The 57,671-nt window shown below is 73.3% G+C and carries 54 protein-coding genes, 1 tRNA gene and 1 pseudogene (1 of these 56 running past the window's edge); 41 read left to right on the top strand and 15 right to left on the bottom strand.

Annotated elements, in window-relative coordinates; translation table 11 throughout:
* From OIU81_RS24570 to OIU81_RS24555, 4 genes are all read right to left on the bottom strand, one after another.
* Positions 1-525 carry the 5' portion of an acyl-ACP desaturase gene (locus OIU81_RS24570; protein WP_329151316.1) on the bottom strand. The gene continues 453 nt to the left of window position 1, outside the view, so 525 of the gene's 978 nt are visible here — the first part of the coding sequence; the start codon lies at positions 523-525; its stop codon lies beyond the left edge, outside the window.
* Between the two features lie 241 nt (positions 526-766).
* Positions 767-1,015, bottom strand: coding sequence for a hypothetical protein (locus OIU81_RS24565; protein WP_329151315.1), 249 nt, complete (start codon positions 1,013-1,015; stop codon positions 767-769).
* Positions 1,016-1,091: 76 nt separating this feature from the next.
* Positions 1,092-3,311, bottom strand: coding sequence for a 4-alpha-glucanotransferase (gene malQ / locus OIU81_RS24560; protein WP_329151314.1), 2,220 nt, complete (start codon positions 3,309-3,311; stop codon positions 1,092-1,094).
* A 6-nt stretch (positions 3,312-3,317) separates the two neighbouring features.
* Positions 3,318-3,587 (bottom strand): hypothetical protein, encoded by a 270-nt coding sequence (locus OIU81_RS24555; protein ID WP_329151313.1) that lies wholly within the window; start codon positions 3,585-3,587, stop codon positions 3,318-3,320.
* 467 nt (positions 3,588-4,054) lie between these two features.
* Between OIU81_RS24555 and OIU81_RS24550 the strand changes: the two genes are divergently transcribed.
* Entirely contained in the window at positions 4,055-7,039 is a 2,985-nt protein-coding gene (locus OIU81_RS24550; protein WP_329151312.1) for a beta-N-acetylglucosaminidase domain-containing protein, read from the top strand.
* 144 nt (positions 7,040-7,183) lie between these two features.
* On the opposite strand, the gene OIU81_RS24545 is transcribed toward OIU81_RS24550, so the two are convergent.
* A complete protein-coding gene (locus OIU81_RS24545; RefSeq protein WP_006605595.1) occupies positions 7,184-7,720 on the bottom strand; it encodes an HNH endonuclease in 537 nt (178 codons plus the stop codon).
* Between the two features lie 288 nt (positions 7,721-8,008).
* Here OIU81_RS24545 and OIU81_RS24540 point away from each other — a divergent pair, with 288 nt between their 5' ends.
* From OIU81_RS24540 to OIU81_RS24525, 4 genes are all read left to right on the top strand, one after another.
* Positions 8,009-9,097, top strand: a complete 1,089-nt coding sequence (locus OIU81_RS24540; RefSeq protein WP_329151311.1) for a mechanosensitive ion channel family protein — start codon at positions 8,009-8,011, stop codon at positions 9,095-9,097.
* A gap of 397 nt (positions 9,098-9,494) precedes the next feature.
* Positions 9,495-10,688, top strand: a complete 1,194-nt coding sequence (locus tag OIU81_RS24535; RefSeq protein WP_443074037.1) for an ROK family transcriptional regulator — start codon at positions 9,495-9,497, stop codon at positions 10,686-10,688.
* A gap of 162 nt (positions 10,689-10,850) precedes the next feature.
* Entirely contained in the window at positions 10,851-12,170 is a 1,320-nt protein-coding gene (locus OIU81_RS24530; RefSeq protein ID WP_329151310.1) for a 6-phospho-beta-glucosidase, read from the top strand.
* Positions 12,161-13,141, top strand: coding sequence for an N-acetylglucosamine kinase (locus OIU81_RS24525; RefSeq protein ID WP_329151309.1), 981 nt, complete (start codon positions 12,161-12,163; stop codon positions 13,139-13,141). Before OIU81_RS24530 ends, OIU81_RS24525 begins: the two co-directional genes overlap by 10 nt.
* Positions 13,142-13,225: 84 nt before the next feature.
* On the opposite strand, the gene OIU81_RS24520 is transcribed toward OIU81_RS24525, so the two are convergent.
* Positions 13,226-13,579: a hypothetical protein gene (locus OIU81_RS24520; protein ID WP_329151308.1), complete on the bottom strand. Its 354-nt coding sequence runs from the start codon at positions 13,577-13,579 to the stop codon at positions 13,226-13,228.
* A gap of 390 nt (positions 13,580-13,969) precedes the next feature.
* Between OIU81_RS24520 and OIU81_RS24515 the strand changes: the two genes are divergently transcribed.
* From OIU81_RS24515 to OIU81_RS24465, 11 genes and pseudogenes are all read left to right on the top strand, one after another.
* Positions 13,970-15,343: a hypothetical protein gene (locus OIU81_RS24515; protein ID WP_329151307.1), complete on the top strand. Its 1,374-nt coding sequence runs from the start codon at positions 13,970-13,972 to the stop codon at positions 15,341-15,343.
* Positions 15,344-15,369: 26 nt separating this feature from the next.
* Positions 15,370-16,386 (top strand): glutamate ABC transporter substrate-binding protein, encoded by a 1,017-nt coding sequence (locus OIU81_RS24510; RefSeq protein WP_329151306.1) that lies wholly within the window; start codon positions 15,370-15,372, stop codon positions 16,384-16,386.
* Between the two features lie 148 nt (positions 16,387-16,534).
* Positions 16,535-17,860 (top strand): hypothetical protein, encoded by a 1,326-nt coding sequence (locus OIU81_RS24505; protein ID WP_329151305.1) that lies wholly within the window; start codon positions 16,535-16,537, stop codon positions 17,858-17,860.
* Positions 17,857-20,442 carry a serine/threonine-protein kinase gene (locus OIU81_RS24500; RefSeq protein WP_329151304.1) on the top strand — a complete coding sequence of 862 codons (2,586 nt, stop codon included), beginning with the start codon at positions 17,857-17,859 and terminating at the stop codon, positions 20,440-20,442. The genes OIU81_RS24505 and OIU81_RS24500 overlap by 4 nt, the downstream gene beginning before the upstream one ends.
* Before the next feature lie 175 nt (positions 20,443-20,617).
* The gene (locus OIU81_RS24495) at positions 20,618-21,883 is read left to right on the top strand and encodes a PP2C family protein-serine/threonine phosphatase (RefSeq protein ID WP_443074036.1); all 1,266 of its coding nucleotides are present in this window, start codon (positions 20,618-20,620) and stop codon (positions 21,881-21,883) included.
* Positions 21,884-22,024: 141 nt separating this feature from the next.
* A complete protein-coding gene (locus tag OIU81_RS24490; protein ID WP_329151302.1) occupies positions 22,025-23,374 on the top strand; it encodes a vWA domain-containing protein in 1,350 nt (449 codons plus the stop codon).
* A gap of 60 nt (positions 23,375-23,434) precedes the next feature.
* The gene (locus OIU81_RS24485) at positions 23,435-24,958 is read left to right on the top strand and encodes an FHA domain-containing protein (protein ID WP_329151301.1); all 1,524 of its coding nucleotides are present in this window, start codon (positions 23,435-23,437) and stop codon (positions 24,956-24,958) included.
* Positions 24,959-25,088: 130 nt separating this feature from the next.
* The gene (locus tag OIU81_RS24480; protein WP_329151300.1) at positions 25,089-25,493 is read left to right on the top strand and encodes a globin; all 405 of its coding nucleotides are present in this window, start codon (positions 25,089-25,091) and stop codon (positions 25,491-25,493) included.
* Between the two features lie 137 nt (positions 25,494-25,630).
* Positions 25,631-29,049: pseudogene (locus tag OIU81_RS24475) on the top strand (FtsX-like permease family protein).
* 51 nt (positions 29,050-29,100) lie between these two features.
* A complete protein-coding gene (locus OIU81_RS24470) occupies positions 29,101-31,824 on the top strand; it encodes an FtsX-like permease family protein (RefSeq protein WP_329151299.1) in 2,724 nt (907 codons plus the stop codon).
* A complete protein-coding gene (locus tag OIU81_RS24465) occupies positions 31,821-32,924 on the top strand; it encodes an ABC transporter ATP-binding protein (protein WP_329151298.1) in 1,104 nt (367 codons plus the stop codon). Before OIU81_RS24470 ends, OIU81_RS24465 begins: the two co-directional genes overlap by 4 nt.
* 65 nt (positions 32,925-32,989) lie before the next feature.
* On the opposite strand, the gene OIU81_RS24460 is transcribed toward OIU81_RS24465, so the two are convergent.
* From OIU81_RS24460 to OIU81_RS24430, 7 genes are all read right to left on the bottom strand, one after another.
* A complete protein-coding gene (locus OIU81_RS24460; protein ID WP_329151297.1) occupies positions 32,990-33,715 on the bottom strand; it encodes a hypothetical protein in 726 nt (241 codons plus the stop codon).
* Positions 33,712-34,146 (bottom strand): acyl-CoA thioesterase, encoded by a 435-nt coding sequence (locus OIU81_RS24455; RefSeq protein WP_329151296.1) that lies wholly within the window; start codon positions 34,144-34,146, stop codon positions 33,712-33,714. The genes OIU81_RS24460 and OIU81_RS24455 overlap by 4 nt, the downstream gene beginning before the upstream one ends.
* A gap of 5 nt (positions 34,147-34,151) precedes the next feature.
* Positions 34,152-35,816, bottom strand: coding sequence for an energy-dependent translational throttle protein EttA (ettA, locus tag OIU81_RS24450; RefSeq protein WP_329151295.1), 1,665 nt, complete (start codon positions 35,814-35,816; stop codon positions 34,152-34,154).
* Between the two features lie 515 nt (positions 35,817-36,331).
* Entirely contained in the window at positions 36,332-37,729 is a 1,398-nt protein-coding gene (locus OIU81_RS24445) for an LAETG motif-containing sortase-dependent surface protein (RefSeq protein WP_329151294.1), read from the bottom strand.
* A gap of 225 nt (positions 37,730-37,954) precedes the next feature.
* Positions 37,955-38,587 (bottom strand): single-stranded DNA-binding protein, encoded by a 633-nt coding sequence (locus OIU81_RS24440; protein ID WP_329151293.1) that lies wholly within the window; start codon positions 38,585-38,587, stop codon positions 37,955-37,957.
* A 159-nt stretch (positions 38,588-38,746) separates the two neighbouring features.
* Positions 38,747-40,675 carry a YfjP family GTPase gene (locus OIU81_RS24435; RefSeq protein ID WP_329151292.1) on the bottom strand — a complete coding sequence of 643 codons (1,929 nt, stop codon included), beginning with the start codon at positions 40,673-40,675 and terminating at the stop codon, positions 38,747-38,749.
* A gap of 485 nt (positions 40,676-41,160) precedes the next feature.
* Positions 41,161-43,128 carry a GTPase domain-containing protein gene (locus tag OIU81_RS24430; RefSeq protein WP_329151291.1) on the bottom strand — a complete coding sequence of 656 codons (1,968 nt, stop codon included), beginning with the start codon at positions 43,126-43,128 and terminating at the stop codon, positions 41,161-41,163.
* A 302-nt stretch (positions 43,129-43,430) separates the two neighbouring features.
* On the opposite strand from OIU81_RS24430, the gene OIU81_RS24425 reads away from it, so the two are divergent.
* Positions 43,431-43,503, top strand: a tRNA-Arg gene (locus OIU81_RS24425).
* Positions 43,504-43,616: 113 nt separating this feature from the next.
* Positions 43,617-44,588, top strand: coding sequence for a tyrosine-type recombinase/integrase (locus OIU81_RS24420; RefSeq protein ID WP_329331162.1), 972 nt, complete (start codon positions 43,617-43,619; stop codon positions 44,586-44,588).
* A gap of 41 nt (positions 44,589-44,629) precedes the next feature.
* Here the strand turns inward: OIU81_RS24420 and OIU81_RS24415 are convergent, their stop codons facing one another.
* Together OIU81_RS24415 and OIU81_RS24410 are read right to left on the bottom strand one after the other, a co-directional pair.
* Positions 44,630-44,818: a hypothetical protein gene (locus OIU81_RS24415; protein WP_329151289.1), complete on the bottom strand. Its 189-nt coding sequence runs from the start codon at positions 44,816-44,818 to the stop codon at positions 44,630-44,632.
* Positions 44,819-44,986: 168 nt separating this feature from the next.
* Positions 44,987-45,379 carry a hypothetical protein gene (locus tag OIU81_RS24410; protein ID WP_329151288.1) on the bottom strand — a complete coding sequence of 131 codons (393 nt, stop codon included), beginning with the start codon at positions 45,377-45,379 and terminating at the stop codon, positions 44,987-44,989.
* Positions 45,380-45,437: 58 nt separating this feature from the next.
* Between OIU81_RS24410 and OIU81_RS42390 the strand changes: the two genes are divergently transcribed.
* The 23 genes from OIU81_RS42390 to OIU81_RS24300 all read left to right on the top strand — a co-directional run bounded on the left by OIU81_RS42390 (position 45,438) and on the right by OIU81_RS24300 (position 57,639).
* Complete coding sequence (locus tag OIU81_RS42390; RefSeq protein ID WP_443074035.1) at positions 45,438-46,001, top strand: helix-turn-helix domain-containing protein; 564 nt, start codon at positions 45,438-45,440, stop codon at positions 45,999-46,001.
* On the top strand, positions 45,904-46,239 hold the full coding sequence (locus OIU81_RS24405) for a hypothetical protein (protein ID WP_329151287.1): 336 nt from the start codon (positions 45,904-45,906) through the stop codon (positions 46,237-46,239). The genes OIU81_RS42390 and OIU81_RS24405 overlap by 98 nt, the downstream gene beginning before the upstream one ends.
* Positions 46,240-46,338: 99 nt before the next feature.
* The gene (locus OIU81_RS24400) at positions 46,339-46,695 is read left to right on the top strand and encodes a hypothetical protein (RefSeq protein WP_329151286.1); all 357 of its coding nucleotides are present in this window, start codon (positions 46,339-46,341) and stop codon (positions 46,693-46,695) included.
* 64 nt (positions 46,696-46,759) lie between these two features.
* On the top strand, positions 46,760-46,903 hold the full coding sequence (locus OIU81_RS24395) for a hypothetical protein (RefSeq protein WP_329151285.1): 144 nt from the start codon (positions 46,760-46,762) through the stop codon (positions 46,901-46,903).
* Entirely contained in the window at positions 46,894-47,343 is a 450-nt protein-coding gene (locus OIU81_RS24390; RefSeq protein ID WP_329151284.1) for a hypothetical protein, read from the top strand. The genes OIU81_RS24395 and OIU81_RS24390 overlap by 10 nt, the downstream gene beginning before the upstream one ends.
* Positions 47,340-47,762, top strand: a complete 423-nt coding sequence (locus OIU81_RS24385) for a hypothetical protein (RefSeq protein WP_329151283.1) — start codon at positions 47,340-47,342, stop codon at positions 47,760-47,762. The genes OIU81_RS24390 and OIU81_RS24385 overlap by 4 nt, the downstream gene beginning before the upstream one ends.
* Complete coding sequence (locus OIU81_RS24380) at positions 47,759-48,589, top strand: hypothetical protein (RefSeq protein ID WP_329151282.1); 831 nt, start codon at positions 47,759-47,761, stop codon at positions 48,587-48,589. The genes OIU81_RS24385 and OIU81_RS24380 overlap by 4 nt, the downstream gene beginning before the upstream one ends.
* A gap of 1 nt (position 48,590) precedes the next feature.
* Complete coding sequence (locus OIU81_RS24375; protein ID WP_329151281.1) at positions 48,591-49,652, top strand: recombination directionality factor; 1,062 nt, start codon at positions 48,591-48,593, stop codon at positions 49,650-49,652.
* A gap of 20 nt (positions 49,653-49,672) precedes the next feature.
* On the top strand, positions 49,673-50,452 hold the full coding sequence (locus tag OIU81_RS24370; RefSeq protein ID WP_329151280.1) for an exonuclease domain-containing protein: 780 nt from the start codon (positions 49,673-49,675) through the stop codon (positions 50,450-50,452).
* Positions 50,449-50,907 carry a phiSA1p31-related protein gene (locus OIU81_RS24365; RefSeq protein ID WP_329151279.1) on the top strand — a complete coding sequence of 153 codons (459 nt, stop codon included), beginning with the start codon at positions 50,449-50,451 and terminating at the stop codon, positions 50,905-50,907. The genes OIU81_RS24370 and OIU81_RS24365 overlap by 4 nt, the downstream gene beginning before the upstream one ends.
* Positions 50,904-51,146: a hypothetical protein gene (locus tag OIU81_RS24360; RefSeq protein WP_329151277.1), complete on the top strand. Its 243-nt coding sequence runs from the start codon at positions 50,904-50,906 to the stop codon at positions 51,144-51,146. The genes OIU81_RS24365 and OIU81_RS24360 overlap by 4 nt, the downstream gene beginning before the upstream one ends.
* Complete coding sequence (locus OIU81_RS24355; RefSeq protein WP_329151275.1) at positions 51,146-51,772, top strand: hypothetical protein; 627 nt, start codon at positions 51,146-51,148, stop codon at positions 51,770-51,772. The genes OIU81_RS24360 and OIU81_RS24355 overlap by 1 nt, the downstream gene beginning before the upstream one ends.
* Positions 51,769-53,085, top strand: coding sequence for a DNA cytosine methyltransferase (locus OIU81_RS24350; protein WP_329151273.1), 1,317 nt, complete (start codon positions 51,769-51,771; stop codon positions 53,083-53,085). The genes OIU81_RS24355 and OIU81_RS24350 overlap by 4 nt, the downstream gene beginning before the upstream one ends.
* Positions 53,082-53,348, top strand: coding sequence for a hypothetical protein (locus tag OIU81_RS24345; RefSeq protein ID WP_329151271.1), 267 nt, complete (start codon positions 53,082-53,084; stop codon positions 53,346-53,348). The genes OIU81_RS24350 and OIU81_RS24345 overlap by 4 nt, the downstream gene beginning before the upstream one ends.
* A gap of 5 nt (positions 53,349-53,353) precedes the next feature.
* Complete coding sequence (locus OIU81_RS24340) at positions 53,354-53,791, top strand: hypothetical protein (protein WP_329155320.1); 438 nt, start codon at positions 53,354-53,356, stop codon at positions 53,789-53,791.
* Positions 53,788-54,147 (top strand): hypothetical protein, encoded by a 360-nt coding sequence (locus tag OIU81_RS24335; protein ID WP_329151268.1) that lies wholly within the window; start codon positions 53,788-53,790, stop codon positions 54,145-54,147. The genes OIU81_RS24340 and OIU81_RS24335 overlap by 4 nt, the downstream gene beginning before the upstream one ends.
* A gap of 12 nt (positions 54,148-54,159) precedes the next feature.
* Positions 54,160-55,125, top strand: a complete 966-nt coding sequence (locus OIU81_RS24330; protein WP_329151267.1) for a hypothetical protein — start codon at positions 54,160-54,162, stop codon at positions 55,123-55,125.
* Positions 55,126-55,127: 2 nt separating this feature from the next.
* Positions 55,128-55,745, top strand: coding sequence for a zinc finger domain-containing protein (locus tag OIU81_RS24325; RefSeq protein WP_329151265.1), 618 nt, complete (start codon positions 55,128-55,130; stop codon positions 55,743-55,745).
* Positions 55,742-56,014: a hypothetical protein gene (locus tag OIU81_RS24320; RefSeq protein WP_329151264.1), complete on the top strand. Its 273-nt coding sequence runs from the start codon at positions 55,742-55,744 to the stop codon at positions 56,012-56,014. Before OIU81_RS24325 ends, OIU81_RS24320 begins: the two co-directional genes overlap by 4 nt.
* Positions 56,011-56,517, top strand: coding sequence for a hypothetical protein (locus OIU81_RS24315; protein WP_329151261.1), 507 nt, complete (start codon positions 56,011-56,013; stop codon positions 56,515-56,517). Before OIU81_RS24320 ends, OIU81_RS24315 begins: the two co-directional genes overlap by 4 nt.
* On the top strand, positions 56,514-56,768 hold the full coding sequence (locus tag OIU81_RS24310; protein WP_329151258.1) for a hypothetical protein: 255 nt from the start codon (positions 56,514-56,516) through the stop codon (positions 56,766-56,768). Before OIU81_RS24315 ends, OIU81_RS24310 begins: the two co-directional genes overlap by 4 nt.
* Positions 56,765-57,202, top strand: coding sequence for a hypothetical protein (locus tag OIU81_RS24305; RefSeq protein ID WP_329151257.1), 438 nt, complete (start codon positions 56,765-56,767; stop codon positions 57,200-57,202). The genes OIU81_RS24310 and OIU81_RS24305 overlap by 4 nt, the downstream gene beginning before the upstream one ends.
* Entirely contained in the window at positions 57,199-57,639 is a 441-nt protein-coding gene (locus OIU81_RS24300) for a hypothetical protein (protein ID WP_329151255.1), read from the top strand. Before OIU81_RS24305 ends, OIU81_RS24300 begins: the two co-directional genes overlap by 4 nt.
* The last annotated feature ends 32 nt before the right edge of the window (positions 57,640-57,671 follow it).

Below are 57,671 nucleotides of genomic sequence, written 5' to 3'. Positions count from 1 at the left end.
GGCCAGCTCCTGGAAGGCGACGTACGCCACCGAGTGCAGCATGCTGTGCGAGTTGTCGGACTCGAAGCCCTCCGACATGTGGGCCATGCGGAACCGCTCCAGCTCGTCCGGGTCGACGGCCCGGCTGGTGAGCAGGTAGTCGCGCATTACGATGCCGTGCCGGCCCTCCTCCGCGGTCCAGCGGTGCACCCAGGTGCCCCAGGCGCCGTCCCGGCCGAAGAGGCTGGCGATCTCGTGGTGGTAGCTGGGGAGATTGTCCTCGGTGAGGAGGTTGACCACGAGCGCGATCCGGCCGATGTCACTGACCTTGGACTGGTCGACGGACCAGGCCTCGCCCTCCATGACACCGGGGAAGTTCCGCCCGTCGCTCCACGGGACGTACTCGTGCGGCATCCACTCCTTGGCGACCTTCAGATGCCGGTTGAGTTCCTTTTCGACGACCTCTTCGAGTGCGTAGAGCAGCTGGGCGTCGCTCCAGGCGGCCTGGCCGCGCTCTCCGTTATGGCGGGCGGGGGCGATGGTCACGGGGGAACTCCTGGGGGGACGATGACCTACGGGACCGTAGGTTTGACCTACGGCCCCGTAGGTTACGTCATCGTAGGTTAGGGCCGGTTAAACATCCGCCCCCCGCAAACCGGGCGAAAATCGCGCGATAGCCGCCTCGCAACCCCTTTTTCACCTGCGCAAATATCCGGGAATGACAAAGGGCGCCACTCGGTCTTGTAACCGAGAGGCGCCCTGGGAAGCGTCGCTGTGGTGCCCGGCGTCAGCCCTTGGACTTGGCCTGCTTGCGGGGCCTGTCGCTGATCATGACCAGTCCGGCGATGATCAGGAAGAGCACGATGGGCATCGCGACATAGAGGCCGAGCGTCTGGATCACGCTCAGGCCCGGACCCGGGTCGTCACCGTCGTCGCGGGTGAGCGCAAACGCGGGGGACGACATCAGCAGCATCAGCGCGGTGCCGGCGGTGATGGTTCCGGCGCGCAGGGCATTCTTCTTGACCTTGTTGCTCACGAAGTCAACGTATCGGACGCCGTGCCGCCCCGCGCGCCCGGGGTGCACAAGCGGGCCCGGACGGGCCGGAGACGGCCTACAGCCGGCCGTCCGACAGCTCCCGCATCAGCGCGTGAAGCCGTGGCGAGGCCGCCAGTTCCTCCAGGGTGTGCGGGCGTCCGTCGGGGCCCGCGATCGGGAGGCGCCAGTTCGGGTACTCGTCCCACGTCCCGGGCAGATTCTGCGGGCGCCGGTCCCCCACCGCGTCGGGCAGCCAGACGCCGATCATCCGCGCCGGGGTGCGCAGCAGAAAGCGGTGGACGGCCCGGACCGCCGCCTCCTCGTCCGCCGCCCCCTCCGGCAGCAGCCCGCGCCTCGTCAACTCCCGCAGCCACTCGGCGAGTTCGTACCGGGCGCGGGAGCGCTCCCGCTCCGGCGGCCCGGCGAGCAGCCCGAGCCGCTCGCGCAGCGCGACGTCCTCGCCGGCCAGCCGGGCCGCGGTGGGCGGCAGATCGTGGGTGGTGACGGTGGCGAGACAGGCGCTGCGCCACTCGTCGGGCGCCAGGATGCGGGCGGGGGCGGCGGGTTGCGGGGCGGATGCCGGAGCGGCTTTCCGGGCCGGCTCCGGCGTGGCCGCCGCACCGGGACCGCCCGCCTCGGCCGCGCGCACCTCGGCCCGCTCGGCCCGCTCGGCCTTCTCCGTCCCGCCGGGACCGTCCGCCCCTTCCCCCGCGCCGTTCCCGTAGTCCCGCTCGAACCACAGCACGGAGGTGCCCAGGACGCCCCGTGCGGCGAGCGTGCCGCGGACGCCCGGCTCGACGGTGCCCAGGTCCTCGCCGATCACCGCGGCGCCCGCGCGGTGCGCCTCCAGGGCCAGCACCGACAGCATCGCCTCGCCGTCGTAGCGGACGTAGGTGCCCTCCGTCGGCGGCCGGCCCTCCGGGACCCACCACAGCCGGAACAGCCCCATCACATGGTCGATCCGCAGCGCACCGGCATGCCGCAGCAGGTGGCGCAGCAGCTCGCGGTAGGGGGCGTAGCCCGTGGCGGCCAGGGCGTCCGGGCGCCAGGGCGGCAGCCCCCAGTCCTGGCCGCGGGCGTTGAAGGCGTCCGGCGGCGCCCCGATGGACATCCCGGCGGCGAAGGCGTCCTGCTGGGCCCAGGTGTCGGCGCCGGAGGGGTGGACGCCGACGGCGAGGTCGTGCACCAGCCCGATGCCCATCCCCGCCTCCCGCGCGGCCCGCTGCGCATCGGCCAGCTGCTGGTCGGTGAACCAGGCGAGGCGGCAGTGGAAGTCGATCCGGTCCAGCAGCTGCGGCCGCAGCCGGGCGACCCCCTCGGCCCGCGGTGCCCGCAGTTCGGCGGGCCAGCCGCGCCAGTCGGGACCGTGCCGCTCGGCGATCGCGCACCAGGTGGCGTGGTCCTCCAGGGCCTGCCCCTGCTCGGCGAGGAAGTCGCAGTACGCGGCCCGCCGGCCCGGGCTGAGCGGCACCTTCCGCAGCAGCTCCAGGGCCTCGCGCTTGAGCGCCCAGACCGCGTCCCGGTCGATCGGCGCGCCACCTTCGAGTACCCCGGCCCGCAGCGCGGCCGCCCGCGCGCCGAGCCCGTCGGCCGCCGCCCGCGCGGCGCCGGTGAGCTGGGCGTACTCCGGGATGTGCGGGATCCGCAGATGGACCGGATCGGGGAAGCGGCGCGAGGAGGGCCGGTAGGGGGACGGGTCGGTGGGCGGGCCGGGGACGGCCGCGTGCAGCGGGTTCAGCTGGACGAAGCCGGTGCCCAGGGCGCGCCCGGACCAGGCGGCGAGGTCGGCGAGGTCGCCGAGGTCGCCCATGCCCCAGGACTGCCGGGACAGCAGGGAGTAGAGCTGGACCAGGAAGCCGTGGCTGCGGCCGGGGGGTGCGGGCACCCGGTCGGGCGCGACGATCAGTGGGGCGCGGGCGCTCCGGCCGTCCGGGCTGCGCGCGAACAGCTCGTGGATGCCCAGCGGCAGCCGGGCGAGGGTCGCCGGGTCGGGCGCCCCCAGGTCCTGTGTGGCGCCGGCCTCGGTCTCCACCCGCAGGACACTGCCTGCGGGGAGCCCCGTGAGGTCGGGCGGCCGGCCCGGCCGGGCGACGACGGTGCGCGGCAGCAGGTCCGCGTCCCTGCCGTCCTCACAGGCGGCCAGGGCGGTACGGACGGCGTGCGGGGTCGAGGCGTCGACTCCCAGTGCGGCGAGCACGGCGACGACGGTGTCGCCGGCGATCTGGACGCTTCTGCCCGGTGCGGGTTCGTAGGAGGTCGCGATGCCGTGCAGCCGGGCGAGCCGCGCGCGGCCCATGGGTCCTCAGACCTCCATGGACTCCGTGCCCATACCGGCGGCTGTCGGCTCGCTGGTCAGCGGCAGCTCGGCGGCGATCGGGACCTCGCTGGTCAGCGGCGCGGCGTCGGCGAGCGGGGGCTCGCTGGTCAGGGGCGGCTCGACGAAGCTGAAGGATCCGGATCCGTCGAGCCCGGAATCGGGGTCGGACACCCCGTCGTACAGATCTGTCTCCATCGCCGCACCTCCCGGTTTCGAGGACAGAGCGTCGAGGAGCAGTTGAGCGGATGCGGCCACTGAGGGCCTCCCGTTCATCGGTAGTGGGACACGTGGGCCCTACCCACTCGACACGATCGCAGACGCATCTGCTCACGAAACGTGACCCACGTCACATTATGCCTTACGCAGGCGATTTGATGGCGGGGGACGACGGCGGGCGCAGAGAACACGGAGGAAACGGGCATCGCGCCGGAAGTTCTGCGGACCTGCGGCCCCTCGCACGGCCGCCCGCCGCACCGGCCGAAAACCGCCCATGCCCGGCCCTCCGGCACCCCGCCATGGCCTGGTTGACACTCTCACCGCCACAATGGTGGGCTCACCGCGAGAGTTGCCCGAAGAGGCACCGGCGGGGGACGACGGGGCACCGGCGGCAAGCCGGCAGGTGAGGGACGGGACGAGGAGCAGCCGTGCGAGGCCGGGGCGGATGGAGCGTCGGAAGAATCGGTAGGGGCGGCGGGGAGAGCGGCGCGGGCACCCGGGCACGGGTGGCGGGGACCACCGCGCTGGCCGCGGCGGTCATCGGGGGTCTGCTCGGCGGGGTGCCCAGCGCCCAGGCGGCGCCCGCGGACCCCGCCCTCGGCGCCCCCGACCGGCCGGACCAGCCGACCGGGGCGGGAGCGGCGCCGGCCGTCTGGCCGCGCCCGCAGTCCCTGCACAAGCTCGGCGAGGCCGTACCCCTGGGCGACCGGGCGGTGCTGGTGGCCGGGCCGGACACCGATCCGTATGCGCTGGACGTGCTGCGCGGGCTGCTGCGCGACGCCGGGGTCCACACGGTCGACACGCGCGCGCCCGGCGACCGGCTGCCCGCGTCCGGGCCGGTGTTCCGGGTCGGCGGCGCGCAGGCCGCGGACGCGCTGCGGGCACTGCGGGCACCGGCCCGCGGGGACCTGCCCGCCGGCGGCTACCGGCTCGCCGTGGGCCGGGTCGCGGGCCGGGACACCGTCGCCATGGAGGGCGTCGGCCCGGACGGGCTCTTCCACGCCGCGCAGACGCTGCGCCAGCTCGTCACCGACGGCGCACAGGAGGGCGCACCGCGCGGGGGCTCCGGCCGGCAGCTGGCCTCGGTCCTCGTCCGCGACTGGCCCGGCACGGCGGTGCGCGGCACCACCGAGGGGTTCTTCGGGCAGCCCTGGAGCCGGCCGCAGCGGCTGGCCCAGCTGGACTTCATGGGGCGCACCAAGCAGAACCGCTATCTGTACGCGCCCGGTGACGATCCGTACCGCCAGGCCCAGTGGCGCGAGCCCTACCCGGCCGCACAGCGCGCCGACTTCCGGGCGCTGGCCGAGCGGGCCCGCGCCAACCACGTCACGCTGGGCTGGGCCCTCGCCCCCGGCCAGGCGATGTGCTTCTCCTCCGAGGACGACCTGCGGGCGCTGCGGCGCAAGGTGGACGCGATGTGGGCGCTGGGGGTGCGCGCCTTCCAGCTGCAGTTCCAGGACGTCAGCTACAGCGAATGGCACTGCGACGCGGACCGGGACGCCTTCGGCACCGGCCCGCAGGCCGCGGCGAAGGCGCAGGCCCGGGTCGCCCACGCGCTCGCCGACCACCTGGCGCGGCGCCACCCCGGATCCGCGCCGCTGTCGCTGATGCCGACCGAGTACTACCAGGACGGCTCGACGCATTACCGCAGCGCGCTGTCCGACGCGCTCGACGACCGGGTGGAGGTGGCCTGGACCGGCGTGGGAGTGGTCCCGCGGACCATCACCGGCGGGGAACTGTCCGCCGCCCGCCAGGCGTTCGGCCACCCGCTGGTCACCATGGACAACTACCCGGTCAACGACTATGCCCAGGACCGGATCTTCCTCGGCCCCTACCGCGGCCGGGAGCCGGCCGTCGCCACCGGCTCCACGGCGCTGCTCGCCAACGCCATGCAGCAGCCGCTCGCCTCGCGCATCCCGCTGTTCACGGCCGCCGACTACGCCTGGAACCCGCGGGACTACCGCCCGGCGGAGTCCTGGGCCGCGGCCGTCGACGATCTGGCGGACGGCGATCAGCGGGCCCGGTCGGCGCTGCACGCGCTGGCCGGCAACGATGCGTCCTCGCTGCTGGACGGGGTCGAGTCGGGCTACCTCCAGCAGCTGATCGACCGCTTCTGGAAGGCCCGTGAGGCGGCGACCAACCACGGCCGGCCGGGCCGGGACGCGGAGTTCGCCGACGCCGCCAAGGCGCTGCGGGCCGCGTTCCACACCATGAGCACCGTGCCCCGCAACCTGCACTCCGATCTGGCCGCCGAGATCCGGCCGTGGGCCGAGCAGCTGGCCCGCTACGGCAGCGCCGGCGAACTGGCCGTGGACACGCTCATGGCGCAGGCCCGGGACGACGGCGACGCCGCCTGGTCGGCGCAGCGCCCGGTCCAGCGGCTGCGCACGGTGATCGGGCGCAGCCCTGCGACGGTCGGCAAGGGGGTGCTGGCCCCGTTCCTCCAGCGGGCGATGATCGAGGCCGACGCCTGGACCGGCGCCCGCCACGGCGCCCCCCGCCCGAACGAGGGTGCCGACCCGACGTCCCTGACGGTGCCCTTCGAGCGGGCCCGCCGGCTGGGCGCGGTCACCGCGCTGACCGAACCGGGCCCGGGCGCCGGCGCCGTCTCCCTGGAGGCGCACGTCCCGGGCGAGGGCTGGCGCCGTCTCGGCGCGCTCTCCCCGACGGGCTGGACCGAGTCGCGCACCCCCCGGCTGCGTGCCGACGCAGTCCGGCTGACCTGGGACAAGGGCACGGACGCCCCCTCCGTGCACGCGCTCACCCCGTGGTTCGACGACACCCCGCCGGCCGGGCTCGAACTCTCCCGCAAGGAGACGGACGCGCCGCCCGGCGGCACCGCGACGGTGGACGCGAGGATCTTCTCCCGCCGCCCCGGCGACGTCCGCGAGAAGCTGACCGTGAAGGCGCCCAAGGGCTTCACCGTGCGGGCGCCGCAGGAGGTCACCGCACCGCGTGGCGGCACGGCCACGGTCCGTATCGCGGTCGGTGTCCCCGAGGGCGCCCGCACCGGGACGTACCAGATCCCGGTGCACTTCCAGGGCGAGGAGCAGACGCTGACCGTGCGGGTGTACCCGCGCACCGGCGGCAAGGATCTGGCCCGCGGCGCCGTCGCCACCTCCTCCGGGGACGAGACCCCCGACTTCCCGGCCTCGGCGGCCACCGACGGCAACCCGAGGACGCGCTGGTCCTCCCCCGCCGAGGACGGTGCCTGGCTGCAGTTCGCGCTGGCCCATCCGACCCGGCTGGGCCGGCTCGTGCTGACCTGGCAGGACGCCTACGCCGCTCAATACCGCGTCCAGGTCTCGCCGGACGGCCGCAGCTGGCGCACGGCGGCCACGGTCCGTGACGGCAAGGGCGGCCGGGAGTCCGTGCGGATGGACGCCAAGGACGCGCGGTTCGTCCGCATCCAGGGCGACAAGCGGGCCACCCGCTTCGGCTACTCGCTGTGGTCGGTGGAGGCGTACGCGGTCGAGGAGCGGACGGGCTGAGCGGTCCGCCGCGGAAGCCCTCGCCGGTCATGCCGCCGGGCCCCGGCCGCCGTGGTGTCGTGCCACGGCGGCCGGGGCCCGGCGGCATGAGCCCCGGCCCGAGCGGGAGGTCCGGCACCACCGCCCGGACGGAAAAACCCGGACCTACGCCGATACGGCGTCGATCCGGGCCAGGGCGTCATCCGCGCCGTACGGCTGCAAATACGGCAGCCAGCGCGGGTCGCGATGGCCCGTGCCGATGATCCGCCACGCCAGTCCTGACGGCGGGGCGGGCTGGTGCCGCAGCCGCCAGCCGATCTCGGCGACATGGCGGTCGGCCTTGACGTGATTGCAGCGCCGGCAGGCGGCGACGACGTTCTCCCAGGTGTGCTGACCTCCGCGGCTGCGCGGGATGACGTGGTCGACGCTGGTTGCGACGCCACCGCAGTACATACAGCGCCCGCCGTCACGGGCGAACAGCGCCCGGCGGGTCAGGGGGACGGGGCCTCGAAAGGGCACCCGCACAAACCGCTTCAAGCGGACCACACTCGGAGCGGGGATGACATGGGTCGCGCTGTGCATCAGGGCGCCGGACTCCTCGAGGCTCACAGCCTTCTCATTGAGTACGAGGATGAGCGCGCGGCGGAGCGGTACGACGCCGAGCGGCTCGTACGACGCGTTGAGGACCAGGACATGCGGCACGGGTGCCTCCTTGTACGCCGGCGGCGCGTGGCTCGCGCCGGGACGATCTCCCCACAGTGTCCCCCGGTGCCTGGTCGGAGCGCCACCATGACCGAGTAACGGGCCGGAGGTGTTTTCCACCACACCCCCGCACGGCCCCGCTGGCCCTGGCTCCGTGCGGCCCCGGCGTTTTGTGGCGTGCCGAACAAGGGCGCGGACTGCCCTCGTTGCCCCGTTAGTGTGGTTGGTCTGCCCGGTCCCCGGGGACCCCCGGGTCCGGGTCTGCTGCCCCACACGGAAGGTTCGACTGTGTTCTGGTCCGCTTCGCCGGTCACCGGCGCGTCACCGCGCGCCGCCACGCCGGGCTCAAACGGCCCGACCTCGCTCGACGAGGCCACGCAGAAGGCCACCAGCGCCGCCGGCTGGGTCGGGGAGAACTGGGGGACGTGGCTCACGTCCGGCCTGAAGATCGTGCTGATCATCGTGATCGCGGTGGTGCTGCGGCATGTGATCCGGCGCACGCTCACCAAGCTCATCGAGCGGATGAACCGCACCGCGGCCGCCGCCCAGGGCACCGCGCTGGGCGGACTGCTGGTCAACGCCGAGCGCCGCCGGCAGCGCTCCGAGGCCATCGGCTCGGTACTGCGCAGCGTCGCCTCCTTTGTGATCATGGGCACAGCGGCGCTGACGGTGCTGTCCGTCCTGGAGATCAATCTGGCGCCGCTGCTGGCGAGCGCCGGTGTGGCCGGTGTCGCCATCGGTTTCGGTGCCCGCAACCTCGTCACGGACTTCCTCTCCGGGGTCTTCATGATCCTGGAGGACCAGTACGGCGTCGGTGACGAGATCGACGCGGGCGTGGCCACCGGTACGGTCATAGAGGTCGGCCTGCGCGTCACCAAGCTGCGCGGCCCCAACGGCGCGATCTGGTACATACGCAATGGTGAGGTCAAGCGGATCGGCAACCTCAGCCAGGGCTGGTCCACGGCCGCCGTCGATGTGGTGATCGCCTCCGACCAGGACCTGGAGCGCGCCCGCGACATCATCACCACCGCCGGCGAGGAGATGTCCAAGGCCGAGCCCTGGAACGAGCAGCTGTGGGAGCCGGTGGAGGTCCTCGGCCTGAGCGAGGTGCACCTGGACACGGTCACCATCAGCGTCGCGGCCAGGACCATGCCGGGCAAGGCCGCGGGGGTGGAGCGCGAACTGCGCTGGCGCATCAAGCGCGCCCTGGACGCCGCGGGCGTCCATCTCGCCCCGCGCCCGCTGCCCGAGGAGGAAGAGCAGGAGACCGCGGACCCCACCGCCGGCATCGCCGCCCCCTCGGTGCTCAACAACCCGGCCTCCCCGCAGTCCGCGGCGGCGGAACCGCTCGCGGCACCGCCGAAGACGGGGAAGTAGCCCGCCCGGGCCCGCGACCGCGGACCGCACAGGGGCGTACCGGCGACCGCCGGTGCGCCCCTTTCCGCTGTCCCGCGCGGGGCGGCACCCGGGAGCGGCCACACGCAGCGCCCGCACCGTTGACGCCTTCCCGGCGCCCGCCTACCGTCCTGTGAAGGAATGGGAAGGTTTCTTAACAGTCTGGTTCTCACCAGTCTGGTTTCTTAGCAGTCTGGTTTCTCAACAGTTGTCTCGGCAGCCTTTTCCAGCGAGGGCTCGGCAGTCCTCTCCACAGATTTCTCGGCAGCTGGCCGGGCAGATGTTTCGGCCGTTTTCTCGGCGGATGCGGCCGTGACGGCAGGCAGGGCGGATACGCGGTGGCCGGGGGTCCCGGACACCGGGGAGCGGGGTGACGGTCATGGCCGGTGGGCAGCGGGCACGGGGCACTCCGGGGACGCCGCGGGTGCTGCGGGCCATGAACGACCGGGCCGCGCTCGATCTGCTGGTGTCGCACGGGCCGTTGACCCGTACCCGGATCGGGGAGCTGACCGGGCTGTCCAAGCCCACCGCCTCGCAGTTGCTGGCTCGGCTGGCGGACGCGGGGCTGGTGCGGACGACCGGGAGCGTGACCGGACGGCCCGGGCCCAGTGCGCAGTTGTACGAGCTCAATCCGGCGGCGGCGCAGGTCGCCGCGCTGGCCGTCGACCGGCGGGGCATCACCGCCGCGGTCGCCGACCTCAGCGGGCGGCTGCTCGGCGAGGAACGCGTCGGCACCGAGACCGCGGGCGAGGAGGCGCCACGCATTACGGCGCAGCTGGTCGCACGGGCGCTCGACGGGGCGCTGGTCAGGGCGGGTCTGACCCGCGACCGGCTGCACGGTGCGGTGATCGGCACACCCGGTGCACCGGATCCGCGGACCGGACGGCTGCGCCACGCACCGCATCTGCCGGGCTGGCAGTCGCATGCGCTCCAGGAAGAGCTGACCGGGGTGCTGGAGGTGCCGCTCACCGTCGAGAACGACGTGAATCTGGCGGCGGTCGCCGAGCAGTACGACGGCGCCGCGAGGGGCGTCGACGACTTCGTGCTGGTGTGGGTCGACGAGGGGGTCGGCGCCGCGCTCGTGCTCGGCGGCCGGCTGCTGCGCGGAGCCACCGGCGGCGCGGGCGAGATCGGTCATCTGCCGCTGCCCGGCGCCCCGTTGTCCCGCGGCGGCGACCGCAGCGCCGCACGGCCCGACGCCGGCGGCGGCTTCCAGAGCCTGGTCGGCTCGGCGAGCGTGCGTGCGCTGGGCCGGGAGCACGGCGGACCCGGGGTGCGTACGGTTGCCGGGGCGCTGGCGCACGAGGCGGTGCGCGCCGAGGTCGCGCGGCGGCTGGCGACCGGGCTCGCGGCCGTGGTCGCGGTCGTCGATCCGGGGCTGGTGGTGCTCTCCGGTGAGGTGCCGCAGGCCGGCGGGGAGGCGCTGCGCGCCCTGGTCGAGGCGGAGTTCACCGGTCTCGCGCTGCCCCGCCCCGCGCTGCGCCTCAGCCGGCTCGACGGCGATCCCCTGCTGCTCGGCGCGCTGCGGACGGCGCTGGCCCAGGCACGGGAGGCGGTGTTCCGAACCGGCTGAACACACCACGGACCGGCGCCCCGGCCCGCACCACCCTCTGCCGACGGCACCGCCGCCGCCACCACCACTCCCCGAGCCCCCTTTTCTTCCCGCTCCCTCTTCTTCCCACAGAAGACCTTCGTCGAAGGCGTCACGCACCACGGAGTGAAGGGCTGACCTTGTATGCCGTCTCCCGAGGAACGCACCCCGCACCCCCGCGTCAAGCTCGCCGTGATCGGCGGCGGCTCCACCTACACCCCCGAACTCATCGACGGCTTCGCGCGGTTGCGTGACGTCCTGCCGCTGGAGGAACTCGTCCTCGTCGACCCGGACGCCGGCCGGCTGGAGGTGGTGGGCGGCCTGGCCCGGCGGATCTTCGCCCGGCAGGGGCACCCGGGCCGGATCTCCTGGACCGGTGACCTGGACGCCGGCATCGACGGTGCGGACGCCGTACTGCTGCAACTGCGGGTCGGCGGTCAGGCCGCCCGCCTCCAGGACGAGACCTGGCCACTGGAGTGCGGATGCGTCGGGCAGGAGACCACCGGCGCCGGTGGTCTCGCCAAGGCGCTGCGCACCGTGCCCGTCGTCCTGGACATCGCCGAGCGGGTGCGCCGCCGCAACCCCGGTGCCTGGATCGTCGACTTCACCAACCCCGTCGGCATCGTCACCAGGGCGCTGCTCACCCATGGCCACCGGGCCGTCGGGCTGTGCAATGTCGCCATCGGCCTGCAGCGCACCTTCGCCGCGCTGCTGGGCGTGCCCCCCGAGCGGGTCGAGCTGGAACACCTCGGACTCAACCACCTCACCTGGGAGCGCGCGGTGCGCGTCGCGGGGGAGGACGTGCTCCCCCGGCTGCTGGCGGAGCACGGCGACTCCCTCGCCGGGACACTGCGACTGCCCCGCCCCCTTCTCGACCATCTCGGCGTCATCCCCTCCTACTACCTGCGCTACTACTACCGGCATGACGCCGTCGTACGGGAGTTGCGCACCGAGCCGCCCCGCGCGGCACAGGTCGCCGCCCTCGAACAGCAACTGCTCGGCATGTACGGCGACCCGTCTCTCGACGAGAAACCGGAACTCCTCTCCCGGCGCGGCGGCGCCTACTACTCCGAGGCCGCGGTCGCCCTGACCTCCTCGCTGCTGGGCGGCGCCGGGGGCACCCAGGTCGTCAACACCCGCAACGACGGCACCCTGCCCTTCCTCCCCGACGACGCGGTGATCGAGGCCCCCGCGACCGTGGACCCGGCGGGCGCCGCTCCGCTGCCCGCTCGCCCCCTGGAACCGCTGTATGCCGGGCTGGTCTCCCATGTCACCGCCTACGAACATCTCGCCCTGGAAGCGGCCCTGTTGGGCCGGACCGGCCGGAACACCGGCCGGGCCGACGGGCGCAGGGCGGTGTTCGCAGCCCTTCTCGCTCACCCCCTCATCGGCCAGAGCGACCACGCGGACCGGCTCGCCGACGAGCTGATCGCGCACAACCGGGACCACCTCCCATGGGCCTGACCGGCACGGCGCTCGCCGTGGACGCGGGCAACACCAAGACCGATGTGGCACTGGTGGCCACGGACGGCACCCTGCTCGCCGCGGCGCGCGGTGGCGGCTTCCGGCCACCGGTGGTGGGCGCCGCGCGGGCGGTGGACGTACTGGCCCACCTGGTGGACTCGGTAAGGGAACAGGCGGGGCTCCCGGGCCCTGTCGGACATCTCTCCGCCTTTCTCGCCAACGCCGATCTCCCCGTCGAGGAAGCGGGCCTGACCGCCGAGATCTCCGGCCGCGGCTGGGCGCACACGGTCGCTGTCCGCAACGACACCTTCGCCCTGCTGCGGGCCGGGCTGCCGGACGACGGGGAGCCGCTGGGCGTCGCCGTGGTCTGCGGGGCCGGCATCAACTGCGCCGGCCTCGGACGCGGAGGGACCACCGCCCGCTTCCCCGCCGTCGGCCGCCTCTCCGGTGACTGGGGCGGCGGCTCCCACCTCGCGGACGAGGCGCTGTGGTCCGCCGCCCGCGCCGAGGACGGCCGCGGCGCGCCGACCGCGCTGGCCCGCGCCCTGCCCGCGCACTTCGGGCTGGCGACCATGCCGGACCTGATCGAGGCACTCCACCTCCGCACCGTCCCCGGCCACCGCCGCCATGAGCTGGTCCCGGTGCTCTTCGCCGTCGCGGCATCCGGGGACGCCGTGGCCCGCACGCTCGTGGCCCGTCAGGCCGAGGAGGTCGCCCTGATGGCCACCGTCGCCCTCCGGCGCCTCGGTCTGCTCCACGAACCCGCACCCGTGATCCTCGGCGGCGGCGTCCTCGCCGCCAGGCACCCCCTCCTCGACGAACGGGTCGGCCAACTCCTTTCCGAGCACGCCCCGAAGGCCGTCCCACGGCTGGTCACCGCCCCACCGGTCCTGGGCGCCGCCCTCGACACCCTGGACCGGGCGGGCGCGACGGCGGTGGCCTATGAGCGGTTGAGAGGAGCCTGGGCGTAGGCGTCGAGGACAGCCGGAGGCTCCATGGGCCACCGGAGAGCACCAATCGCCGCCGAAAGGGCAGTTGCCTGCGCCCGGCGCCCCTCACCCGACGCGCACGCTGTCCCCCTGTCGTGTCTCCGTACGCTCTCCCGGGGCGAGGACGAGGCCCGCGGCGGGGGCGGGAGTGGGGGACGGGGCGGCCGGATCGCCCGGCGGGGCGGGTGAATGGTGACTATTGCGTTCTGTGACGATGGTGAGGTGGCGGTCGGTGTCGTTGATGATGAGGGTGGCGGACCCGTCCGCGCGGTGGTCAAGGGGGTAACTGCCCTCGGGGTCGATGTAGGTCGTGCCGCCAATGGTCAGGAAACCGCTGGCCGTTGAGGGGGTGTGGGGATCGGTCGCGTCGTCGGACGTGGTGGCCGTGAACCGGGCGAGAGGCCTTTTCCAGCGAGACATGAGCATTCCTCCGAGCGTCGGGCACGGCGGGGAGCCGTGCCGGTGGCGAGGGGCGAGAACCACCCTTCGTCACTCAGCGTAATCGAGTACGAGGGCCCGGACAGCGGCGTGTGGGAGTGAAGCAGGGGGCGCGGAGGGAGTGAAGTGCGCCGCCGCGGCCGTGCGGAGCTGTGGGGAGCGGCGCGAAGCCGTGAAGAGCCCGCCGGCCCCGCCGGCCCCCGCGGCCCCGCGCCCCCTCTCCGTCGGTCGCGATCCGAACAAGATCAGGGCAATTGCGGTGTGTGTGTCAGCGGCTGCGGACATACTGCTGCCCATGCACCAGTCCTTCGCGTGAGCGCTCCCGGCGCGGGCGCGGAGGCCGTCCGCAGTCAGCGACCAGGGGGAGGTTCCGTGTCGACCAGCAGCGTCTCGCCGCCCGTGCCGCGGCGCAGGACGGCCTGGGCCGAGGGGCTGGACGAGGTGCGCGCCGCGGCGACGACCGAGCCCGGCCGGCTGCGGGTGATCGGGGCCGTACTTGCCCTGCTGGTGGTGGTGTTCGGGGCCGTCACGGCCTGGCAGGTCTCGGACCGGGCGGCGGCCGCCGACGATGTGGTGACCCACAGTCAGCCGCTGACCTCGGACGCCGCGAGCATCTACCGTTCGCTGGCGGACGCCGATACGACGGCCGCGGTGGGCTTCCTGGCCGGCGGCGAGGAGAGCCACGCGACGCGTGAGCGGTATGCCACCGATATCGCGACGGCGTCCGCACTGCTGGTCAAAGCGTCGGCGAACAGCCGGGGCGCGGACGAGGCGGGTGCGCAGATGGCCAGGCTCAACAGCCGGCTGCCGCGCTACACGGGCCTGGTCGAGACCGCGCGGGCGAACAACCGGCAGGGGCTGCCGCTGGGCGGCGCCTATCTGCGGTACGCCAACAACCAGATGCGCACGGAACTCCTCCCGGCCGCACGGGCGTTGTACGACGCGGAGTCGGACCGGCTGACCGCGGACTACGACAAGGCCAAGGCCTGGCCCTGGTACGCACTCGCGGCCGGTGCGGTGGCGATCGGTGCGCTGGGATGGGCCCAGCGGCGGCACTACCTGCGGACCAACCGGGTCTTCAACCGCGGGCTGCTGGCCGCCACGGCGGCCTCCGTCGCGGTGCTGCTGTGGCTGGTGGCGGGCCACCTGACGGCGCGGGCGGAGCTGACCGCTTCCAACGAGCACGGCGCCCGGTCGCTGCGGGTGCTCAACGAGGCGCGGATCGACGCGCTGCAGGCGCGCGGGGACGAGAATCTGACGCTGGTGGCGCGCGGCGCGGTGCTGACCGAGGCCCGGCAGGACTTCTACGAGACCGGTTTCCGTTCGGGCATGGCGGACCTGGCGGGCCCGGGTGAGCACGGCGCGGCCTCGGCGCACAGCCGGCTGGGGGCGGCGCTGGCGCTGGCGGACGACGAGGCCGGGCGGCGCCCGGTGCGTGCCGCGCTCGCTCAGGTACGGCAGTGGCAGGTGCGGCACGCCCAGGCCCGGGCGGCGGACGACAAGGGGGACTACGAGGGGGCGCTGGCCAAGGTGATCGGCCCGGACGGGTCCACCGGCGCGTCCTTCGACCGGGTGGCGGCCGGGCTCCAGCAGGCGCTGGAGCACGAGCAGGCGCAGTTCCGGTCGTCGGCGGACGCGGGCCGCGGCGCACTGGCCGGACTGCCGGTGGGGGCCGGGGTCCTGGCGGCACTGGGGGCGGCGGGCGCCGTACTGGGGATCGGGCGCAGACTGGCGGAGTACCGGTGAGGGGGCCTGGTGAGGGGGAGAAGCGGATGCACGCGCGAGGGCTGAGCAATCTGCGTGCCGTCATGGCACCGGTCGCCTCGGGCATGTGCGTGATGGCGGCCGCCGCGGCCGTACTGGTGCCGGCGCTGGGCCACACGTCCGGGCACACGGGACCCGTCCGGCACGGTGCGCCCGCGCCCGCGGCGCCGCACGGCGTGCCCCGCCCGGGGGCGGTACCGGCCGCCGCCGCGCAGTGCACCGCGCGCAACGCCGCGGAGAGCCTGCGGCCGTCGTCGACGGACGGGGCGGCGGTGTCGCGGATCAAGGAGAAGGGCCAACTGGTCGTCGGGGTCGACCAGAACACCTACCGCTGGGGGTACCGCGACCCGGCCACCGGCAAGCTGGCCGGCTTCGACATCGACCTGGTGTGGGCGATCGCCCGGGACATCCTGGGGCCGGACCCCGATGTCGTCTTCAAGGCGGTGCCGACCGCCGAGCGGGTGCCGGCGCTGCAGCGGCACACCGTCGACTTGGTCGTGCGGACGATGACGATCAACTGTGCGCGCAAGGCGCAGGTGGCGTTCTCCACCGCGTACTTCCAGGCGGGGCAGCAGGTACTGGCCCCGAAGGCGTCGAAGATCAAGGCGTTCGACGATTCGCTGCGGGGCAAGCGGGTGTGCACGGCCGCGGGTTCGACGGGCGAGAGTGAACTGCGCAGGCAGCGGCACGGCGCCACGGTCCTGACGATGCCCAATCAACTCGACTGCCTGGTACGGCTGCAGCTGGGCGAGGCCGATGCGGTGGTCACGGACAACGCGCTGGCCGCGGCGCAGACGGCCCAGGATCCGACGGTGGAGCTCAAGGGCCGGCCGTTCACCGATGAGCCGTACGGCGTGGCGATGAACCAGGGCGACACGGATCTGGTGCGGCGGGTCAACAAGGTCCTGGACGACTACCGGGACGGCGGCAGCGACGACAGTGCCTGGATGCGGGCGTACCGCAAGTGGCTGAAGGCCGATCTGCCGGGCATATCGGGGCCGCCGCCGCCGGAGTACAGCGACTGATCGCCCCAAGGAGCGGTGTACGGCGGATGATCGCCCCATGAAGCGGTCCGATGGCGGCACTATGGAGGGGGACCGGGGAGGAGCTGACCGCGGCGGCCGGACGCCGCAGCAAACGCCGTGCACCGTACGCGTATTGGAGAGGTGATCGATGGGGGTCCCTGGACCCTTCCCCGGCACGCCGGGGAGGCCCGATGCCCCGGCGCCGGACCGGGAAGCGGTGGATCGCGCCCTGGACCGGCTCGGTGCCGAGTACGAGGCGATCGAGACCTCGCTGCTCGCGTTGCAGGACCACGCGGGACGCCGGCTCCTGGAGGGCGCCGACCTGACCGGCACCACCAAGGAGCGCTGGGCCGCCGCGGAGCGGTCCATCACGGTCCTGTGGTCCCTGTTCGACGCGTACACCGCGGCGTTGGAGCAGGCGCGTGCGCTGCGTGCGCGGCACCGCTGGCCCTCGGCACAGGAGCTGACGGAGCTGACGGAGCTCCTGTACGGCGACGCGGTGACGGTGCCGGGTGCGGCCGAGGCGGGCAGTGGCCCCGGGGACGGCCCGGCGGGGCCCGGTGAACGGTTCAGCCTGGTCGGGCTGGTCGAGCGGATGAACGGGCTGTACGCCCGGTCGCTGGACGTCATCGTCGCCGCCGACGCGGTCTGGTCGACGCTGCCGGCCCGGATAGATCTGCTGTCGGCCGAGTTGCAGCGGACGCGGTCGCTGGCGCATTCGGTGGGCGTGCGCCCTGGGGAGCATCCGGCGGGCGACGACCTGGAGCGGATCACCGGCGAACTCCTGCGGCTGCGCGCCCGGGTGATCGAGGACCCGCTGGCCTTCTGGGTGTCGTCGTCGACGGGGAGTTCGGCGCCGGGCGGCGGCCGCCCGGACACCGAGCGCTACGACCGTGCGGCCCGTGCGCTGGAGGACATCCGGCGGGAGGTCGCGGCGGTACTGGACGTACGGCAGGACGCCGAGCGGCGGCTGATGCAGCTGCGCGACGTGCTGTCGCGGGCGGACCGCACCCTGACCGAGGCGCGGCAGGCCCGCGGCGAGGTGCTGGCGAAGATCGCCGCGTCGGAGGTGCCCGCGGTCAGCGGCCCGTCGGCGGCGCTGCACGAACAGCTGTCGGCGGCCGCCGACTACCGCAGACGGGCACAGTGGCACCGGCTGTCGCCGCTGCTGGAAAGCCTGGAGGAGGAGGCGGAGGACGAACTCCACCGCGCCCGTGAGTCGTTGACGGCGGTGACCGCGCCACTGGCGGTGCGCGCCGAGCTGCGCGGCCGGCTGGACGCCTACCACGCCAAGGTCGCACGCCACGGCATGGCGGCCGATCCGCTGCTGATCGAGCGCTACGACCTGGCACGCCGGATGCTGTGGAGCGCGCCGTGCGATCTGCGGGCGGCCGGGCAGGCGGTGTGGCGCTATCAGCAGGCCACGGTGGAGGCGCTGGCCGCACCGCAACTGGAGGGGAGGGGGGATTCATGACGCGGCGCGCCGAGGAGCACTGCCAGCGGCGGGACTGCGCGGGCAGTTACGAGGACGTCGGCGGCGGTGAGCTGTACTGCGACCTGTGCGGGCTGGCGCCCGTGGTCTCACCGGGCGGCCTGTTGTCCTCGCCGCCCACGGGTCTGACGGGCCGGGTGCCCACTGACCCTACGGACACCGCCGCCGCCCGGGAGGCGGCCGGTGCCCTGCTGACGGTCCCCTCCCCCGCCCCGGGTTCGGGCGGCACGGCGCCGTCCGCCCGCACGGCGCCGTCCGGCTCGGCGCCCTCCCGCCGCTCGGTGTCCGGGCGGCTGACGCCCCCGTCCTCCGGCGGCGGCCCGGCCCGCGGAGTGCCGGCGGTGTCGGTGCACCCCCAGGGCAGCGGCCCGTCCTCCGGTTCCGTGCGCGGGCGGCTGGGCGCGGGCCTGGTCGCCGTGCCGGAGGTGCCGCGGCCCGATCCGGCCACGGCGGTGCTGGAGCACCCGGAGGTCCCCGAGCGCAAGCGGTTCTGCAGCCGTACGGAGTGCGGCGCGCCGGTCGGCCGGGGGCGTGGTGACCAGCCGGGCCGTACGGAGGGCTTCTGCGCCAAGTGCGGCCAGCCGTACAGCTTCGTGCCCAAGCTCCGGCCCGGCGAGATCGTGCACGACCAGTACGAAGTCGTCGGCTGTCTGGCGCACGGCGGACTCGGCTGGATCTATCTGGCGACCGACCACGCCGTCTCCGACCGGTGGGTGGTGCTCAAGGGACTGCTGGACACCGGCGACGAGGAGGCGCTGGCGGTGGCGGTGTCCGAGCGGCGCTTCCTCGCCGAGATCGAGCACTCCAACATCGTCCGGATCTACAACTTCGTGGAGCATCTCGACCGGGCGACGGGCAGCCTCGACGGCTACATCGTCATGGAGTACGTCGGCGGCAAGTCGCTCAAGGACCTCGCCAACGACCGGCGCACCGCGCAGGGCAGGCGCGATCCGCTGCCGGTCGCGCAGGCCTGCGCCTACGGCATCGAGGCGCTGGAAGCCCTCGGCCATCTCCACAGCCGCGGCTATCTCTACTGCGATTTCAAGGTCGACAACGCCATCCAGCAGCACGACCAGCTCAAGCTGATCGACATGGGCGCGGTGCGCAGGATGGACGACCACGAGAGCCCGATCTACGGCACGATCGGCTACCAGGCGCCCGAAATCGCCATGCTGGGCCCGTCGGTCGCCTCCGATCTCTACACCGTCGCGCGCACCCTCGCCGTCCTCACCTTCGACTTCCAGGGCCATACGAACGTCTTCGCGGACTCGCTGCCCGATCCGGACCACATCGAGGTGTTCCGCACCTACGAGTCCTTCTACCGGCTGCTGGTGCGCGCCACGGACCCGGACCGGGCCCGCAGGTTCGCCTCCGCCGAGGAGATGGCCGAGCAGCTGACGGGCGTGCTGCGCGAGGTGGTGGCGCTCCAGTCGGCGGAGCCGCGGCCCGCGCTGTCGAAGCTGTTCGGGCCCGAACTCCGCGTGGTCGACACCGAGGTGATGGCGGCGGCGGAGGGCGACAGTTCCCTGCTGGGCGGGCGCGGGGCGGCGCCCGCCGGGGAAGGGACGGCGCGCCGCGGCCCCGCACTGCGCCCCCTGGACGTCGCCGCCACCGCCCTCGCGCTGCCGGTGCCGCGGGTGGATCCGGGCGACCCCCACGCCGGGCTGCTGGCCGGGCTGCTGGCCGCCCCGCCCGCCGAGCTGCTGGGCGCCCTGCGCTCCGCGCCGGAGCCCTCCCCGGAGTTGCGGCTGCGCGAGCTGCGCGCCCAACTGGAGACCGGGGACGGCGCGGCCGCGCGGTCGGCGCTGGAGGCGCTCACGGCCGGACCCGCCGCGCCGGGCGGCCCGCGGTCCGGCGACGGCGGCGCGGACTGGCGGGTGGTGTGGCACCGCGGGCTGCTGGCGCTGACGGCGGGCGACCGCGAGGGCGCCGCGCTGGCCTTCGACGCGGTCTACGACGCCTTCCCCGGTGAGCCGGCACCGAAGCTGGCGCTGGGTGTCTGCGCCGAGCTGCTGGGCCAGCTGGACAACGCCGTGGAGTATTACCGCCTGGTGTGGACGACCGACCGCAGTTATGTCAGCGCCGCGTTCGGGCTGGCCCGGGTGCGGCTGGCGGCGGGCGACCGTACGGGCGCGGTCGAGGCGCTGGAGTCCGTCCCGGAGTCGTCCATCCATTACGTCGCGGCGCGGATCGCCGCGGTCCGCGCCCGGCTGCGGGATCGCCCCGCCCGTGACCCGCTGCTGGCGGATCTGCGGGCGGCCGCCGACGGGACCGAGGCCCTCGCGGCCTTCGGTCTGGACGCCGAGCGCCGGGAGCAACTGGCCACCGAGGTACTGGGCACCGCCCTGGACTGGGTACTCTCCGGTAGCCACGGTGCCGGGCCGCCCGGCGCGGTGGCCGCGCAGGAACCGCCGGCGCTGCTCGGCAGCCCGCTGGACGAACGCGGTCTGCGGTTCGGCCTGGAGCGGTCGTACCGGCTGCTCGCGCGGCTGGCGCAGCGTGGTGAGAAAAGGATCGAACTGGTGGAACGGGCCAACCGCTTCCGCCCCAGGACGTGGGTGTGACATGGGTGTGACTGGGCCGGCCCGGTGTCCGGGCTGTGACGAACCGCTCGCTGCGGGGGACAACTTCTGCGGGCGGTGCGGCGCCGCACTCCTGGCGCCCGCCGCGCCGTCGGCGTACGGCGCCCCACCCGTCCCCGGCGCCCCGGCGGTACCACCCCCGCCGCCCCCGCCCCCGATGCCTCCCGGGCCGCCCGCCCCGGCCGGCGGCACGGGCCGTGCCGGACCCGCCGAGCCGCCGCCGGCTCCGCAGGACCGCCTCCCCTACGGGGACACCGGCACCCCGCCGGTGCCGCGGCACGCCCCGCCGGTACCCACTCATGCGCCGGCGGTGCCCGGCCCCGCGCCGGTGACCGACGCCCCGCCGCCGCCCGTCGACCCGCGCGTGGCGGGATACGGGGCGGCCACCGGGGGCGGCGCCGGTGCGGACGCGGAGCCCGCTGCGCCGGCCACGGAATCCGGTGCGCCCGGTGCGCCCGCGGACGGTGCAGCCGCGGCGACGGGACCGACCGGCACCCCCGCCCACGGCACCCCGCTGTGCTCCGCCTGCCGGTCCGGCGCCGTGGACGCCGACGGCTACTGCCTGCGGTGCGGCCAGGCCCGGCCCCCCGCCCGTGACCACATGGAGTGCGAGGTGGGCGGTGTCGCGGCAGTCAGCGACCGCGGCCACCGCCACCACCGCAACGAGGACTTCTTCGCCCTGCGGGCCACCGCCCTCCCCGACGGCGGCCCCGCCGTGGTCGCGGTGGTCTGCGACGGCGTCTCCTCGGCGACCCGCCCGGACGAGGCCTCCGCCGCCGCGTCCGAGGCGGCGGGCGAGGCGCTGCAGGCGTCCCTGCCGCACGGCACCCATCCCCAGCAGGCCATGCACGAGGCCATCCTGGCGGCCTCCTCGGCGGTCGACGCCCTCGCCGCCGACGACTCCCCGGCGCAGGACGAGCACCGTCAGCAGAACGCCCCGGCCTGCACCTTCGTCGGCGCGGTGGTCGGCGGCGGCCTGCTGACCGTCGGCTGGGTCGGCGACAGCCGCGCCTACTGGATCCCCAACGACCGTACGGCGCCGCCCGCCCGGCTCACCGAGGACGATTCCTGGGCCGCCCAGATGGTCGCCAACAACCTGATGTCCGAGGCCGAGGCCAACGCCGATGAGCGGGCCCACGCCATCACGGGCTGGCTCGGCGCGGACGCCTACGAGGTCGAGCCGCACACCGCCACGTTCCAACCGGACGGTCCCGGTGTCGTGGTGGTGTGCACCGACGGGCTGTGGAACTACGCCGAGACCGCGGAGCAGATGGCCGCGGTGCTGCCGTACGACTCCCCCAGCCGGCCGCTGGACGGCGCCCGGGCGCTGGTCACCCACGCGCTCGACGGCGGCGGGCACGACAACGTAACAGTGGCGCTGGTGCCGTTCCCCGCACCGGCTGTGCGGGCAGGATCGGCCTGACCTGCTCACCACCGAATGAGCCGGACGCCGGTGGGAGGCGCGGCACCCCGCGCCCCGCGCCCCGTACGACGCACCACGGTCCCGGCACCACGCGCCACGGGCACCGGCCGGCCGGTCACGGCGTCCCAAGGAGCGCAACGGATGGCCCATTTCGCCAAGTCCCCGGTGCCGCGTTTCTCCGCCGAGGTGTACCAGAACCCCTACCTCCCCGAGGGCGGGCGTGAGGTGCACGCCGTCGTCACGGTCACCGCGACCGGGGGCGGCACGACCGGCGGCCGGCCGGTACCCGCGGGCGGCGCCGGCCGGCCCGACGCCGGCGTGGTGATCATCGTCGACTGCTCCGGGTCGATGGACCATCCGGCGGCGAAGATGCGCGGCGCGCGCGAGGCGACGGCCGCCGCCCTCGACGCGGTGCGCGACGGTGTCGGCTTCGCGGTGGTGGCCGGTACCCACCGGGCCGTGGAGGTCTACCCCGGCGGCGGCCGGCTGGCCGTGGCCGGTGCGGACACCCGGGCCCGGGCCGGGGAGGCGCTGCGCGCGCTCGGCACGGGCGGCGGCACGGCCATCGGGAGCTGGCTGCGGCTGACCGGACGGCTGCTGTCGTCCGCCGGGGCCGGCATCCGGCACGCCATCCTGCTCACCGACGGCCGCAATGAGCACGAGTCGCCGCAGGAGCTGCGCGCCGCCCTGGACGCCTGCCACGGCTCCTTCACCTGCGATGCTCGGGGCGTCGGCACGGACTGGGAGGTCAAGGAGGTCACCCAGATCGCCTCGGCACTCCTGGGCACCGCCGACATCGTCGCCGATCCGGCCGGGCTGACCGCCGACTTCACACGGCTGATGGAGGCGGCGATGGGCAAGGAAGTCGCCGATGTCGGGCTGCGGCTGTGGACCCCGCTGGGCGCCGAGACCGTCTTCGTCAGGCAAGTGGCACCCACGGTGGCGGACTTGACCGGCCGGCGCCGGAAGTCCGGGCCGCGGTCGGGGGACTATCCGACCGGCTCCTGGGGCGACGAGTCCCGCGACTACCACCTCTGTGTCCGCGTCCCGGCGGCCGGAATCGGCCAGGAAATGCTGGCCGCCCGTGTGTCATTGATCATCTCCGGCCCGGACGGGGACCCGGCCGGTTCGCCGCCACAGCCGGTGTCGCAGGCGCTGGTACGGGCCGTGTGGACGGACGACGCGGCCGCCTCCACGTCGATCGATCCGCAGGTGGCGCACTACACGGGGCAGGCGGAACTGGCACAAGCGATTCAACAGGGGCTCGATGCGCGCAAGTCGGGTGATACCGGCGGTGCCATGGCGAAACTGGGCCGCGCGGTACAGCTGGCCGGGAGCTCGGGCAACGAGGAGACTGCGAAACTGCTTGCGAAGGTGGTGGACGTCGTCGACGCGGCGACCGGTACTGTGCGACTGAAGACGACGGTCGCCGAGGCGGACGAGATGACTCTCGAAACCCGCTCGACAAAAACCGTTCGTGTGAAGAAATAGCCACGATCAGTACCGAGCAGTACCACCGAGAGAAATCGGTACGGAGGGGGAAGAACCGACATGCCGACCTGCCCGAGCGGCCACCAGTCGGTGGCCGAAGACTGGTGCGAGGTGTGCGGCCAGCGGATGGCGGGTGCTGTGCCCCCGCCGCCCTCCCTGCCTGCGGGATTCCTCAACGCACCGCCCGGACCGCCGCCCGGCCAGCCCGGACCGCCGCCCGGACCGCCCGCCCCGCCGCAGGGCCGGCCCGGCCCGCCGCCCGGCGGCCCCGGCTTCGGCAACCCCGGCCCCGGTGCGCACGACCACCAGGGCGGCCAGGGCGGCTACGGCTTCCCGCCCCCCGCACCGGGCCCCGACAACTCCGGTGGCCAGGGCGGTTACGGCTTCCCGCCCCCGACACCCGGCCCCGGCCCGGACCGCTCCGGACAGCCCGAGACCTGTCCGCAGTGCGGTACGCCCCGCGAGGCGATGGCGCCGTTCTGTGAGGGGTGCCGCTACAACTTCCTCACCAACTCCCCGACGTCCTACGCGCCGCCGCCCGGACAGCAGCCGGGCCCGCCGCCCGGCGCCCCCGGCCCCCAGGGCGGCCAGGGCGGCTACGGCTTCCCGCCGCCCGCACCGGGCCCGGGCCCGGGCCCGCAGGACGGATACGGCTTCCCGCCGCCGCAGCCCCAGCAGCCCCAGCCCCCGCAGCAGCAGGGCATGCCGGGAGGCGGCCCCGGCGGCATGCCCGGCCAGGGCGGCTTCCCCGACCAGGCCGGCCCCGGCGGCTTCCCCGACCAGCCCGGTCCCGGCGGCTACCCCGGACAGCCCGGCCCGGGCGGCTACCCCGGTCAGCCCGGCCCGCCGCCCGGCATGCCCGGCCCCGGCCCGGCCGGTCAGCCCGGTCCGCCGCCGCAGCAGAGCGACGACTGGCCGCTGAGCCCGCCGAACGCCCAGGCCGCACCGCCGCCGATGGCGCCCGCGCCGCCCGGGCCGGGCCCGCAGGCCCCGTTCGAGCAGCAGCTGCCGCCCGCGCCGTTCCCGCCGCAGGACCAGAGCCCCTACGGGCAGCAGCCGCCGGCTCCGTACGAGCAGCAGCAGATGCCGCAGCAGGGACCGGACCAGCAGTGGCAGGGCGGCCCCGGCACCGGCCAGGGTCCCGCGGCGCCGCCGCAGGGTCCGCAGCCGGTCGTCGGCACCGGCTGGGTGGTGGCCATAGCGCCGGACCGTGAGTACTTCATGGCGATGATGGGCCGCAGCGGCCCGGAGGCGGCGGGGCTCAACCTGCCCGCGTACTCCCCCGAGCAGGTGCTGCCGCTCGCCAACGGCCAGATCGCGATCGGCCGCCGCCGGAACAGCACCGGTGAGGCCCCGGACATCGACCTGGGCAGCACGCCCGAGGACCCGGGCGTCTCGCACCAGCACGCGCTGCTGGTGCAGCAGCAGGACGGCAGTTGGGCGGTGGTGGACCAGAACTCCACCAACGGCACGACGATCAACCTCGCCGAGGACCCGATCCAGCCCTATGTGCCGGTCCCCCTCCACGAGGGCGACCGGGTGCATGTCGGCGCCTGGACGACGCTGACCGTCCGCCGCGGCTGAGCCCGCGCCGGCATCCGGCGACCCCGGGGCGTGATCAACCGATCACGCCCCGGTGGTATGTGCGGACCCGGGGCGTTCGCTTCGACCTACGTCCGGAGTCCTCGGCCGCCGTGTCTGCCACCATGGACGGGTGAACAAGATTCCGCGCGGCACGCTCGAGGAGCAGACCTTCTACGAACAGGTCGGTGGCGAGGAGACCTTCCGGCGCCTGGTGCACCGCTTCTACCAGGGAGTCGCCGAGGACCCGCTGCTGCGGCCGATGTACCCCGAGGAGGACCTCGGCCCGGCCGAGGAACGGCTCGCCCTGTTCCTCATGCAGTACTGGGGCGGCCCCCGTACGTACAGCGACGGCCGTGGACACCCCCGGCTGCGGATGCGGCACGCCCCGTTCACCGTCGACCGGGCCGCACACGACGCCTGGCTGCGGCACATGCGCGAGGCGGTCGACTCCCTCGGCCTGTCCGAGTCGCACGAGACGCAACTGTGGAACTACCTCACGTACGCGGCCGCCACGATGATCAACGCCGCGGACTGAGAAACACCTCACAGCGATCGACGCCCGGCCACGGCCGTCATGTTCCGGCCAAGACCATCCACAGCCCACTCCCCCCACGCTCCTCGTCTGACACCATTCGTTCCTCTGTGTGGTGCTGAGCGCGGCAAGGGGGGACCGTGTCCGGCTTTGTCTTTCTGCGGGTGCGGGCGCACCGTCTTCTGCTGACCGCTGCCCTGCTGTCGGTGCTGCTCACCACCACCGTGCTCACGACACTGGCCGCCTTCTCCGGCGCGGTCGGGGACGCGGGGCTGCGCCAGGCCCTGCGGACCCGCGCCGCCCCGGCCGCCGCACTCCAGGTGACGGCCCAACTTCCCGCCGCGCAAAGGCAATCGGCGGACCGGGCGGTCGTCCGGGGCGCCCGGCGGACCTTCGACGGGCTGCCGTTCACGGTCCGCACCCTGGTCCGCTCCGGGCCCTACGCCCTGCCCCGCTCGCTCCGGCCCGCGCAGGCGCGCACACCGGATCCGGACCTCACCCAGCTCGCCGCCCTGGACCGCTCCCGGCTCACCCTCACCGCCGGGCACTGGCCGACAGCGGTCCGGCGGGCCCGCTGGCCGTCGCGGTGCCGGCCGCCGCGGCCGCCCGGCTGGGGATCGCGCCCGGCCGGCGGCTCACCCTCGACAACCGGCTGTCCGGCCCCGCCCACCTGCCGGTCGAGGTCACCGGCGTCTACCGGCCCACCGACCGCACCGACCCGTACTGGAAGCTCGACGAGCTCGGCGGGCGCGGGGTGCGCACCGCGGGATTCACCACCTACGGGCCGCTGTACACCGACCCGGCGGCATTCCGCGGCGGGGCGGCCCCGGGCGGCGGGGTGTCCCAGGACGCGGTGGGCTGGCTCGCCATCGCCGACTTCCGCCCGCTGACCGCCGACCGGCTGCCCGCACTGAGCGGCGCCGCCACGGCGGCACCCAAGGCGCTGATGGCCGATCCGGTGTTCGCGGGCCGGGCCACCGCCGCCACCGATCTTCCCGCCGCACTGGGGCAGTTGCGGCGGGCGCTGCTGGTGAACCGCTCGACGATCCTGATCGTCGCGCTGCAGCTGATCCTGCTGGCCGGCTGCGCGCTGCTGCTGGTCGCCCGGATGCTGAGCACCGAACGGTCCGGTGAGACGGCGCTGTTGCGGGCCCGCGGCGGATCCCGGCGGCGGATCGCCGGGCTGGCCCTGACCGAGTCGCTGCTGCTGGCCGCCCCGGCCGCGGTCGGCGCGCCGCTGCTCACCGGCCCGCTGCTGCGTCTGCTGGCCGGCCACGGCGCGCCGGCCCGGACCGGACTGCTGCTGGACACCGCGCTCACCGCCACGACCTGGCTGACCGGCATCGCCGTGGCGCTGGGCTGCGCCCTCGCGGTCGCCGCACCGGCACTGCTGCGCACCGGGCCCAGCGGCCCGCACACCCGCCGGGCGCGGACGCTGCCCGGTGCGGCAGGGGTCTCCGCGGCGCGAACGGAGTGGCGTACCTGGGGACGAACGGGCGCGGACATCGGGCTGCTGGTGATCGCCGGTGTCGCCTCCTGGCAGCTCCAGCGGCAGGGGGCGGACGGCGCGGGGAGCGGGGTCCTGACCGGCGACACCACCGGCCGGCTCGGCATCGATCCGGTGCTGGTGGCCGCCCCGGCGCTGGCGCTGCTCGCGGGGACGGTGCTGACCCTGCGGCTGCTGCCGCTCGCCGCGCGGATCGCCGAACGGGGCGCGGCCCGCGGCCGGGGGCTCGCCGCGGCGCTGGCCGGCTGGCAGATCAGCCGCCGCCCGCAGCGTGGCGCCGGCCCCGTGCTGCTGCTGGTGCTGGCCACCGCCCTGGGCATGCTGGCGATCGGCCAGGGCGCGTCCTGGCACCGTTCGCAGGACGACCAGGCCGACTTCCGCGCGGCCGCACCGGTACGCGTCCTGGCGAGCCGGATACCGCCGTGGGGCCAGGACGGGGCGTACGCGGACGTCCCCGGGGTGGCCGCGGCGCTGCCCGCCGGGCTGACGGGGCTCGATCTGCCGGACGGCAAGAACTCCTCGCTGCTCGCCCTGGACGCCCGGCGGTCGGCGGGCGCGCTGCTGCTGCGCGGCGATCTGGTGGGCGGCGCCGCGGGCGATCCGGCGGGCGCGGCGGCGGACCGGCTGCTGCACGCGGTGGCCCCACGCGGCGGGCCCCCGGCGGGCGTGGAACTGCCCCCGCACACCGACCGGTTACGGCTGACCGCGACCCTGCGCTCGCTGCGGACGCTGCCGCTCCCCCAGCAGCCGCCGATGCCCGGCGCAAAAGCGGACCCGCAGGACACCGGCCCGGTGCCCGCGGCTCTCTCCGTCCTCCTCACCGACCGCCACGGCGTCCCGTGCTCCCTCCCGCTCGGCTCGCTCGCGGCCGACGGCCGGCCGCACACCCTCACCGCGGACCTCACCGCCGCCCCCGGTGCCGCCGCGGGCCGCCCGGCCGGTCCGCTGCGGCTGACCGGCCTGGTCGCCGGCCTGGACCAGCCGCCGGTCCCGCACCGCCAGCAACTCACCGTCACCGCCGCCGAGACCACCGCCGGCGCCGGCCCGCCCCGGCCCCTCACCGCCCCCGCCGCCCTCCGCTGGCAGCCGAAGATCACCGACACCAGCCGCTCCGTGGGCGAGGCGTTCGGCCCCCGGGCCGGCCGGGCCGAAGTCCCCCGCGGCGGACTGCTGTCCCAGACCTACGACACCGGCGCCCGGCTGGATCCGTACGGTGCCTGGGTGACCACGGTGCGGATCACCGCCGCACATGCCGCGCGGCCGCCGCTCGCCGCCGTCGCCACCGGGGCGTTCCTGCGCACCAGCGGATCGAAGGTCGGCTCCGTCGTCGAGGTACCGGTCAACGGACAGCCGCTGAAGGCACGGATCGTCCGGGCGGTCCGCGCGCTGCCGGGACCGGCCGACACACCGGCCTCCGGCGGACTGCTGGCCGACCTCGGCGCCGTCAACGAGGCGCTGTCCGACCGCGGCGCCCCGCCGCTGACCGCCACCGAGTGGTGGCTGCGCCCCGAGCCGGGCGCGACGGCCCGGGTCGCCGGGGCGCTGCGGGCCCGCCCGGACACCGACCCGGACCAGGTCCTGGTCCGCGACGAGATCGCCGGGCAGCTGCACGGCGATCCGCTGGGGCTCGGCCCGCAGACCGCGCTGGGTGCGGCCGCCGCGGTCGCCGTCGCGCTGGCGGCGGTCGGCTTCGGGGTCGGCGCCGCCGCCTCGATCCGCGAACGGACCAGGGAATTCGCGGTGTTGCGTGCCGTGGGCGCGCCGCGCGGGCAGCCGGCCCGGATGATCGCCGCCGAGCAGGGCGTCCTGATCGCGCTGGCCCTGGGCGTCGGCGCGACGCTGGGCACGGCGCTGACCCGGGCGGTCGTGCCGCTGGTCGTGCTCACCGAGCAGGCGGGCCGTCCGGTGCCGCCGGTGCTGGTGGAGCTGCCGGCCGGCCCCGTGATGACGCTGCTGGCGGCGGTCGCGGCGGTGCCGCTGCTGGTCGTCGCGGCCCTCGGGCTGCACCCCGGCGACCCGGTGCAGGCCCTGCGCAGCCAAGGAGCACGCTGAGATGACCCGGCACCCCGTGGACCCGGCCCCCACCGGACGAGGTGAGCGCCGGTGAACACCCCGTCCCGCACGAACTGGTGGCGCGCCCGGCTGCGCGCCTCGCGCACCGCGGCACTGACGCTGGGCGCGCTCGTCCTGGTCACGGCGTTCCTGGCGGCGGCGTTCCCGCGCGCGAGGGAGGCGTACGAGACCGACGGGGTGCGCCATGCGCTCGGTTCGGTGCCGCCCGCCCAGCGGACGATGGACATCACCGTCTCGCGCGCGGACCTGACCGGCGGCGACCCCGCGGCCGCCTACGCCGCGCCGGAGCTGGCCCGCCAGGACCGCGCGATCCGGGGGCAGTTCGCCGCGCCGCTGCGGATCGACGGAAACGAGGCCGTGTACGGCGTCCGCACCACCAAGGCGCCGGCCGCCCGGGACGCCTGGCTGCCCCGGCCGGACGGTCTCACCCCCCTCCTCTCCCTGTACGCGGCCTCCGGCCTGGACCGGCACGCCACCGTCACCCGGGGGCGGCTGCCGCATGCCGCGCGGCCGGGGGCGCGCACCCTGGAGGCGGCGGTCACCGTCGCCACCGCCCGCACCCTCCGGCTGCACCCGGGCAGTCGGCTGCATCTGGAGGGGCTGACGGTCCGGATCTGCGGCCTGCTCGCCCCGCGTGCCCCGCAGGGCGCGTACTGGGCGGTGGACCCGCTGATGGCCACCGCCCGCCAGGACGTGTCGGCGGGCCCGCCGCCGCAGAGGTACTGGCGGGCCGGTCTGCTGCTGTCGCCGCAGGACGGCCCGGCGCTGCCGGCCGCCGCCGAGCCGGAGAAGTTCTGGCGCTACCCCCTCGACACCGGTGCGCTGACCGGCCGGGACGCCCCGCTGCTGCGGGAGCGGGTGGTCTCCCTCGAACACGGCGCGGCGCTCGCCCGGTTGCGTACGGTCGCGGGCGCCGGCGCACTGGCCGACAGCGCGGTGGACGGGCTGCTGGACTCTTTCGCCCGGACGCGGGCGGCGATCGCGCCGGTCGTCGCGGTGGCCGCGTTCGGGATCGGCACCGTGGCGTCGGTGGTGCTACTGATGACCGCCGGACTGGCCGCGGCCCGACGGCACGCCGAGCTGGCCCTGCTGCGGGCCCGCGGCGCCTCACTGGCCGGGCTGACCGGGCAACTGGCGGCGGAGACCGCGACGGTGGCGCTGCCCGCGGCCGCTGCCGGCGGCGCCCTGGCGCTGCTGGTGCCCGGTGAGCGGGTACTGCCCTCGCTGCTGGCGGCGGCCGGGACCGGGCTGCTGGGCACGCTCGCCCTGCCGCTGCGGGCCGCCGCCGCCCACCGCCGGCCCCGTCCCGCCGAGCGCGGCGACCTGGTACGGGCCCGCCCCTCCCGGCGCCGCACGGTCGCCGAACTGACCCTGCTGGTACTGGCGGTGGGCGCGGTACTCGCCCTGCGCCGCCGCGCTACGGCGGCCGGCGGGGTGGACGCCCTGGTCAGCGCGGCCCCGGTGCTGCTCGCAGGGATCGCCGCGCTGGTCCTGATGCGGCTGTATCCCCTCCCGCTGCGGCTGGCCGCCCGGCCCGCCGCCCGGAGGGCCGGGCTGACCGGGTTCCTGTCGCTGGCCCGCGCCGGCCGCGCCCCGGCCACCGCCCAACTCCCCCTGCTGGCCCTGGTGGTGGCGCTGACCACGGCCTCCTTCGGGGGCTCGGTGCTCGCCGGGGTCGCCACGGCACGCGACCACGCGGCGCTGACCGCGGTCGGCGCCGAGGCCCGGATAGCCGCCGGCCGTGCCCTCCCCGAGGCGCTGCGGCGCGCGGTCGCCAGGGTGCCGGGCGTCACGGAGGCCGTACCGGTGCGGATCGGCATCCAGGCCGCCGACGACGACGGGCCGCCGCTCTACCTGGTCATCGCCGACGCCGAGGCCTACTCCCGGCTCGCCCGCGCCACCGGCCTGGGCCCGTTCGACGCGCGGGAACTGGCCGACCCGGGCGGCGACCGGCCGCTGCCCGCGCTGGTCTCACCCAGCTTCGTGACCCGCTTCGGGCGCGCCCCGATGGCCCTGCAGCCGGAGTTCGGCCAGCTGGTGATCCGTCCACGGGCCGTCCGCGCCGACACTCCCGCGCAGCCCGGCGGCGACTTCGTCGTCCTCAACTCCCGGAGCGTGGCCCGGCTGCACCCGGACACCTACGCCGACCCCGCCAACGGCCCCTCCCTCCTGCTGCTGTCCGGCCACGCCCTCGACGCCGGGGCGCTGCGCACCGCCCTCCGTACCCACACCCCGCCGTCGCAGCCCGCCCGGCTGACCCTGCGCTCCGCCGCACGCGCCGCACTGGCCGACTCGCCCCTCCAGCAGGGCGCGGAGCGCCTCTACACCGCCGCCGTCGCGGCCGGTGCCGGCTTCGCCCTGCTCGCCCTGCTCCTGTCCCTCCTCCAGGACGCGCCGCAGCGCACCCAACTCCTGGCCAGGCTGCGCACGATGGGCCTGACACCGGCCCAGGGGCGGCGGCTGATGGTTCTGGAGGCGCTGCCGCAGGCGCTGCTCGCGGCCCTGGGGGGCCTGCTGTCCGGCGCCGCGGCGGTCCGGCTGCTGGGCCCGGGGACGGACCTCACCCCGCTCGCCCTCCCCGGCGCCCCGGGAGGCGGCGCACGGGACACCGTACGACTGCCCGTCGATGCCGCGTCCCTGCTGCTGCCGTCGGCGGGCGTGCTCGCCCTGGCCCTGGCGGTGGTCCTGGCGCAGACCTGGCGGAGCGGACGGCGCCGCGAGAGCACCGAGTTGAGAGCGGGGGACCCCCGATGACCACACCGCCCGACGACACGACCGACGGCACCGCACCACCGGCGGCGCACGGCCCGGGGGCGGCCCCGCCCGCCCGGCCGCGCGCCGCCGCGCCCGCCGGCCTGGCCGAGCTGGAGCGACGGGCGGCCTCCCGGCACGGCCGGCCCGCCTACGGGCATGACGCACTGATCGCCTGCGACCGGCTGGTACGGGTCTTCAGCACCGACGGGGTCGAGGTGCAGGCCCTGCAAGGGCTGGATCTGCTGGTCGCCGAGGGTGAGTTGATGGCGCTGGTCGGGGCGTCCGGCAGCGGCAAGTCGACCTTGATGAACATCCTGGCGGGCCTGGACGTGCCGACCGCGGGCGCCGCCACGGTCGCCGGCCGCGATCTGCTGACGATGGACGCCCGGGCCCGGCTCGGCTACCGCCGTGACGTCGTCGGCTTCGTCTGGCAGCAGACCGCCCGTAACCTCCTGCCGTATCTGACGGCCCTGCAGAACGTCATGCTGCCGATGCAGCTGCGTGGCGGCCGCCGGCGGGCGGCCCGGACGAAGGCGGCCGGGGAGCTGCTGTCGATGCTCGCCCTCGACCACTGCCGCGACCGCCGTCCGCACCAGCTCTCCGGCGGCGAACAGCAGCGCACCGCGATCGCGGTGGCACTGGCCAACACCCCGTCCGTGCTGCTGGCCGACGAGCCGACCGGCGAACTGGACTCGCACACCGCCGAGCAGGTCTTCACGGCCTTCCGTACCGCCAACGAGGAGCTGGGCACCACGATCGTGATCGTCACCCATGACCAGGCGGTGGCGAGCGAGGTACGGCGCACGGTCGCGATCCGCGACGGCCGGACGTCCTCGGAGGTCCTGCGGCGCACCGAACGGGACGCCACGACCGGCCGGGAATCCCTGGTGGCCCGCGAGTACGCGATGCTCGACCGCGCGGGCCGGCTGCAGTTGCCGGCCGAGTACACCCACAGCCTGGGGATGGAACACCGCGTCCTGCTGGAGCTGGAGAGCGACCACATCGGGGTCTGGCCCGACCACACCGCGGACGCGGCGGCCCGGGCACAGGAGAAGGACCGGGGCGAAGACGGGGGTGGGGCCGGGGACGAAACTGGCTAGCTCCGCCTTACCTCGCCCTCACCTCGCGTGCCCTGTCCGGACACCCGGGGCGGCGGCCGCCTCCCTCAGACCGGCGTGACCGTGAGCCCCGACAGCCCCGTCGACCCCGCCGGGCCCCCGGTCCGTACGGCGACCGACCCGTAGGGGGTGCTCAGCCGCAGCCAGCCGCCCGCGGACAGCAGACTCAGCGGCTGGGGACGGGAGGCAGGGGCGTCGGCGGAGGTGCCGCCGCCCACCAGCGCACCGGCCCGGGCCGGCCGCAGAAAGCCCAGCGACTGCGCGGCATGGGCGGCGCGCAGCGGAAGGTGGGTGTCGCCGAGGGTGCGCGACCAGATCTCCCGGCCGATCCGGTCCCGTTCGGCACGGGTGCGGTGCTGCGGCTCCAGTGCCTCGTCCCGGGACCGGAATTCGGCGACCGCGGCGGCCACCGCGCGCACCAGCGCCTCGGGCGCGGGCAGCCCCGGCACCCGCTGCCAGCCGCCGCGCGGCGGCAGCACCCCGGTCCACGGCGGGCCGGTCACCGCGGCGGGCACGGTCACCGCGTCCGACGGCTCCTCGATGCCGTCGAGGAGTTCACCGGCCGAGACGGTGCTGTCGAGGGTGGCGTCCCCGGCGAGCCGGGCGGTGCGGATGGCCAGCACCTCGAAGGACGGCGGGCGGCCGAAGACGGCGAGCACCCCGCCGCCGGCCTGGAGCCGTACCGCGGCGGCTTTGTCGTAGTGGATCAGCCGGGCCAGGAAGGCGGCGAGATCCGCCGCCTCCCCGGCGTCGGCGAGGTGGAGCACCGTCATACCGCGACGGCCCCCCGCTGGTGCGAGGCGTCGTCCAGATACTCCTTGAGGATCGACTTCTCCTCCGCGGTGAGGCGGCGGGGACGCTCCTCGGTGAAGTTGTACGGGACGACGACGGTCGAGGCGCGCAGATAGAGGGTGTCCTCGTCCTTGACCTCGTAGCCGACCGTCATCGACGCGGCGCTGATCTTCGTCACCCACAACTCGACGGTCACCGGGGCGTGCCGGTGGACCAGCGGGCGCACATAGTCGATCTCGTGCCGGGCGACGACCGAGCCGCCCGTGAACGACGGGCTGCCGTCCCCCGGCGCCAGCCGGCGCATGAAGTCGATCCGCGCCTCTTCGAGGTAGCGGACGAACACCGCGTTGTTGACATGGCCGAACGCGTCCATGTCCGACCAGCGCAGGGGGCAGGAGTAGAGGTGTCGCACGCCGGTCAGCCCCGGGTGAGCTTCTTGTACGTGGCGCGGTGCGGACGGGCCGCGTCCGCACCGAGGCGCTCGACCTTGTTCTTCTCGTAGGACTCGAAGTTGCCCTCGAACCAGAACCACTTGGATTCGCCCTCGTACGCCAGGATGTGCGTGGCGACGCGGTCGAGGAACCAGCGGTCGTGGGAGACGACCACGGCGCAGCCCGGGAACTCCAGGAGCGCGTTCTCCAGCGAGGACAGGGTCTCGACGTCGAGGTCGTTGGTCGGCTCGTCGAGGAGCAGGAGGTTGCCGCCCTGCTTGAGGGTGAGCGCCAGGTTGAGGCGGTTGCGCTCACCGCCGGAGAGCACCCCGGCCGGCTTCTGCTGGTCCGGGCCCTTGAAGCCGAACGCGCTCACGTAGGCGCGCGAGGGCATCTCGACCTGGCCGACGTTGATGTAGTCCAGCTCGTCGGAGACCACGGCCCACAGGGTCTTCTTGGGGTCGATGTTCTCGCGGCTCTGGTCGACGTAGGAGATCTTGACGGTCTCGCCGACCTTGATGTCGCCGGAGTCCGGGGTCTCCAGGCCCTGGAGCATCTTGAACAGCGTGGTCTTGCCGGCGCCGTTCGGGCCGATGACACCGACGATGCCGTTACGGGGCAGGGTGAAGCTCAGGTCGTCGATCAGGACCTTCTCGCCGAAGGCCTTGTTGAGCTTGTCGACCTCGACGACGACACTGCCCAGGCGCGGGCCCGGCGGGATCTGGATCTCCTCGAAGTCCAGCTTCCGCATCTTGTCGGCCTCGGCGGCCATTTCCTCGTAACGGGCCAGTCGCGACTTGGACTTGGCCTGCCGCCCCTTGGCGTTGGAGCGCACCCACTCCAGCTCTTCCTTGAGGCGCTTGGCGCGCTTGGCGTCCTTCTGCCCCTCGACCTTGAGACGGGTCTGCTTGGTCTCCAGGTACTTGGAGTAGTTGCCCTCGTAGCCGTGCAGGCGGCCGCGGTCGACCTCGCAGATCCACTGGGCGACGTGGTCGAGGAAGTACCGGTCGTGGGTGACGGCGACGACGGTGCCGGGGTACTTCGCGAGGTGCTGCTCCAGCCACTGCACGGACTCGGCGTCCAGGTGGTTGGTGGGCTCGTCGAGGAGCAGCAGGTCGGGGGCCTCCAGCAGCAACTTGCACAGCGCGACGCGGCGGCGCTCACCACCGGAGAGGGTGGTGACCGGCCAGTCGCCGGGCGGGCAGCCCAGCGCGTCCATGGCCTGCTCCAGCTGGGTGTCCAGGTCCCACGCGTTGGCGTGGTCGAGGTCCTCCTGGAGCTTGCCCATCTCCTCCATCAGCGCGTCGGAGTAGTCGGTCGCCATGAGCTCGGCGACCTCGTTGAAGCGGTGGAGCTTGCCCATGATCTCGGCGGCGCCGTCCTGCACGTTCTGCAGCACCGTCTTGGACTCGTCCAGCGGCGGCTCCTGCAGGAGCATGCCGACGGTGTAGCCCGGGGAGATGAACGCATCACCGTTCGACGGCTGCTCAAGACCGGCCATGATCTTCAGCACCGTGGACTTACCGGCGCCGTTGGGACCCACGACACCGATCTTTGCGCCGGGCAGGAAGCTCAGCGTCACGTCATCGAGGATGACCTTGTCGCCGTGCGCCTTGCGCGCCTTGCGCATCGTGTAGATGTACTCAGCCAAGAGAAACCGTCCGGCAGATTGGATCGATCAGGGTCTGTGCGGCACCGCCCCGGGCCGTCGTACGCCGTGACCGGGGGAGGGCAGATACACCCCATCTTGCCGTACGCCTGTGCTCTGGCGGAAACGAGTAGGTCAGAGCGCCCCTGCTCAGCCCTGACCCGCCACGCCCCGGTGTCCCCCGGTCGCTCTCCGTCAGCCCCGCGCACCCTCGCACGGGGCGCGCGCCGCGCAGGTTGCCGGGGCGGCGGGCGTGGGCGTGCGCCGGGGCAGATGCCGACGCGGCGGGCCGCGCCGGGCCCGCCCTCCCGAAGCGGTACGGGCTGAGCCGGCCATGACGGCGTTCCCCCTCGGGACCGGTCGTGGCGGGGTCACACCCCGGGAGACGGTGGCGCGGACGCCGAAGGCCCCGGAGCGCTGCTGCGCTCCGGGGCCTTGAGGTACTCGACCGGCTACCGCCCGCTCACCGGTGGGTCACCGGGCGGTCGCCGGCCGCGACCGGGCGCCGGGTGCCGGTGTCACGCGGCGGGGGTACCGGCCTTCTTCTTGCGGAGGAAGAACACCGCGCCGCCGCCGACCACGACCAGGAGGACCGCGACGCCCGCGATCATCGGGGTGGCGCTGCTGGAGCCGGTCTCGGCGAGGTCGCCGCCCTTGTCACCGCCGGTGCTGCCGCCGACCGAGGCCGGGCTGGGCTGCGAGGAGGGCTTGCCGCCGCCGCTGCCGGCGGTCTTGCAGTCCAGGACCCCGGAGAAGGACTTCTTGAAGCCGCCCGCACCCGTGATCGTGATGTTGTACGGCTGGTCCTCGCCCACCGGAACGGTCACGGTCTGCGACTTGCCCGGGGCGACCTCGTAGGTCTTGCCGGAGAGCTGGAAGCGGAACGCCTCATCGCCCTTGTTGGTGGCAGTGACGTCCACGCCGCCCTTGGCGCAGTTCTTCTCGGCGGTGATCGCCGGGATGGCGCCCTGCTTCTTCCAGGAGGCCGAGGCGGCCGCGGAGACCGTGGACTCGCTGGAGCCGGCCAGGATCTGGGTCTGGCTCTTGGCGTGCTCACCGATGCCGGTGAAGGCACGGCCGACCGGGACCTTGGTGGCGGCCTGCGCGGTCAGCGAAGTGCTGCCGTCCGCGGCGCCCTTGGGCACGTCGAAGAACAGCTGAGTGCCGTCGGTGGCGCTGGTGACCGGCTTGCCGTCCTTGCCGACGACCTTGACACCGGCAGGCGCACCGGCCGCCGGGGCGATCGTGACGCTGTCGGCGTTGGTGTGCACGGTGACCGGACCGAGCTTGCCGCCGGACTTACCGGAGACCGCCGGGGGGTCCAGGGTCAGCGACGCCTTGGGCTCACCGACGTTCTGCGCGCTCTTCTCGAGGTAGTCGGCGAGCTTCTCGGCCGCCGGGTCGACCGCGTCCACCTTGACGTGGTCGGAGAAGCGCCAGATCGCGACCTGGGTGCCGGCCGCTGCGGTCTTCTCGGTGAGGTTGCCGGCGCCGGCCTTGGAGGCGAGCGTGGCCAGGTCGTTCACCTGGGGGTACGAGTTCTGCAGGATCCAGCGGATCTTGCCCGCGTCCCCGTTGTTGTGCAGCGACGAGGCGCTCCAGGGCACTTCCTGGTACTTCGCCTGCTGCTGCGTCGGGTTGTGGATGTCGATGCAGTACGTCTGGAGCGTACCGCCGTTGTCGACCGCCATCTCGAAGAGGCCGGCGCCGACGCGCTGGTCCCCTCCCGCGTTGTGCACGATCGCCTGGTCAAAGGTCTTCAGCCCGCCGAGCGTGGCGGTGGCACCCCCATGCGCGGGGGTCGTCTCGTCCGCCGCGGCAGTGCCCGCGGTGGCTATCGCACCCGCCGCGACCAGGCCCGAGGCCACGACCGCGGCGGCAAGGCGGGCTGCGCCCCGCCTCTTTATGGAAAGCATGAAATTCCCCTCTGGGCGAGGCGGTCGAGTGGGAGAGGATGCCTCGCCGGAAAGATCCAAAGGACTCAGCAACCGAACACGTCAGCCCCCGTGAGTTCTTGTCGGATCTTATGGAGCAGGTGCACCAGGGTCCCCAGTAATGGCGTCCCATAAGCGATCCGAATCGCAATCGTTACCGACAACAGGCACCCTGACCTGGCATTATCGACAAATCGTCAGGACTTTTCAGGACACTGCCACCTTCTCGGGCGAATCGACGCCGTCCGAGACCGGCGGAACGGAAGGCTCCGGCGGCCCAAGACCCGCCGCACCATTGGAGCTTGTCGAGGATTCAGGTGATGCAGCGGGTTCAGCCGCCGGGGGCGCCTTGGCAGACGTCTGCCCGGCGGAGGGCAACGCCCCGCCCCGGTCCTCCTGTTGTGGCAGTGGTGCGGGCTCGGGTGAGGTCGAGGACGGCGCGGCGGCATCCGATCCGGTCCGCGCCGGTCGCGTGCCTCTCCGGAACGCGGCGGTGCCACGCGTGAGATCGTGGCCGATCGCCACGGCGTCCACCTCTGCCGCGAACCATCGCTGCCCGCCCCGCTCGGGGGACTGCTCCCCTTCCCGCAGCCGCAAGCGCCCCTGAACGATGAGTGGTTCCCCCACCGCCACCGACGCCGCGACATTGTCGGCGAGCCCGCGCCAGGACCGGACCGTATAGAAACTCGTCTCGCCGTCGGTCCAGCGCTCCAGCCCCTTGTCCCACCGCCGGGACGTGGCCGCCAGCCGGAACCTCGCCACCGTCGCGCCCGCCGTCGTCTGCCGGTGCTCCACCGCCGTCGCGGCATTCCCCACCAGCGTCACCATCGTGTCGTTCACGGAACACGCCTCCCCCGTGTCGTGCGCGGGCCCTCGTCCTGTGCCGCGCGCTGCGTGGATTTCATGCTGCACGGGTTCGGCGGCCGCCGCGCCGGCGTGTGGACGGCCGGCCGCCTGTGGACAACTCGGCCACCCGAAAGGGTCATCGCGAAGGAGCCGTCACACGCCCGACGCCACCGCGTACTGCTCCCGTACCTCGCGATAGCGCAACAGCTCCGCGGCCACCGGCTCCAGCACCCGGGCCCGGCCGCACCCCGCCGCCGCCGTCCGCAGCCGCCGCTCCGCGTCCTGCCCGTAGCGCCTCGCCGGACCGCGCGCCACCACGCGGCACAGCCAGGTCAGTGCGAGCCCGCCCATCGCGCCCAGCACCGAGGGCAACAGCCCGGAGACCCAGTCCGTCCCGTCGCCGAGACCCGTGACCACCCCCAGCAGCCACAGGACACCGACGACTTGGAGCGCGGCCAGCAGCCCCTGCAACGAGGCGGCAACCGTCCACCACCGCGGCTTCACGGCAGGCCCGCCCCGCAGCGACTCCTCCGCCTCTGCCGCCGCCTTGTCCAGCGCTTCGGGCAGTCCGTGCGCGCCCCGGTCCGCCGCCTCCCGCACCGCGTGGGCCCAGGGCGCCGGCAACCCGTGCGCCGCCTCACCGGCCACCGCCCGTACGGCGTGCTCCACCACGGGCCGCGCCGCCGCCCGGCCGTCCACCACCGGCTCCCCCGCACCACCGGCCGGGGTCCCGCCCGGCCGCACCTGCCCGGACGCACCCTGTTGCCCCATGAGGCCCTGCCGCACGCCGCCCCGCCCAGGAGCGGCCCGCCCGGAGCCGGCCCTCCCGGTACCCGTCGGCGCGGCCCCCGCCCCCGCCTGCCCCGCCTCGCCACATCCCCCGCAGGCCTGACCGCTGACGCCCCGCCCGACGCCCGGATTTCCGCGCCGCCGGGACGCTCCCACTCCGGCCGTCGCTCCCCGGGGAGCCCCCACGTCCGTCGTCGCCACCCCGGAGGCGGGCTTCACCCACCGGCTCCCCCGCCCGCCACGCCCCCGCCGCAGCCGCACTCGCGCCCACGGTGTCCCGCACGCGCGCTCCGCCTGGCGCAGCCAATCGCGTTCCGCCGCACGCCCGGTGGCCACCGCCCCCACGGCCTCGGCCAGCCGGTCATCGAACTCCGCCCGCGCCTGCTCGGTCAGCCCGACCGGGCTCTGCGCCACATACACCGACCGCAGCCGATCGGCCGCCGCGTCCACATCCGCCGCCAGCCGCCGGTCCGCCGCCCCCTGCTCCGCGACGAACTGACCCAGTGCCTCCCGTAGTTCCCCCACGCCCCTGCCGGTCGCGGCGGAGAGCGCGAGCACCGCCGCCCCGGGCTCCCCGTGCTCGCCCAGCGCCAGCCCGTCCTCGTCCAGCAACCGGCGCAGATCGTCCACCACCTGGTCGGCGGCGTCCCCCGGCAGCCGGTCCACCTGGTTGAGGACGACGAACATGACCTCGGCGTAGCCCGCCAACGGCCGCAAATACCGCTCGTGCAGCACCGCGTCGGCGTACTTCTCCGGGTCCACCACCCAGATCACCGCGTCCACCAGCTCCAGCATCCGGTCCACCTGGGCGCGGTGCTCGGTGGCCGAGGAGTCGTGGTCGGGCAGGTCGATCAGGATCAGTCCGCTCAGCTCGGAGTTGCCGTCCGCCGGGGCGTGCCGACGATGTGTGGGCACACCCAGGCGGTCCAGCAGTCCTTCCGCCCCCGGCCGGGGGCCCGGCCAGACACAGGCCACCGGCTCCGCGGTCGTCGGCCGGCGCGGCCCGACCTGCGAACGATTCGCCCCGGCCAGCGCGTTGAACAGCGACGACTTACCGCTGCCGGTCGCCCCCGCGAGGGCGACGACGGTGTGCTCACCGGACAGCCGGTACCGCGCGTCCGCCGTCTCCAGCACCCGCCCCGCCCCCTCCAGCGTCCGCCCGTCCAGCCGGCTGCGGGACAGCGCGATCAGCTCCCGCAGCGCGTCCAACCGCCCGCGCAGCCCACCCGACGTGGCCTGCCGTCCCCCGTCCGCGACCCACCGGTACCCGCTCCCGTCCGCACGCGACGGCACGGGTACCTGCCGGCAACCCGCCTCTCCACCACGGGACGCGCCCCCCGCCCGTACACCCGCCCGCCCCTGGGCTCCGGCGGCACGATCCCCGGCGGACGAGGCAACACCCGCCGCCACCGCCGACTCCACCCGCGCCCCGCTCACCCCGTCCCGCCCCCCGGGCCGAGGCACCCCGCCACCCCGCGCCCGCCGCGCGATCAACCCGTCATCCCACACCCCACCGGCCCCTGCCCCCACAACCTCCGCAGATTCCACGAGCTCCACGAGCTCCACGTGCTCTACGTGCTCCACGAGCTCCACGAGCTCCTCGGGCCCCACGTGCTCCTCGGGCCCCACGGGCGCCACCACTCCCGCGCCCTCCCCGGACGCCGTCGCCTCCACGGGCCCCTCACCCACAACAGCCGCCGCCTTCCGTCCGCTCTCCCCCTCCCCCGCCTCCTGCCCGTTCCCCGCGCTCTCCCCGGATCCCGTCACCTCGGACACGTTCACCCCGACACCCCCTCCTTCCCCATCGCCATCTCCCTGGCCATCGCCGTCTCCTCTTCTCTGCGCTGCTGTTCTCTCCGCTGCTCCCGCTGTTTCTCCCGCTGCAATACGGACAGTGCGGCGATCAGCTCCGCCTGCTGGTCCAGGGGCACCGTCAGCTGATCCAGCGGAGCCAGCCGCCGCTCCCGCTCACCGTGCAGGGCGCGCTCCAGATACGTGGCCAGCAGCCGGCTGCCCCGGTCACAGAGCCGCAGCGCACTCTGGGCCCCCAGGAGGTCGGCGAGGTTCTCGCCCGCCGTACGGGCGCGGCGGCCACCGAGCAGGGCGGTGGCCAGCAGCGCCGCCGACTCCTCCGGCTCCACGGACCCCGTGCGCTCACCGGCCTGCCCGGCCCGGGCCTCGCGCGTCTCCTCCTCGGCCAGCTCCTCCAGGCAGCGCCGCCAGCGCCGGACGATCACGCCGAGCCGTTCGCCCGCACCCGCCGCGCCCGCAGCCGTCGTCAACGCCACCTCGGACGCCGCGGCATCGCGTCGCCAGGCGTCCGCGGACCGCTCATCGGCCTCCTCCACGGCACAGGTCAGCAGCGAGGTGAGGCCATGGGTCAGGGCGTCGAGCAGCTCGTCCGACCGGCCGTCGAGCCCATGGTCACGCCAGTGGGCGCGGGCGTCCCCGGACAGCACCTCCCCGGCCGCGACCTCCTTGCGTACGCGCTCCGCGGCCCGCTCGTACGCCTCCTCGACGCGGCCGGCCAGCCGCAGCGCCGCGGCGTGCTGGGCGGCGGCGGCCCCGGCCAGCGCGGGCAGCCGGCTGCGCAGCGAGGCGATCACCCCGGTGGCCGTACGCTCCGCGGCGGCCATACGGGCGACGGGGTCCTGGGCGTGCCGCTCCAGCCAGTCCCGCAGCGCCGCGACGGCCGTGGCGGGCAGCAGCCCACGCCCGCCACCGGCCGACTCGGGCAGCTCGGGAATGGTGAACCGCGGGACATGACCGAGACCGGCCCGCTGGAGAAGTTCCGCATACCGCCCGGAGATGTCGGTGGCGATCTGGTGTGGCACCCGGTCCAGCACGGTCACCAGGGTGACGTCGTACTCCTTGGCCGTCCGCAGGAGGTGCCAGGGAACCGCATCCGCATACCGGGCGGCCGTGGTGACCAGCACCCAGACGTCCGCCGCACAGATCAGCTCCGCGGCCAGTTCCCGGTTCCGCGCGACCAGCGAGTCGATGTCCGGGGCGTCCAGCAGCGCCAGGCCACTGGGCAACGCCGGCTCCGTCTCGATCCGCACCGTGAACATCCCCGAATCGAGGGCCCCGCCCACCCCGCCATACGCCCCGTACCCCCCACCGGCAACACCCCCACCGCCCCCGTACACCTCACCCGCTTCTCTTTCCTCGGCCCGTACGCCTCTCCCCGGCTCGCCACTCGCCCCACACACGCCATCACGCCCCCCGTGAACCCCACGAGCGCCCTGCACACCGACTGCCCCGCGCCCACCCCCGGCCGTCACTCCACTCACCCCGCGGACCCCGAACTCCCCCCGTCCCAGGCCGGCACCCGCCGCGTAGTCCCCCTCCCCACCGTCGTCCTGCTCGGGCACCCACATCCGGGCGAGCTGCGGCAGGACGCGCGGCCCGGCGAACCACCGCAGATCGTCGGGATGACAGACCAGCACCGGCGTACGCGTCGTCGGCCGCAGCACCCCCGCCTCCGACACCCGCCGCCCCACCAGCGAATTCACCAGCGTGGACTTGCCCGCCCCGGTCGATCCCCCGATCACCGCGAGCAGCGGGGCCTGCGGGGAGCGCAAGCGGGGAATCACGTAGTCATCGAGCTGGGCGAGCAGCTCGGCCCGGTTGCGCCGGGCGCGGGCAGCCCCCCGAAGTGGCAGTGGAAAGCGTGCGGCGTCGACGCGGTCGCGCAGAACGGACAGTGCGTCGATCAGCCGGGGTCGTACGTCCAAGGTCGCCACATGTGCAGAATGCCCAATTTCGTTGGGTTTTTGAAGCGTATAACCCCTCGTGCGCGCCGCAAGAATGTGCACAGAACGGGATGAGTGGCGCATGAGGCGCCCGCGACGCGCGCGACGCAGGCATAACGAGTGCACAACACCCGCCGCGCGGGACGTCAAAAGCGATGCAGGATTCGTACCTGCCTGCGATTATCGGGACCGCTTCACCGAACCTCCACAACGTGCCACGGAGGTGAAGCAACCGGGACGAGGCACCCGGACCTCTATCCTTGACCGCGGTCCGTGATCCACGTCCACACCCGGCCCCCGTAGCTCAGTGGATAGAGCAGGTGCCTTCTAAGCACTTGGCCGCAGGTTCGAGTCCTGCCGGGGGCGCAAACCCCGGTTCACCAGCGGAAACGCCGATGAACCGGGATTTTGTCTTTAAGTACATCGCTCATTGACCAAGCGCCTTGACTGCCCACGATCGTGGGCAGCATGGTTCTGCCATGACAGACGCGCGGTACAACCTCGCCTCCATGGCCGCCTCATGGGTCCGCTCCTTGCGGTCCCGGAACCTCTCTGAGAACACGATCCGGATCTACGCCAACGCCGCAGCGAAGTTCGGCGAGTTCCTACTCGACGAAGAGAGCGGCTACCGGCCGCCGGTCGACGACGACGGGACCGAAGGCCGGCCGGCACCGACCGACCTCGACGAGATTCACCGCGAGCACGTCGAGGCGTACATCACAGCCACGCTCAAGCGGACGTCGGCGAGTAATGCGCATCAGCACTTCCGCAGCCTCAAGACAATGTTCAACTGGATGGTGGACGAGGAAGAGCTCGACCGGTCCCCCATGCGGACGATGAAGCCCCCGACACTGCCCGAGGCCGAGGTGCCCGTCATCAGTGACGACGCCTTGACGAAGTTGTTCAAGACGTGCAAGGGCAAGACGTACGCGGATCGCCGCGACACTGCGTTGCTGATGCTCTTCCTCGACACGGGCGTACGACTCTCGGAAGCGACGGATCGGCGCGTGTCCGATCTCGACCTCGACCTGATGGTGTTGCAGGTGCTCGGCAAGAACAACAAGGTGCGCAGTGTCCCGTTCGGCCGGGCGACCGCGACCGCCCTCGACCGGTACCTGCGGGCGGCCGCGAAGCACAAGGGGAAGCCGCTGGAAGACGACATGTGGCTCTGGTGGGGCGACCGCAACAAGGGGCAACGGATCACCATTTGGGGTGTCGGCACGATGCTCAAGCGGCGGTGCGCACAAGCCGGGATCGAGCCGCTTCACCCGCACCAATTCCGGCACACCTTCGCACATCAGTGGAAAGTCGGCGGCGGGAACGAAGACGACCTCATGCGCATCACAGGATGGAAGTCCCGACAGATGCTCTCGCGGTACGCGGCGTCGGCCGGCGCCGAGCGGGCACGGCTGGCTCACAAAAGGTTGAGCCCCGGCGACCGGCTCTCTTGAGCCGGTACCAGGGCGTCACGGGCGGCGGGCGCGGTGGGGGGTTAGGTGCTCAGCCGCTGAACTTCGAAGTCGCCGACGAGCCGTGGCACGTACAGGCAGAGCAGCGCGAGCGCCGCGGCTTCGTCGATCTGCTGTGGGTCATGTGCGAGCCGGACATGTGTACCGAAGTCCCGGTACAGCATCGGTATCCCCTCGTCGAGGTCCACCGACTCAACTCGGACATGCGTCACCTGACCCCCTTACCCGCTCGGCATCCGGACGTGCCGGATAGCACAGGCGTTCGAAACGCGCGAGGTCAGCCCACTGTACGGGTTCTGTCCCCGTGTGCGCAGGGGTAACACCTGTAGCAGTGCGTCATCTTCGATCGTGATTGTTCAGTGATAAAAGGATCTTGAGGACTACTCGCCGGTAGGCGCTGCTGACTCGACTTCCCAACGAGCAGCGACGGCGCGAGCCTTCTCGTCCGACCCGGCGGCGGGGCCGATCGCGCGCAGCAGCGTTGCCGGGGCGTCGCCGGCGAGTTCTTCGGCGGTGTAGCCGATCATCTGTAGGTGCGCAGCCGCGCCGATGACCTCGCGCGGCAGCTCAAGACCAGCCGCGAGCGCCGAGACGAGCTTCGGCGTGATGGTGTAGTTCTGCCCGCCGACGATCTTCGCGACGAGGCTCTTACCGGGGGCCCAGCCGGTTTCGGGGTCCACAGCGACCGCAGCGAACTCTCGGGTACTCCAACGCTTCCCGGTGCCGACGTGCTGCTTCACGAGTTCGGTGAGTGCGTCGCGCTGCTCGGGCATAACCTCCGCCTCTCCGAACACATAGGTCCACACCCCACGCAAGGGATGACACATAAAGATGCTGGTCGGGGAACGCCACAATGGTGCGCTCGCGTGCCATTGTCCACGATCGCGGGCGGCTCGTGGGTCACAGGTTCAACTCGGGCCGGATTCTGTCGAAATTCATAGCTGCCCACGATCGTGGACACCGTACAAGCGGTGTGCTTTAGTGGGGCTGCCCACGATCGTGGGCAGCTCGACGGAGGCGCTCATGACCCCTGCCCGACTTCACCTGACCGACAGCGAACTGCTGCGGCTGCTGATGCGCTGGGCACCCATCGGCAAGCCCCTGACCATAAGGAAACTTGCCGAGCGAGCCGGCATTTCGAAGAGCAAGATTCACGCGCTGCTGTCCGGCGAGCGCGTCACCGTCACACCCGAAATCGCACGTCGCATCTGCGGCGAGCTCAGCGTGCACGAGGGGGCTCTCTTTTTTAAGCCACTGCCCTCGCCCACGGGCGAGGGCATCGATGGAGGGGAACGGCATGAACACGAACGAGCGGTCGATGCAGATGCGGCTCGCGGCTCACAAGAGCTGGGCGGGCACGACGGATCGATCGGCCCGTACCGCCGCCGCCCGTAAGGCCAGTCACCACACGAGGTTTCTCGACAAGGCGCGCGAGATGCACCCCGGCGCGAGCGAGGCGCAGATCGAGGCGGTCGCGGAGTCGCTGCGGAAGGCGCATTACACCGAGCTCGCTCTCAAGTCGGCGCAGGCACGGCGGGCGAAGAGCGCCGCGGCGAAGGACACGAAGCGGCGTCGCACGCAGGACGAGCTCGCGCAGTACACGGCGAGCAAGAGCGAGCGCACTGCCGCCTGAGAACCCCCGACGCGGGTCGGGGCCGGCCCGGACCGGCATCCGGATCGACCCCCGTCAGCTCGCGCCGCACCAAGCATGCAGAAAGTGAGGCGGTTCGCCTTGAGCGCGCAGCCTATCGAGCGCACCCCGCAGCTCTCCGACCTCGACCGGAAGGCAAGCAACGAGCTCGCCGTCGCCGCGATGCTCGATTACCTTTCGCTTCCCGCCCCGACGATGACCCCGCGCACCGACGCCGTGCACATCACCGTGACGGACACGCGTGACCTCGGTCGGTGGATGTTCACGCTCGGCGGCGAAGTTCACCGCAGCGCCGGCGCCCACGCTGTCGCCCTGTGGTCGCTGCACACCAAGACCCCGACCCGGGCCGACGGCTCGACTGTGGCAATTCGCGTTCATGTCGCGGTCGTTGACGGCGAGGACGTCCTCACCGAAGTTCGCCGGCCGGTGACCCCGTGAGCACGAACCCCAACACCGTGCACGGCACGTCGACCGACGCCGCCCTCGAAGCCGCGGCCGCCCGATGACCGCCGCCGACTTCCGCGAGCTGTTCGACGCCCTCGGCTGGGGCGTCGGGGCCGCACTGCTGCTGATGCTCGCCGGCGCCGTCGACACCGCCCGTGCACGCAACTCCCGTACGCGAAAGGACGACTCGACGTGCGACTGACCACACGCGACCGACTTCGCTACCTCGCCGCGAAGGTGCGGTATCGGCGGCAGACGATCGTTCCCGGCGCCTTCCGTATCAGCGTTCGCCGGACGCCGCTCGGCGCCGAACTCGACGTGTCCGACCTCGTCGAGACCCTCGTGCGGCAGCTCGCCGAGAACTACGCCGACGACCCCGAGGGCATCGACGCCGAACTCGCCAGGATCGCAGAGCTCGGCGTCGCCGCCGAGAACGAGCGGCACCTCGACGGCGCCGGCTACGCCGAGCACGAGCGAGACAGCCTCGTCGAGCAGTTCGTCGACGACATGGGCGGCGCCCGTATGCGGATCGGCGGCCCGTCCGCGCTGCGGTCGGCCGCCCTCATGACCGCTTATCTCGCCGGGCCGAGCACGGTCATCGAGCTGCCTTGGCAGCGCCGCGAGGGTGGTGCGGCCGCATGAGCGCCCGCGACGAAGTGCACGGCGCGTTGCTTCGAGCCGGCTACGAAGGGCCCGGCGCCGACGCGCTGATCGAGCGTGTCCTCGCGGAGCAGCCGACCGAGGCTGACCCGCTCGCGCATGCCCGTCCGGCTCGTGTGCTCCCGTCGTTGCCGAGCGGCGCCGAGGTGCAGCTCGCGGCATACGGCGAGCGCATCGAGTCCTTCGGCTGCGGCGACGTACGCGCCATGTACCGACTCGCCTGCACGATCCGCGACGAGCTCGCGAAGGCGCGCACCGAGGGCGCTGAACACGAAGAGCGAGCACGGCAGTTCGCGAATCTGCTCGTCGACGTGCGGAACGCGGTCGGCGGCGCCAATTTCAAGATGTTGCCGGAGACCGTTCGCGCCCTGGTCGATGAACGCGAAGGCAGCGCCCGGTGACCGCCCCGAAGAACTCCGTCGCTACCGGGCGGGGCCGCTACTACCGCGACCCCGCCGGGGGCCCCGACCTGATCTCGGTTACGAACGTCACCGGCTCGTCGGTGCACAAGCCCGCGCTCGTCCCGTGGGGCGCCGGGCTCGTCGCCGACGCGGTGATCGCGAACCCAATCGAGGTTGCCCGCCGTGCCCGGATCGAGCCGACCCGGCTGCGGCGCGAGCTCGTCGCGCTGCCGAACGTGAACCGCGAGCGGGCGTCGAACCTCGGCACCCGCGTGCATCACCGCGCGCACTCGATCGTGATCGGTTCCCCGTACCCGGCCGATCCCGAGGTCGAGCCGTACGCGCGGCAGCTCGCCCGGTTCTTCCGGCTGTGGCGCGTGGACTTCGAGCGCGACGTCGAGGCGGTCGAGACGACCGTGCTCGATCGCGAGCACGGCTACGCCGGCACGGGCGATCTGTGGCTGTGGTTGCCGACCGGTCCGGGCGGGCGCCGCGAGTTGTGGCTGATCGATTACAAGACGAGCGCGAAGAAGCCGACGACGACGGTCTACGCCGAGCAGCCCTACCAACTCGCCGCGTACAAGTACGCCCCCGTCGCGCTGCTCGCGGATGACTCCGAGGTTCCCGCGCCGCGGCCGCGCCGTACGGCCGTGCTCAACATTCGCCCCCGCGGCTATCGGCTGATCGAGCTGCCGAGCGACCGCGCGGTGTACCGGGCCTTTCTCGGTGCGCTGCGTAGCGCCCGGCATCTGCACAACGCGCCCAACGCGTACCCGACGGTTCTGCCGCCATGGGCGCCGGGCTCAAATCCCCGAAAGGCGGCGTGACATGGGCTCGCGCATCATGACCATGAAGAAACAGGCGGTCGAGCTCGGTCGCATCCGTACCGGCTACAGCGTGCCGAACGAGGACCCGAAGAAGCGGGCCCGCGCGGTTCGGTCCGAGACGTTCATCTTCACCTCGCACAGCCGCGACTACGTCGCCGCGGCCGCCGAACAGTGGGGCGGCGACGTTGAGCCGTGGACCCCTCAGCGGAGCAAGATCGAACAGTTCCGCGTGATCACCCGGGCGCGCGAGATCCGAGCGATCATGCCCTCGGGCGACCCGCTGTCGCAGGCGTACGAGATGTGGGGTGGCGGCGGCTGCGTGCGCCGCTGCGACGGCGAGCGAGAGCAGAAGAGCGGGCAGCCGTGCATCTGCCTCGCTCGGTACGGTCCCAAGTGGCACCGACGGTCGCCGCGCGAGGTGTGCCGGCCGACAAGCCGTATCTCGGTGATGCTGCCCGAGCTGCCCGACCTCGGGGTATGGCGGCTCGACACGCACTCGTATTACGCGGCTGACGGTATGGCGGGCAGCGTCGACACGGTGCTGCAAGCCACGGGCGGCGCTTCCATGATGCCGGTCCGCATGTGGATCGAGCAGACGACGCGGGTCGAGAACGGCGAGACGAAGAACTTCCCGGTCGTCAAACTCGTGCCTGCCGTGCCTCAGTTGAAGCACGCACTGTCGGGCCCCCTGTCGACGGCGGCCGCGCTTGACCCAAGCTCGCTCACCCGGCCGGCGATCGAGGCGGCGCCCGCTGAGATGCCCGACTACCTCGCCGAAGCTCGCGGCTGTCGGACCGCCGAAGAAGTACGGCAGGTGTGGCACAAGGCAAACAGGGCCGGGCACGTCAAGCGCGATGGCACCGACGATCTGTCGCGGGACCTGATGCAGATCTCGCGGGACGTCGAGGCCGGTATCGACCCGCGCACGGGTGTGGTGGACGACGCCGGCCCGGACGCCGAGGGCGTCTACGAGGGCGAGGTTGTCGAGGACGACGAGCCACCGATGCCGCATCCTGCCGCGGCGTGGCCCGAGGTCGCGCAGCCGGGCGGGGGTGCGCGGTGACCCCTTGGCACATGGGGCGCATGTGCGCCTTCGATCTTGAGACGACGGGCGTCGACGTCGAGGCCGATCGCATCGTGACCGCCGCGGCAATCAGGCTCGGTGGCGGCGCCGGTACCGAGCCGTCGTCGTGGATGGCCGACCCCGGGATTCCGATCCCGGACGAGGCGGCCGCGGTGCACGGGATTACGACCGAGCACGCGAGGGCGAAGGGCTCGCCCGCGCTGAACGTCGTCGACGAGGTCGCGCAGATCCTCGCCGATGCCCTCGACGCCGGCGTGCCGATCGTCGGGCACAACGTCGCGTACGACCTCACGCTGCTCGACCGCGAGTGCCGGCGGCACGAACTGCCGACGCTGCTCGACCGGTTCACCGACGACGTGCTGTGGCCGGTGATCGACACGCGAGTGCTCGACACGCACGTGCTGCCGTACCGCAAGCGCCCGTCGAAGACACAGGGTCCGCGGCAGCTCGTCACCCTCGCGCAGGTCTACGAACTGCCGTGGGTCGAGGACGACGCGCACGGCTGCGAGTACGACGCGCTGATCGCCGCGCGGGTGGCGTACCGGATCGGGACGCTCGCGCACATGCGCCGCGGTGACTGGCCCGAGCCGATCCGCTCTGAGCGGCGGCCGCGGTTCCACGAGCTCAAGGGGCTCGACCTCGAAGAGCTGCATCACCTGCAAATCCGGCTCGCGCGTGAGCAAGCGGCCGGGCTCGAAAAGCACTTCCGCAAGAGCGACCGGACCGCAGTGGTCGACGGGTCGTGGCCGGTCCGTCCCTGGGTGGGTGAAGCCGCATGATCCCGAAGATTCGAATGCTCGACCTCGACGAGCACGCCCTCGTGCTCACCATGAACAAGGCCGGCGAGGTCGAGGTGATCAACCCGGGCATGTGCGACGCCCTCGCCGCCGCCGTGCTGCGCACGATCGCCGATCAGCTCATCGCGGCGCACCCGCCGTATCCGTGCACGCCGGATGCCGAGCCAGAGCAGCAGCACGACCGGCCGCCCGAGCCGGTGACCGGGCACGGCAGCCGGCTCGACACCGACCGAAAGGTGTGGACGGACGGACGCGGGCACGCGTGGGATCTGTCGCTCAAGTGGGGCGACGCCGCGGGCGGCGTGTGGCGCTGGACGGGCGTGCTCGATTCGGCCGGCACGCCGATGATGCGTCCGGTCGACGGGAACGGACGCGAGCCCCTCGACGTCGTGCGGTCGCTGTACGGGCCGATCGCCCCGCTCGGCGGTGCGGCATGACGACCCCGTACTTCCTCGCCGGGCTCGTCCTCGCGGCGGCAGCGATCACATGGGCGGTGCGCCTCGCACCACGCCGGATCACGGCCGAGCAGACGACCGTCGACGAGGTGCCCGTCGGCGGCGAGTTGTGCGAGATGGCCTACTGCGGCGCCTGTCGGCGCGAGCAGTACAGCGCCATGCACGAGGACGGCTCTCACACCTGTTGGACGTGCCGCACGACGACGGCGGGTGATCAGTGATGAGCGTCCCCGGGTTGCTCTCCCCCGGCGCCTTCGCGCCCCTCGACGAGGTGCCCTTCGCCCCGGTCGAGCTGCGGGTGATCGGGCTCGACCTCTCTCTTCAAAGCACCGGCGTCGCGCTGCCGGACGGCTCGACGTTCCGGATCAAGACGAAGGCGAAGGACGGCGACCGCCGGTTGTGCGTCATCCGTGACCGCATCCGGGCCGTGCTCGCCGAGCACCGGCCGCACCTGGCCGTCGTCGAGGATCTGCCCACGCACGCCATGTCGGCCGGGATCACCGGGCATGTGCACGGCGTCGTCAAGACCGAGCTGCTCGACGCCGACGTGCCATACGGGCTCGTCGTGCCGGCGACGCTCAAGAAATTCGCGTGCGATCACGGCAGCGCCGACAAGGTCCGGATGGCTGCGGCCGCTTACCTCGCGGCCGGCGCTGAGTTCCCCGGCGACCTCGACGCGAAGGGCCGCGGGGGCGACATGTGCGACGCGTGGTGGCTGCGCGTGGCCGGTCATGACTGGTGTGGAAGGCCCCTTTTCGATCTGCCGCAGGCGCAGCGAGACCGGCTGTCTAAAGCCAAGTGGCCGGACGCCTACCAGCAGCGGTACGTCATGGGGGTGTCGCTGTGACTCTGCGAATTGGATCGCTGTTCAGCGGATACGGCGGGCTCGACCTGGGAGTGCAGGCAGTGCTCGGCGGCAAGATCGCGTGGCACTGCCAGTACGACCCCGAGGACAAGTTCCAGTACGCCGCGCGCATCCTCGCCCACCATTGGCCCGGCGTGCCGAACCTCGGCGAAATCAGCGCCGTCAACTGGCAGTGCGTGCTCGACGAGCTCGGGCCGATCGACGTCGTTCTCGGTGGCTTCCCTTGCACCGATCTCTCATCCGCCGGGCAACGGCTGGGACTCATGATCGGCACGCGCTCGGGCTTGTGGCATTACATGCTGCGCGCGATCGCCGTACTACGGCCCCGATTGGTGGTGATCGAGAATGTTCGCGGCATCCTCTCGACGAAAGCACGTAGCGGAGTGGAGCCCTGCCCGTGCTGTGTGGAGTACGCAGGAAGTAAGCCTCTTCTGCGGGCACTCGGTGCCGTACTCGGCGACCTGGCCGCCGTCGGGTTCGATGCGGAGTGGGCGGGCGTACGCGCTTCGGAGATCGGCGCTCCCCATGAACGATTCCGCGAGTTCGTCCTCGCATGGCCTGCCGACGCCAGCGGCCCGGGACTGGAAGGGCAACGGATACTCGGGGCAGTTGCCGAACACGCTGCGGCTGCTGCCGACACCACGCACGTCGGACACGAACGGCGCGGGGAAACACGGAACGGGCGGACCGGACTTGCGGACGGCGGTCGCTCTGCTGCCGACACCGACGGCGAGCGACTCTCGACATACGGCGAACCACCGGCCGGACGGTTCGGCGTACGGCAGCAGGCAGGGAATGACCTTGACGGACGCAACTCGACTGCTCCCTACGCCGAGAGCGTCGGACGGGGAGAAGGGCGGACCGAATCAGCGGGGCAGTTCGGGCGACCTGACGCTGCCGAGCGCGGCAGCGAGGCTGCTGCCAGCGCCTACCACGTCGGACGGGGTCAGGGCGAACGACAGCTACAGCCAAGGCACCCCGACATTGAATGGGGTGGGTACGAACCCGCGATCCGGCGTTGGGAAGCGATTCTCGGGCGCCCTCACCCCCGGCCAACTGACGATCGAGGGCGTCTAGCCGCTGAGTTCTCGGAGTGGATGCAAGGGCTCGCCGCTGGGCATGTCTGCTCGGTGCCCGCCGCGCCCGGAATGAGCGAGGCAGCACTACGAAACGCCCGGCTCAAGGCGCTCGGCAACGGCGTCGTCCCCTTGCAAGCCGAGGCCGCGCTGCGTCTGCTGCTCGCTCGTGTCCTTCCCGAGGTGCCGCTGCTCCTTGGGGACGAAGAAGCGGCGTGACCGGCATCGGCCCGACCATCGGCACCCCGCAGCCCGGGTTCGGGCTGCGGGTCCGCCTCGACCACAAGCGGGCGCTCGCATCCGGCGATTTCAACTGTCGGTGCGGCGAGCTCGCCGAGGACGCCGTCGGTCACGACGAGGTGCGGCAGATGGCGGTTCGGGCCGAGCGCCACATGCGGGACGAGTGCCCGCTCGAAGAGGTACGGGCGGCGGCCGCCATGCGCGACCACCGTCGCAAGAACCCCCGCAAGAAAAGGAAGTGATCACGATGCACGACCTCGACCCCGACAAGCTGCCCGAGGTCAAAGTCGACGGCAACGCCGGATGGCTACAGGCAGCGCTCACAGCGGCGCAGCGCCGGGGACTGTGGGAGACCCCCGGCACGAGCGTGTTCGCCGTCGTCGAGCTCACCTCGAAGTCGTTCGTCGGGCACGCCGAAGGCGAGGACAAAGACCCGCAGGTGAAGCTGCGGATAACGGTCGCCGAGGTCGCACAGGATCACGAACAGGCCGGGCTCGTCGCCGAGGTGATGCGCGCCATGATGCGGCGCCGCCGCATGAACGGCACCCTCGACGAGCTCGGGCCCGGCTCGCGGGACGTCGAGGCAGCCGTCGCCGAAGCTCTCGCATCGCACCCGACCGAGGGCGAGTTCGAGGTGCACAACGACCGCAAGCGTCGCGCCGGCCGAATCGAGCAGTACGGATGACACGGCCGGCGGCGGGCAGCCACGGGGCGCAGCGTACGCACTGCCCCCGCTGCTCCCTTCCCGTGCTGAGGCAGCTCGTCGGCCGGCGGGCGGCGCTCGACGTCGTCGCCGATGCCGAGCAGATGACCGCGGCCGCGGCCGCCGCGCTGTGCGAGCCGAACCGCCTCGACTGGTGCGTGCGCGCCGTCGGCGGCGGGCTCGACCTTCGGTGGCCGGGCAGTCCGCACCCTTCCGACTGCCCGCACCCGCACGTGATCGACCACGTCTGTACCGCCCCGGTGGCACCCCCGCGGAACCCCGCGGCCCGTAAGACCCGCAAAGCCCCGCCCGTGCCCGCCGGGCAGCTCACCCTCTGAGAGGTACACCCGATGCCATGGTTCAACGTCGACGACAGCGCCCACAGCCACCCAAAAATGATCAGGGCGGGTAACGCTGCGGTCGGGCTGTGGATGCGGTGCGGCTCTTACGTGGCACAGCACTTGACCGACGGCATCGTGCCCGGACTCGTCGCTGCCATGTACGGCACGGCGCCGCAGATCAAGAAGCTCACGGCCGTCGGGTTGTGGCATGCGACCGGGCACGACTGCCCGAGCTGCCCGCAGCCCCCGGCCGGGGACTACTGCATGCACGACTACGCCCGGAACGGGAACCCGACCCGCGCCGAGGTGGAGCGGCGTCGCGCGAAGGCCGCGGACAAGAAGCGCAAGCAACGGGCGTCGGGCGGGGCCGGCGACGACCCCGGTCGGCCGCCGAGGAATCCGTCGCTCTTCGACGACGATCCCGAGACGGATCGCGAGGGAATCGACGACGATTCGGATTCTTTTCCTCCCCCCGATTCTGACGAATACGCAGGTCAAGGGGACATGTCCCCCGGGGACTCCCCCGGGACTTCACGCGCGCGTGATCCACTCCACTCCACTCCACTCCCTAAGCGGGGGGTTGCTGAGAGAGAGAACGGTGCGGGTAGTAGCGGGCGCGCCCCCGAGCCGACTCACTCTCTGATCCCCACCGATTGGGCACCGAGCGAGGAAGACGTCGCCGCGGCGCAGCTCGCCCGGTCCGACGCCGGCCGCGAGCAGCTCACGCAGCAGCAGCTCGTCGCCGTCACACGGAAGTTCGTCCGCCGGCAGCTCGACGACCAGCGCCGCGCGGCCGCGTGGGGTGGCAGGTGGCAGCAGTGGGCCGAAAACGAGCGCACCGAATCGGGCGTCGTCGTTCCTTTTGGCCCTGGTGCCCACGCCCACGGGCGAGGACGTGAGGGCGTGCAGCAGACCAAGGGACAGCAGCAGCGCGAGGGGCTCGCGCGGCTCATGCAGCAGACCGGGGAGGTCTGACGATGGACACGCAGGAAGTGATCAGGCTGCTCGCCGAGATCAGCCTCATCGATGACCGGGTCGTCAAGACCAACGAGACCGAGCAGATCGCGCAGGTGCGTCTCTGGGCCGCGGCACTGATCAACGTGCCGTACGAGTTCGCCGGCGAGGCGGTCGGCCGCCACTACGCCGAGAGCGCATGGGCGGTCATGCCGAAGGACATCGCGGCACGGTGGCGCACGGTCGCCCGTGACCGGATGGCGCGGCACGCCGAACGCCGGGCGCCGGATGCCGACCCGGACGACGTCGACGGGTACGTGCTCGCACTGCGCGCCGACCGATCAGCGGTCGTCACCGGCGCCGAGCCGCCCGCCCGAGTCAGGGCCGAACTCGCGCGCGTCGGCCGGACGCTCGACGAGCCGGCCCCGGCGAACCCCCGCTACCTCGCGGCGAAGGCAGCCATGTTCCCGAAGCGCGACAAGCCCGCCGGACCGCCCGAGCTCGGCGTGCGCTGCCCGACATGCGAGGCGAACGCCGGCCGCCCGTGCAAGACGCTGGGGCGAGAACGGGTCATGGGCAACACGCACCCGGACCGGCAGCGCGATCACTTCGTCGCGCAGCAACAGGGGGCGAGCGCATGAGCGACGCCGAGCAGCGGCAGATCGCCGACGCGTGCGCCGCGGTGATCGCCGGGGCGATCGAGGAAGTCGTCGCCGAGTTCCCCGACGCCACCCCCGAAGCGCAGGCACGGCACGCGGTCCGCGCGCTCATGGCGCAGGGATGGCACATCACCGCCGAGCCGCTGTGCGCCCGTCTGGGCGCCTCGCCGGGCCCGACGCACACCACAGCACGAGCACCTCTACGCCCGCTCTGCGGTCCGCGTAGCGCCGAGAAAGGGATCACTCAATGACCGCCGAGAATCCACAGCAGATCGCAGCCGGCCCGCAGTTCGTAGGGGCCCGCATCGTCCGCCCCGATGAAGAGGTCGCCCCGCCCCGGCTGTTCTTCCTGCGCCGTCATATCGACGTGTCCGGGGTGAGCGGTACCGGAATCGTCGCCGATGGGGCGCTGTGGCCGGACGGGACCGCTTCGGTCAGGTGGCGCGGCGAGCACCCCTCGATCGTCTTTTGGGATCGCGGCCGCATATCCGTCGACCACGTCCATGGTCACGGCGGCGCGACCGAGGTCGAGTTCGTCGACGAGGACCCGGCCGGCTCGCTCCCGACCGCCGAGGCGCCGATCGCGCTGCGCCGCGTGATCGACATTGCCCTCGGTAAGCCGGTCCGGTGCCCGCAGTGCCATCGGCCGGGCGCCTGCCGGTGCATCGCATCCCGGCACGAGGAACGCGTCGAGGTCGTACTCGACGCCGTGCTGTCGTGGCTCGCCCGCAACCCGGGCGGCGCTGCCTCGTGAGCGCCTTCGACTTCGACCCCGACGACCTCGACGAGGACACCCTCGACTCTCTCGACGAGATGACCGACGACGAGCTCGCCGAGCTCTTCGACGACCAGGACGACGGCGAGCCCGAGCTCATGCTGCTCGCCGGCTACGGCCGGCCGGCCAATCGGCGGCCGCCCGTGATCGACCCGCACCGGCGTCTCGAAGACCTTCCGTCGATCGACACCTTCGCCCCGCCCGCCCGTACCACTGCGAGGACCCAATGACCGACATATTCACCGCCCTTGACGAGAGGAAGTGCGGGCCCGAGTGCGCCGAGATGCACACGTGCACCGGCCGGTGCATCCTCGCCCCGCTGTATCCCTCGCTCGTGTCCGACGAGGTACTGCTCGCCGCCCTCGACGAGGTGCGGGCATGGCGGCACCGGCAGCCGCACCAAGATGCGGCCCGCTTCATCGAGCTCGACGCGATCCTCGACGCCGCAGCGGTCGGTCGGATCGAGAAGCAGCTCGGACAGGATGCGCCGACGTCGCTGCCCGAGGCGGTCGAGGCGCACCACCACCTCATGAACCAGCGCCGCCGCGCGCTGGACGACACACGCCGCACCTGGGATCAGGCCGAAGCGAACGCGATCCGGCTGGTTGCCCGGTTCATGCCTCACAACGCCCCGCAGTCGGCGGAGAGCGGGGGGACGCGATGACCGCGATCACGACCGCAGCCGATGCAGCGCGCGAGCTGCTCGTGCGGCGCCTTGTCGACGAGCACGAGCTCGACGAGCCGACAGCCCGGGACGCTGTCGACCGGTACCGGTGTGGCGAGGACGGGCCGCATCACGAGCTCGTTCACCGTGCGGGGTTCGAGGTGTACGCCGAGCTCTCCGGCTGGGACGTCGACGGACTGCGCGTCGCGGTCCGCGAGAGTGCGCGGCGCTACGTCGACAGGCTGCGGCGCATCACGCTCGCCATGGCGCCCGTGGTCCGGGAGATGCAGGAGCATCTCGCGGCGGCCGCCGCGGCGCTGCGGAACGTCGGCGTCGTCGGCGAGGACGGGACACAGCGGCGCCCGGTGATGCGGGACCGCCCTGCATGGCAATCGCCGTACGGACCGCCCGCCCGCCGCTCCCCTCGCAAGAGGTGAAAAGGACGACGAGGCGCCCCTGTGCCGGCCAG

Source organism: Streptomyces sp. NBC_01454, from assembly GCF_036227565.1.
GTDB lineage: Bacteria > Actinomycetota > Actinomycetes > Streptomycetales > Streptomycetaceae > Streptomyces.
Note: the sequence above shows the minus strand (reverse complement) of the source record. Positions and strands in the feature narration are given on the sequence as shown.

Coding starts and splice junctions, on each gene's coding strand:
- malQ (WP_329151314.1), bottom strand. CDS start 3,311: ATGGGCCGCGCGCGGCTCGCCCGGCTGCACGGCATCGCGACCTCCTAC.
- OIU81_RS24535 (WP_443074037.1), top strand. CDS start 9,495: ATGGCCGGTGGGCAGCGGGCACGGGGCACTCCGGGGACGCCGCGGGTG.
- OIU81_RS24530 (WP_329151310.1), top strand. CDS start 10,851: ATGCCGTCTCCCGAGGAACGCACCCCGCACCCCCGCGTCAAGCTCGCC.
- OIU81_RS24525 (WP_329151309.1), top strand. CDS start 12,161: ATGGGCCTGACCGGCACGGCGCTCGCCGTGGACGCGGGCAACACCAAG.
- OIU81_RS24520 (WP_329151308.1), bottom strand. CDS start 13,579: ATGTCTCGCTGGAAAAGGCCTCTCGCCCGGTTCACGGCCACCACGTCC.
- OIU81_RS24510 (WP_329151306.1), top strand. CDS start 15,370: ATGCACGCGCGAGGGCTGAGCAATCTGCGTGCCGTCATGGCACCGGTC.
- OIU81_RS24505 (WP_329151305.1), top strand. CDS start 16,535: ATGGGGGTCCCTGGACCCTTCCCCGGCACGCCGGGGAGGCCCGATGCC.
- OIU81_RS24500 (WP_329151304.1), top strand. CDS start 17,857: ATGACGCGGCGCGCCGAGGAGCACTGCCAGCGGCGGGACTGCGCGGGC.
- OIU81_RS24495 (WP_443074036.1), top strand. CDS start 20,618: ATGCCTCCCGGGCCGCCCGCCCCGGCCGGCGGCACGGGCCGTGCCGGA.
- OIU81_RS24490 (WP_329151302.1), top strand. CDS start 22,025: ATGGCCCATTTCGCCAAGTCCCCGGTGCCGCGTTTCTCCGCCGAGGTG.
- OIU81_RS24485 (WP_329151301.1), top strand. CDS start 23,435: ATGCCGACCTGCCCGAGCGGCCACCAGTCGGTGGCCGAAGACTGGTGC.
- OIU81_RS24465 (WP_329151298.1), top strand. CDS start 31,821: ATGACCACACCGCCCGACGACACGACCGACGGCACCGCACCACCGGCG.
- OIU81_RS24460 (WP_329151297.1), bottom strand. CDS start 33,715: ATGACGGTGCTCCACCTCGCCGACGCCGGGGAGGCGGCGGATCTCGCC.
- OIU81_RS24445 (WP_329151294.1), bottom strand. CDS start 37,729: ATGCTTTCCATAAAGAGGCGGGGCGCAGCCCGCCTTGCCGCCGCGGTC.
- OIU81_RS24420 (WP_329331162.1), top strand. CDS start 43,617: ATGACAGACGCGCGGTACAACCTCGCCTCCATGGCCGCCTCATGGGTC.
- OIU81_RS24410 (WP_329151288.1), bottom strand. CDS start 45,379: ATGCCCGAGCAGCGCGACGCACTCACCGAACTCGTGAAGCAGCACGTC.
- OIU81_RS42390 (WP_443074035.1), top strand. CDS start 45,438: ATGCTGGTCGGGGAACGCCACAATGGTGCGCTCGCGTGCCATTGTCCA.
- OIU81_RS24405 (WP_329151287.1), top strand. CDS start 45,904: ATGAACACGAACGAGCGGTCGATGCAGATGCGGCTCGCGGCTCACAAG.
- OIU81_RS24395 (WP_329151285.1), top strand. CDS start 46,760: ATGACCGCCGCCGACTTCCGCGAGCTGTTCGACGCCCTCGGCTGGGGC.
- OIU81_RS24385 (WP_329151283.1), top strand. CDS start 47,340: ATGAGCGCCCGCGACGAAGTGCACGGCGCGTTGCTTCGAGCCGGCTAC.
- OIU81_RS24375 (WP_329151281.1), top strand. CDS start 48,591: ATGGGCTCGCGCATCATGACCATGAAGAAACAGGCGGTCGAGCTCGGT.
- OIU81_RS24370 (WP_329151280.1), top strand. CDS start 49,673: ATGTGCGCCTTCGATCTTGAGACGACGGGCGTCGACGTCGAGGCCGAT.
- OIU81_RS24365 (WP_329151279.1), top strand. CDS start 50,449: ATGATCCCGAAGATTCGAATGCTCGACCTCGACGAGCACGCCCTCGTG.
- OIU81_RS24360 (WP_329151277.1), top strand. CDS start 50,904: ATGACGACCCCGTACTTCCTCGCCGGGCTCGTCCTCGCGGCGGCAGCG.
- OIU81_RS24355 (WP_329151275.1), top strand. CDS start 51,146: ATGAGCGTCCCCGGGTTGCTCTCCCCCGGCGCCTTCGCGCCCCTCGAC.
- OIU81_RS24340 (WP_329155320.1), top strand. CDS start 53,354: ATGCACGACCTCGACCCCGACAAGCTGCCCGAGGTCAAAGTCGACGGC.
- OIU81_RS24335 (WP_329151268.1), top strand. CDS start 53,788: ATGACACGGCCGGCGGCGGGCAGCCACGGGGCGCAGCGTACGCACTGC.
- OIU81_RS24330 (WP_329151267.1), top strand. CDS start 54,160: ATGCCATGGTTCAACGTCGACGACAGCGCCCACAGCCACCCAAAAATG.
- OIU81_RS24325 (WP_329151265.1), top strand. CDS start 55,128: ATGGACACGCAGGAAGTGATCAGGCTGCTCGCCGAGATCAGCCTCATC.
- OIU81_RS24320 (WP_329151264.1), top strand. CDS start 55,742: ATGAGCGACGCCGAGCAGCGGCAGATCGCCGACGCGTGCGCCGCGGTG.
- OIU81_RS24315 (WP_329151261.1), top strand. CDS start 56,011: ATGACCGCCGAGAATCCACAGCAGATCGCAGCCGGCCCGCAGTTCGTA.
- OIU81_RS24305 (WP_329151257.1), top strand. CDS start 56,765: ATGACCGACATATTCACCGCCCTTGACGAGAGGAAGTGCGGGCCCGAG.
- OIU81_RS24300 (WP_329151255.1), top strand. CDS start 57,199: ATGACCGCGATCACGACCGCAGCCGATGCAGCGCGCGAGCTGCTCGTG.